This window comes from uncultured Clostridium sp. (assembly GCF_934754915.1).
In the GTDB taxonomy this organism is placed as follows: Bacteria; Bacillota; Clostridia; order Clostridiales; family Clostridiaceae; genus Clostridium.
Genome location: NZ_CAKVKB010000021.1, coordinates 1 through 42919 on the forward strand (window position 1 = coordinate 1; position 42919 = coordinate 42919).

Here is a 42919-nt window from a genome sequence, read left to right on the forward strand (position 1 = left end):
ACAATGGACAATTGACAATTGAGGATGAAATCTTTACAAGATTTCTTTTGTTGTTATGTGTTTGTATATTGCAATTAACCATATGCAATGCATAATTCAGAATAAAATCTTGATAAGATTTTTTGTATTCTTACATATGTTAGACAAATTATATGATGCGATTTTAAATTCTCAATATATAGAACACACAACATACTATGAATCAAATCTGTATTTTAGTGTTTAAATTATAGCTTAATTAAGTAAAATAATACGTTGTTTATATGAGAATAATATCATAATAGTTAATTAATGGTCAAACATCAATTAGTTAGTGTTTATTTTTTGTATTTGGAGTAAAACAGTAAGTTTATAATATCAAACACTAAAAAATAGCATCAAACAGTAGCAATGAATATATATTTAAATTAAAAAATATATCTTTTTTGCGAAAAAAACTAAAATTACTTAATGCTTTAAAAATAGAGGTGTTAGAAGGTGATATTTAATTAAAAAAATAAAAAATATATAAAAATGTTAAGTGTTTGGCACGCAATTTGCTTTATATATTTGTGTAAGGAAAAAAACAGAAGGTGGGGGACTTATAATATGGAACAATTAGAAATGCAAATCATGAATATAATAATTAATGCAGGTGACTGTAAGAATCATGCTTACATGGCATTGAGTAAAGTAAATGAAGGAAAATATGATGAAGCTGATAAAGAAATGGAATTAGCAAATGAAGCTTTAGCAAAAGCTCATGATTCACAAACTGAAATGTTACAAAAAGAAGCAGCTGGAGAAAAAGTTGAATTCTCAATTTTATTTGTACATGCTCAAGACCATTTAATGACAGCTATATCAGAAAAGAATTTAATAGAACAAATCATGGAATTGAGAAAAGTTGTAAATACTTTAACAAAATAAAAGTTATTACAAATTTTAAAGTAAATATTTACATTCAAGAAAAAATGGTATATAATATATATATAGTAAACAAAAAGTAATTTATTTAGAAGAAGTTATTTAAAAGGGGGAACCAATTATGGTAACAATTAAATTATTCTGTGCATCAGGAATGTCAACAAGTGTTTTAGTTAACAAAATGAAAGATGCTGCAAAAGCTAAAGGAGTAGAAGTAGATATCAATGCTTATCCAGAATCACAATTAGACAAGCATTTAGATTCAATGGATGTTGCATTACTTGGACCACAAGTTGGTTACAGATTAGCTAATGCAAAAGCTCTTTGTGATCCAAAAGGAATTCCAGTAGAAGTTATACCAATGGTTGATTATGGAATGATGAATGGAGCTAAAGTTTTAGATTTAGCATTAAGCTTAAAAAAATAGTATTTATATAAAATGACATGTATTCATATTACATAATGTATTTACAAAATATACTGTATTAAAGATATGAATACATAGTCACATTATATATTTAATGTAATAGATTACAAATTGTATAATAGATTACATTAAATAAAAGTTAAGGGAAAATAATAGCAAATATTATTTTGTAATTATTCATATTATTAAATTATTAAATTTTTAAGGGGGAAATTTATTATGTCAGTTAGTAACACATTGAACGAAAAAGTAGCCCTTTTATTAACAATTTAAAGATATATTTAAACTAAATATTTCAATCAAAAAAGGAGTTCAGAATTTCTGAGCTCTTTTTTGTTGTGCAAGAGTTTATAGAATTAAAAAAAGCGTAACCTAGTTATATCAATAGATTAAAAGTAATGAAAAGTCTAAAGTATTATCTACGAAATGGGAGTGGAGCATTATTTTGATCATTAAACATGAAAGTATATTATTGAAAGGTATGTATGCTTTTTGAAAAAATATAAGAATATATAAATTGACAATTCTCCATTGTACATTGATAATATATTAGAAAAAGTTAAAAAGTATAATAAATGTAAAAAAATAAAAGAATAAAAGAATTTTTATTGAACATATTGCAATGAACAATGAACACTGCTATTATAAATTTTGTTCAGAAAATGAACTTTAAAAAATACTAATAGAATTTAGACAAATATTAAAAATCAATTTAACACATATTCGGGGGGATATATTAATGAACAAATTTATAAAGAAAATTTGTGCAGCAGGTCTTATTTCCATAATAGCAGGAAGTATGATGGCATGTGGGGCAAAAAATGAAAATGGGGCATCTCAGGAAACTAAATCTGATAATGGAAAAATTCAAATTGAATATTGGTATGGACTTGGTGGAAAGCTTGATGAAAGCATGCAGAAAATAGTTACTGATTTCAATAATTCACAAGATAAATATGAAGTTAAGCCTGTAGCTCAGGATGATTATGATACAACTTATAAAAATCTTCAAGCAGCAATATCAGCTAACAAAACTCCAGCATTAGCTCTTTTAGAACCAGACAAACAATATACATTAGGTTCAAAGGATTTATTAACAGATATTAATGAACTTGCAAGTAAGGATTCAGAATATAAAGAAGATAATTACTTAAGTGCATTTATTGGAGCAGGAAAGCAAGGGGATAAGTTATATGCATTCCCTGTATATGGAACAACTCAGGTTTTATATTATAATACTAAAGCATTTGCTGATGCAGGATTAGGTGAAGATACAATGAAAACATGGACTAGTCTAGCAGAAGATGCTGCAAAGCTTGTTAAAAAAGATGGTGATGAAGTTTCATTCTATGGATGGGAACCAATGAAAGGATCAGACAACTTAGTTGATGCAGTTTTGAGCAATGGTGGACAAGTATTGAGTGACGATGGTAAACAAGTATTAATTAATAGTGATGAATGGGTTGAAGTATGGGACAGCTTTAGAAAATGGATTCATGAAGATAAGATAATGAGAATTCATTCAGGTGGACAAGGATGGCAGTATTGGAATGATACAGTTGCAGATGCAATGGAACAGAAAACAGCTGGATATACAGGATCAGCAGGAGATCAGGGAGATTTAGATTTCAGCATATTATCAGCATGTGAACAACCAGCATTTAAAGATGGTAAAGAAGCAAAACCAATTGCAGAAGCAAGATTTTTAGTAATACCTAAGAGTGTAAGCGAAGAACAAAAACAAGGTGCTTATGAATTCATTAAATTCTTTACAAGTGCAAAAGTTAATGCGGAATGGTCTATAGCTTCAGGTTATATTGCAGTAAATAAAGAAAGTCCTAATGATGAAGCATTTAAAGAATATGTAAGTGATAAGCCATATGCATTAGTTCCAACATTACAGGCAGCGCACGCTTCACAGGCATTTATAGATCCAACAGGTGGAAAAATATCAGATGCTCTTAAAATTGCAGCAGATAAAGTTGAAATAGAAAATGTTTCAGCAAAAGAAGCTTTAGATGAAGCTCAAAAAACTGCTCAAAAAGCTCTTGATGAATTAAATAAATAATTATTATTAATAATATCAATTTAATGTTAAGAGCAAATAAGAACAAATATTATATATATTTGTTCTTATGATAAAAGAAATCTTAAAAAGATTTCATCATTCATTTTCAATTGAAATATGTCAGCAATAAATGTATTGAATTCTGTGAATTAATACATTTATTGTGATATATATTCAAATTTAAACATTACGTATAATAATCACAAAGAAACAATTTTATATGTTCTAATAATAAAACTACATAACAATTAACGAAATTTTGAAAGGATTTCGTTCTTCATTGTCAATTGGAATATGTAATTAATTTAACAACAAATTTTTATAAAGAAGGAGTAATTAAAGTGTTGGTGGAAAGCGGAATATATAGGAAGAAAAAAATTAAAAATGCAGTGAGGGTTTTAATATTTATATTGCCAGCATTAATTCCACTTGGAATCTTCTGGCTGTTTCCAATGGCAGAAGCAATATTTATGAGCTTTACTGATTGGGATTATATGAGCTCAACTTATAATATAGTTGGACTTGATAATTACAGAAGTATATTTTCAGACAGCATGTTTTATGATGCATTGAAAAATACTGTTGTTTTCACACTTGGAACATTAGTGCCTACCATTGCAGGTGGACTTTTTACAGCAGTTCTTTTAAAAGAGAAACTTGCAGGAAGTGCAATATATAAAGCCGTTATTTTTTCACCATGGGTTACTCCAACTGTTGTTATTTCAATAGTATGGAGCTGGATTTTTGAACCTCAGTATGGATTGGCAAATTTTATATTACAGCTTTTTAATCTGCCAAAAAGTCAATGGCTTCAAAGTTCTGATACAGCAATGTATGCAGTTATACTCGTCACAATATGGAAAGGATTTGGATGGGCAATGATATTCTATCTTACTGCACTTGAAAGAGTTCCAAAGGAATTATATGAAGCAGCATCTGTTGATGGAGCAGGAAGATTCCAGAAATTTAAGAGTATAACACTACCTCTTATATCACCTACTACTTTTTTCTTGACAATAATTACAACTATCGATTCATTAAAAGCTTATGATCAGATTCAGGTTCTTACTCAAGGAGGACCATCTGGAAGTACAAGAACTATACTTTATTTATATTATCAAATGGCATTTGAAAACTTTAATATTGGAGAAGCAACAGCTATAGCAGTAGTTCTGCTTGTTATAGTAGGGTGTCTTTCAGGTATTCAATTTGCAGCATCAAAGAAATGGGTACATTATTAGAAAGTTGTGAAGTTGATAAACTCAATGCAGAATATATATGAAATGATAATTATTAATTAAATTAGGGGGAATTTGTATTATGAATATAAATATGAATGATGGTATTGATGAATTATATATTGAGAATGGTTTGAAAATAGAGAATGATATTGAGATAAATAGAAAAACACTAAAACAAAAAATTGGGATTTTAATGAAACATCTAATGTTAATATTTATAAGCATAATTACTTTTTTCCCTTTTGTATGGATGGTATCAAGTGCGCTTAAGTCAAAACAGGAAATTTTCACATTTCCACCAAAGATAATTCCTGATTCACCTAATTGGGGTATATTTTTAGAAGTATTTAAAGAAGCTCCTTTTGAAACATATTTATTTAATAGTTTTTCAGTTGCAACAATTGAGGTCATATTTCAGACAGTAAGTTCAGCCATGATTGCATATGCTCTTACTCAGCTTAAATTCAGAGGAAGAAAATTATTATTTGTAGTAATTATGGGAACATATATGCTTCCATCAGCTATAACATATGTTCCATGCTATATAATACTTGGAAAACTTAATTTATTAGATACTCTTACTGGTCTTACAATAAGTAATCTTGTAAATGTCTTAGGAATATTTTTGATGAAGCAGGCATTTATGCAGGTTGATAAGAGCTTTATAGAAGCAGCGAGAATTGATGGAGCATCACACTTTAAAATATTATGGAAGATAGTATTTCCTTTAACAAAACCTACTTTTATAACATTTATTCTTATAAGTTTTGTTACATACTACAATGAATATATGTATCCATCACTTATAACAAAAAGTCCTGAGAAGTTTTTGATTTCAGCAGGAATAAGACAGTTCTTCATTCAGGATGGAGCTTATGGAATGAAGTGGCCTGAAATAATGGCTGCAAGTACAATTGCTGTTCTTCCTCTATTGCTATTGTTCTTAGTAGCTCAGAAATGGTTTATTAAAGGAGTAGGCGGAGTTACAGCTGATAAATAAGATGTATTAATTAAAAATTTAAATAGATGAATATATTAAAAGAAACTGTTGTATTAAAGATTACAGTTAAAATATCAAGTATGTTTTAAATACAATATTGATATTTTATAAATTAATCTTATACAGCAGTTTCTTTTTTATTCTATAGAAATTTATATTTGTGGACAATTTGCGAATAACTTTGAAAAAAGGTAGAACTACACAGTCTATAAAGTAGATTTTTATTCTTTAGGAAATTGTGTTATTGTACAATCTGTGGATAATTTTGGAAGGTCTGGCTGCAGGAGTATGGACTGTAGGAGTTATAATTGGAAGTTCTAATATGGGAGTCAGCAGTGATGAATTTAATAGTATGTCTGAAGACAAAAAAGAAGAATTGATAAGTAAAACAAAACAGGGATTTATTGACTCAGGAGCACATTTTACTATAAATACAATGAAAGAATTACCACAGCTTATAGAACATATAAATGAACTTTTGAAAGAAGGTAAAACTCCATACGATATTAATAAAAAGTCTGCGTAGAAATGATTTTGTACTATGATTAGAGAATATAAAAGGATGTTAGAACAATTCTAGCATCCTTTTTGTTTTAAAGAAATGAGATATAGGTTATAATAATTGAAGAAACTATTATTATAAGCAGGGTTATAAATGAATAAAATTGATTATGAAAAGTTTTTACAGATATTAAAAGAAACTAAAGGTATTCATAATTCTTTGAATGAAATACTAAAATATGATTTTATATATCATTCAAATAAAATAGAAGGAAGTACTTTTACAACAGAAGCATTACAGCTTTTATTTGAAAAAAATATAGTACAGGGAACTCACACTTTAGATGATGTTCAGGAAACTGTAAATTCATTTTATACATTTGATATGGTAACTGACAGTCTTGGAAAGAAACTTACATTGGAAATGATAAAAGAATGGCATGGAAGTCTTATGTATAGAACAAGGTTATATGATATGGGACTGGCAGGAATATTTAAGAAGTATGCAAACAAAATACCTGGAGCTGGATTTGATACAGCTGCTCCATGGGAAGTTGAAGAGAAAATGAAGGCTTTAGTTGAAAATTTTAATAAAATAGAAAAAGTTACAATTGATGATGTCTGTAAGTTTCACTTTGAATTTGAATGTATACATCCATTTCAAGATGGCAATGGAAGAATAGGGAGATTTATTTATCTAAAGCAGCTTCTTGATGATAGACTTGAATTGAAATATATGAATGGTGAATCATCAGAGGAGTATAAGAAAGCATTAGGTGAATCATCAGAGGATAATGTAAAGCCATTAATAGAATATATAGAAAGACAGAAAAATTTTATTCTAGAAAATAAAAATATGTTTTAAGCTATTGCGGTTGATAATGGACGATGAACAATTGACAATGAAGGATGAAATCTTTCGAAGATTTTTTTAGTGTTTTTATATATTAGGTAAATTTTATATGTGATTTTGATCTTGCAAGATATATCATTTAGAATATAAAATTTTAAAAGTAATGTTTTTAAATAAAGATAAAGAGGAGAATTTTTATGGATAGACCAATGATAACTGTGTTAATGGCAGTATATAATGGAGAAAAATTTTTAAAGGAAGCAATGGAAAGCATTCTTAATCAGACATATAAGGATTTTGAATTTTTGATAATAAATGATGGTTCTACTGATAAGAGTGTTGAGATAATAGAAAGTTTTAATGATCCGCGTATAAGACTGGTACATAATGAGAAGAATTTAAAATTAATTGCATCATTAAATAAAGGGATATCGCTTGCAAGAGGAAAATATATTGCAAGAATGGACTGTGATGATATATCAATGCCTGAGAGATTTGAAAAGGAAGTAGAATTTTTAGAGAATCACAGTGATTATGGCATGGTTGGAACATGTTATAACATTATAGATGCTCAAGGAAAAGTGCAGAGAAATGTAAGTTATCCATCAAATCCAGATTTGATAAAATTATTTTTATCATTAACATGTCCTTTGGTTCATGGAAGTGTTATGATAAGGGCTGAGCTGTTAAAGAAAAATTTATATGGAAGTAATGATTTTAGTGCAGTAGAAGATTATGAGTTATGGACGAGAATTGCTGAAAAGAGCAAGATTTATAATATTCCAGAACATCTATTTAGATATAGGATATATGGTGAAAGTTTTTCAGACAGCAAATCACAGCTTATGCATGAACAAACAGTAGAATTAAGTAAAGTATTATATAAGAAAAATAAAAGAGAATATAAAAGAATAGTAAAGGAACAAATTTTTGATAATAAGTGCAGTAGTGAAACTGATGAAGCCAAGGAATTCATAAATAAATGGCTTATTGGATTGGCAAAAAGATTTTTATATGTTTGTGATGTTCCTACTGCAGCTAAACTGTATTTAAAGGCAAAAAATAATCCAGTTTAAAGTCATATTTTAATAAAATAAAACATGGGGCTGTAGCATTAACAAATTCAAATGTTATATTATATAGTATTAAGCAAGTCTTTTAATACTATAATATTGTATAATTTGATCTTTGTGCGACACACCCATGTTTTTGCTTTTTAAATTTTATATTCAGTTTTAAAATATATATTTATATCATACATTGTAGGTTTCAGATAAAATCATTTCTAATTTTGATTTTGGTTGAAAATTTAAAATTTCTTCAAAAGAAAATACGAATCTAAGATCAAAACTAGATATTTACCCCATGAGCAAATATGAAATTTGCTCATTTAAAATGTAGGAATTCTCCATAGTAAAATAATTTAGTGTGATTAATATTCACTATTAATTTTATGGTATAATAAATTTGATTGACAAAAATACTTATATTATTTTGATTTAAGACAACTGATTTGGAATTTGTTCAGATTTGGAAAGGATGAAATAATGGTTAATGAAAAATTTCAATATAATGAAAGTGATTATGAAGATTTAAATTTAAGAGATGCCCAGCTTTTAATGGTTGATATATTAAAGGAAGTTCATAAAATATGTGAAAGACATGGACTTAAGTATTTTCTTGATGGAGGTACACTTATAGGAGCTGTCAGGCATAAGGGATTTATACCATGGGATGATGATGTGGATATTGGAATGCCTAGAAAAGACTATGAAAAATTTATTGATATTGCAAAGAAAGAACTTCCTGATTATTTATTCTTACAGACATTTGAGACTGATGAGTATTATGATATTTACCAGGTTCCATGTAAAGTAAGATATAATGGTACACTTTTAATTGAAAAAAATATTGCTGAAAATAATAAAATGCATAATGGATTATTTATAGATGTTTTCCCATATGATAGTCTTCCTAAAAAAAGATGGGTATATAAACTTCAGAGAACATTAAGTTATAATGTATTAAAAAGTTTTATAAGAATTCGTGAAAAACCTGAAAAATTAAGTGCAAAAAATAGGATTACATTTACTTTTTATAGAATTGTAAGGGCAATATTTCCTTATAAGAGAAGAAAGAAGTTTTTTGATTTTTTAGTTTCATGGAATGATGTAAACTCTCCATATATGGGCTATGGTTTAGATACAGTATGGAGTGAATATATCTATAAAAAAGAAGATTATTTCGAACTTCAGAAACTTGAATTTGAGGGAAATTATTTTTATGCCCCCAAAAACTATGATGCCATTCTAACTCAGCTGTATGGTGATTATATGACACTTCCAAAAGAAGAAGATAGACAGTGGCATGCAAAGGGTATTAAAAAACTGAAAAATCTTTAATGGAGTTTGTGAAGTTTTGCTTAAGAAATAGGTATAAATATTGCATATGGTGGTCAATATTAGTATAATTCTAAGATGGATGATAAATATTAATATTGTTTTAAAGATAGTATGAAAATTTAAATTGTTAATAAATGAAATGCAGTTTTTAATGTTAAATCAAATTTTAAAATTGATAATTATTTTATAAGGAGTGGGAGTTTTGACAAAATTATCTATAATTACTCCTGTTTATAATGTAGAAGCCTGTATTGAGAAATGTGTAAGATCTGTTATAAATCAGACTTGTAAGGATTTTGAATTCCTTCTTATAGATGACGGCTCAAAAGATAAGAGTATAGATATTGCAAAATCTCTATTGGAAAATTCTGAGATAGATTATAGAATTATTACACAAAAAAATTCAGGTGTCAGTGTAGCGAGAAACGAAGGGATAAAGCAGGCTGCTGGAGAGTATATTACTTTTCTAGATTCAGATGATTACATAGATTCAAAATTTATAGAATTAATGGTAAAAAAGGCTGAACTGACAAAGTGTGATGTGGTTTTCTGTGATTATAGTGAAGTTGATGCTTGTGGCAATGTATTGGTGAAAAGCAGAACCAAATACCTCAGTGATTTCATCACTGGAAGAGAAGCTGGTTTAAGGCAGCTTGCAGATGAGATTACCATAGGAATGAGAAGTGGAATTTATAGAACTTCTGTAATCAAGGATAATAATATTTTCTTTGATACAAATAGAAAATATGGAGAAGATATGGTCTTCATAGTAAAAGCTTTGATTGAAGCAAATCGAGTTATTTCTGTTAATGAGGTTCTAGCGTATTATGTTATATGGGAAAATGGCATAACTCAGAATGTATCATTAAAACATATTGACTGCTATAACTCGTATGTAGACTTATTACAGTATATAAGAGAAAAAGGTAATTTAAAAGAAATTGAAAAGTTTCTTGTAGAATACAAAATACCATATTCTATATCACATGTATTTTCGATTTTATCAAAAGATGAAAAGTTTCACGATGCTCTTTTTAAGTTTTTAAATGATAGTGCAGTAAAAGAAGCGTTAAAGCATTATAAGATGCAGAAATTTAATAAAAGCAACATTAGATACTTTATTCAAAGTGAAGGAATAAGATATTGTCCTAAGTTAATGTTAAAAGTTTTTAATAAGTTAAGATAGAATTATTCAAAGGTTTAAATTGCTTTATAGCAAAAATCTTTCCAGATTGGAGGAAAGCTGAAGTGAAAAGATGGAAAACATTAATAATTATGATGATTGATATATTCATGGTCAATATGGCTTATCTGTTTTCTATTAATATAGTAAAAGGTGAAGACTTTACAGAGATAGCTAAAATTTATAGTCATGATGTAATAGCTTTAAGTCTTATTTACATAGTATGTTTTTATTTATTTAAGATGTATGAAAGCTTATGGCATCTGACAGGAACTGATGAGTTTCTTCTTGGTGTTGGAGGAAATATTTCCGCGGGAATATTATCTATTGCATATACAAGAAGTCCGCTGGGATCAACAATACCATTAAATGTTATGGTTGTAGGAATACTTTTAAGTATTTTCTTTGTCCTTGGATACAGAATTCTTTATAGGGTATATAGAAGGACTCTTTTATATATACCATTCAAGTATTCTGCTGATCAAAGAAGAGTAATGATTGTAGGAGCAGGTTCTGCTGGTACAATGATAATAAATGAAATGATGGCAAGAAGAGAACTTAAATATAATCCTATAGTTCTTATTGATGATGATAAAGATAAACTTGGAAAGAGAATATCTGGTGTAAAAATAGAAGGTAACAGATATGATATACCTTATATTGTTGGAGAACAGGAAATAGATTTAATTGTAATAGCAATACCATCTATTGATGCAAAGAACAAGGCAGAAATAATTGAAATATGTAAGAACACAAATTGTAAACTTCAAATAATTCCAGGTATGTATGAAATTCTTAGCGGGGAAGCTACTGTAAGCAGAATAAAGGATGTTGACGTAGAAGATCTATTGGGAAGAGATCCTATTCAGCTTGATAATCAGGGGATTGAAGAGTATATAAAAGGAAGAACTATTTTAGTAACTGGAGCGGGAGGTTCGATAGGTTCTGAGTTATGCAGACAGATTGCAGCATTCCAGCCTAAGAGACTTATATTGTTTGATATTTATGAAAACAATGTTTATGATATTCAGAATGAGCTTAAAGAAGATTTTCCTGATATGAATATGTCAGTTCTTATTGGTTCAATAAGAGACAGGGAAAGACTTCATGAAGTTTTTGGCAAATATAAAATTGATGTTGTATTCCATGCAGCAGCTCATAAACATGTTCCATTAATGGAAGACAGCCCTAAGGAAGCTATTAAGAATAATGTATTTGGTACATTAAATTTAGCTCTTGAAGCAAGTGCAGCAAATGTATCAAGGTTTGTAATGATTTCAACTGATAAGGCTGTAAACCCAACAAACATAATGGGAGCATCAAAGAGATTATGTGAAATGATTGTTCAGGCTATGGATAAGCAGTCAAAGACAGAATTTGTAGCAGTAAGATTTGGTAATGTTTTAGGAAGTAATGGTTCAGTAATTCCATTATTTAAAAAACAGATTGCACATGGAGGCCCTGTAACTGTTACACATAAAAAAATAATAAGATACTTTATGCTTATACCAGAAGCAGCACAGCTTGTATTGCAGGCAGGAGCATTTGCTAAAGGTGGAGAAATATTCGTTCTTGATATGGGTAAACCAGTAAAAATATATGATCTGGCATGTGATTTAATAAGACTTTCAGGACTTGAACCAAATAAAGATATAAAAATTGTATTTACAGGTTTAAGACCAGGAGAGAAACTTTATGAAGAACTGCTTATGAGTGAGGAAGGATTACAGGATACAGTTCATAAAAAGATTTATGTAGGAAAGCCTACTTTTGAAGATATGGATAAATTAACTGTAAAACTGGAACAGCTTAAAAAGTTATTACAGATGGATAACATTGATGAGATTAAGCATCAGATGCAGATTATAGTTCCAACATATCATTATAAAAATGAAGATGAAGTTGCTGCTGAAAATGCAGATAAGGAGTAGAGATGTCTAGAGAAGAAAAGTTTAGAAATTTAGCTTTGGCGTTAGTGATTATTATTGCAGGAGTAATGGGAGTTATTAATGGCAGTTATCTTGTAAGTGGATTATTTATTGCAGCATTTGCAGGGGCAGTAATGCTTATGAGAGATAAAAGTATGTATGATGTGCTTTATGGAGCACTTTTAACAGCTGTAATATTTGATTATACTTTGTATGTACCAGGAATTCAGTCAGTATATTTATTTCACATTGTTTTGGGAGTATTTACATTAATGTCATTATATAAGGTTTTTACAGAACGTGAAGTATTTTTAAAGCTTGATAAAAAAGTTCTGTGTATTTATGTAGTGTGGTTTATTTATATGTGCATAAGCATAATATGGGCAATAAATAGAAGGTTATCAATAAAGTATATAGCAATATATATGATGATGTTTGCTTTTATAGGATGTTTAATGGCATATAACATAAACAAAGAACGCTTAAATACAACTGTAAGGCTGATTTTATATCTCATGTCTATAGTTGTTGTGATTGGATTAGTAGAAGTTTTATTAGGAAAGCAGCTTCCAGTAAGACATTATATTGATGGATTTATAAAGAGTCTTTCACAACTACACATAAACATAATTCAAGCAAGGCCTATAGTATTCTCTTATAATACAAATAATCTTAATGCCCAGCTTGCAATGCTTATGCCAGTATGTTTATTTGCAATTTATAAATTTGAATCTGTAATAGCTAAAGTATGGTTTAGCTTTATATCAATTATTGCTTTTGCATTGGTTATAATTACTACTTCAAGAACAGGATATGTTGCATTTCTATTTGGTACTGTAGTTTTCATTCTATATACAATAGTGAATATAAGGAAAATAGGAATAAAGCAGATGATTTATCCTGTAATTGTAATAGCAGGGATGACAGTATCGTTTTTTTATGCACCTAATATGATGAATATAAAACCTGTAGATGGTCAGGAAATGCAGATGAATACACTTACAGGAAAGCTTCATTCATTAGAAAGCATGGTAGCTGGTGAGGAAACAGGAGAGTACTCAACTCTTAATAGAATGGCAATAATAAAAGATGTGCTTAACGGTGTAATAACTGAAAAGAGATTTCAGGGATTTGGTGTTGGAAATGTAGAGCAATATATAAAAGATCAAGGAAATACAGGAAGTATATATAGTCCTCACTGTTATCCTATAGAGATATTAGGTGACTTTGGAATACCTGGAGTAATATTATATGGAGTATATTATTTATATCTCCTTATATATAATTTAGTATTAGCAGTAAAGAAAAAAAGTTCTGTCTGTTTTTCAATGGTAGCAGCATTGATTGCATTTGCACCAGCAAGTTTTGGACCTAGTTCAATAACATATGTATTTTCATACTGGATTATGATTGGATTAGCTGTAAGCTGTATTCAGGTTTACAAAGATAATAATAATGGATATAGAAAAACTTCAGAGATAAAAGAATATTCACTTATATAATCTAATGATAGATTGATAAATATATAATGAGTTTAAAAGGCAGCAATATTGAATTTATTGCTGCCTTATGTTATATATATTGCAATTGATAATTAAGGATGAAATCTTTTCAAGATTTCTTTAGTATTTTGTGTGTTAGATTAAATTTTAGATTTAATTTTAATCTTGCAACATATATATTTTGATTGACAATGGATGATGGGGGTTACAAAAATTGTTAATTGTTATGTTGTAAGTATTATTAGAACATATATATTATTAAATTTGATGATGTCAGAAAGATAAAAAGTTAAAGTTATACCATTATTCATATAAAAAAATGAAGCCTGCATAATTACTTGTTGCAGGCTTCGTTTTTATATCTTAAGATAGATAATTTTCAATTATTCCAGTTATTAATTCAGAAGTGTTTCCATCACCAAAAGCTGATTCTGGAGTACCAGTTGGATTAAAGTTTTCAATAGCATCTTTAATCTTAGCTGAATCACTTCCAACTATTACATTCCATCCATTATTTACAGTTTCAATCCATTCAGTTTCATCTCTCATTGTTATACAAGGTTTCTTTAAGAAATATGCTTCTTTTTGAACTCCGCCACTGTCTGTGACTATTTTGGCTGAATTTTCCTGAAGTGAAAGCATTTCTAAATATCCAACAGGATCTATAATTTGAATGTTATCACCAATATGAAGCCCATATTCATTAATGAATTTCTTAGTTCTTGGATGTAGAGGAAGAACTATTTTTTTGCCACATTCACTTAATGCAGAAATTATTGAAGTCAGTCTTTCAATGCTGTTTGTGTTTTCTGCACGGTGAATTGTTGAAAGAATGTAGCTTCCAGGAGCTAAATCCAAATCAGCGGTTATTGTAGAAACTTCTTTTGCTCTTTCTTTAAATAAATTTACAGCATCATACATAACATCACCTACATTATGGACACCGTTAGTTATATTTTCAGCTTTTAAATTATTAACAGCTGTTAATGTTGGTGTGAAAAGAAGTTCAGATATATGGTCTGTAAGTATTCTGTTTTGTTCTTCTGGCATAGCCTTATTGAAGCTTCTAAGACCTGCTTCAACATGGGCAACAGGAATAAGAAGTTTACTTGCACATAAAGCACCAGCAAGAGTAGAATTTGTGTCTCCATATACTAGAACCATATCTGGTTTTTCTTTTAAATATATATCTTCAAGAGCAATAAGCATATTTCCTGTCTGATGGCCATGATTTGAAGAACCTATGCTTAAATTATAATCAGGCTTTGGAATTCCTAATTCTTCGAAGAAAATATCAGACATGTTGTTATCATAATGCTGTCCTGTATGTACTAATATTTCAGTGTTTCCGTTTCTTCTAATTTTATTTGATACTGTTGCAGCTTTTATAAACTGTGGTCTTGCACCAATAACAGTTAAAATTTTCATAGAGGTTTCCTCCTTAATTTTTATGTGAAATAAATCTATAAATATTTTATCATATATGGCTTTTAATTGACAATTGACAACCTTAATATACACATTATTAATTATTAAATTATTAATAAAAGCAATTATAATTGAAGAAATTCTTTAAAGATTTAAGTATAAAAATAAACTTGAGATAATTACAAAGAAAATAAGTTATAAATTGGAATGATTATAATTTAAAAGAGATAGATTTTGAATTTTTACTATGATATAATTAAAAAGTTAAGGACGACTGACGATAAATGATTGTCAATTTTTAATTGAAACAGAAGGAGAAAGTTCAATGAATATCTTACTTATTAATCATTATGCAGGTTCAGATTATCATGGAATGGAATTCAGACCATTTTATATGGCAAGAGAATGGAAAAAGAAAGGGCACAATGTAACTATACTTGGAGCTGATTTTTCCCATTTAAGAAAAAATAATCCTGTAATAAAAGAAGATTTTGAAGAAGAAATTATAGATGGAATAACATATGTATGGGTAAAAACACCTAAATATCAAGGAAATGGTGTTGGAAGAATAAAAAATATTTCTACATTCATGTGGAAGCTCAGAATGAATTATAAAAAGATTGCGGATAAATATAAACCAGATGCAGTAATAGCTTCATCTACATATCCACTTGATATTTATCCAGCTCATAGAATTGCAAAGAGAACTGGTGCAAAATTATGTTTTGAAATACATGACTTATGGCCATTGAGTCCTATGGAAATTGGAGGATTTTCAGAAAAAAATCCTGCAATAGTTGTACTTCAGAGAGCAGAAGATTTTGCATTTAAAAATTCTGATGTAATTGTTTCTATCCTTCCAGATGCAGATAAGCACATAAAGGAAAGAGGATTTTCTACAGATAAGTTTGTATATGTTCCAAATGGAATACTTACTGGAGAAAAGAAAGAAGCGCCAATGGAAAGCACAATTGAACGACTTCAGGAACTTAAAAATCAGGGATATTTCTTAGTTGGATATACAGGAAATCATTCACCTGCTAATGTTCTTGGTACAATGATTGATGCTGCTAAAAAGACAACTGATGAGAAAGTTAAATATGTGTTGATTGGCAAAGGAAATGTTAAAAATGAGCTTATAGAATATGCTAAAACAAATAATGTAAAGAATGTGGAGTTTTTAGATCCTGTATTAAAGGATAATATGGATAATGTATTAAGACTTCTTGATATAGGTTATATTGGATTAAAGAAACAGAACTTATTCAATTATGGAGTAAGTCCTAATAAGTTATTTGATTATATGATGGCTTCACTTCCTGTAATATATGCAGTTGAAGCTTCAAATGACCCTGTAAGTGACTGTAAATGTGGAATAAGCGTACCAGCAGAAAACCCAGATGCAGTAGTAGAAGCTGTAATGAAAATCAAGAGTCTTAGTGAAGAAGAAAAGACTAAGATGGGTCAGAATGGTAAAGAATACGTATTGAATAATCATATGTATGAAGGTCTGGCTGATAAATTTTTAAATGCGTTAAAAAAATAATTTATAATCAGGAGTGAAGAAATGAACGCTTTAAATAAAGTTATTAAGAGAATATTTGATATTGTGTGTTCAGGAATAGGTCTTGTTATATTAAGTCCCTTTTTACTTTTTGTTGCAATAAGAATTAAAATGGGTTCAGATGGTCCAGTATTTTTCAAGCAGATAAGAGTAGGGGAAAATGGAAAAGAGTTCAAGATTTTAAAATTCAGAACAATGGTTGTTGATGCAGAAAAACTTGGAAGGCAGATAACTGTTGGAAATGACAGCAGAATAACTAAAATAGGAGCTTTTTTGAGAAAATATAAAATAGATGAACTTCCTCAATTAATAAATGTATTTAAAGGAGATATGAGTCTTGTAGGACCAAGACCAGAGGTGCCAAGGTATGTTAATATGTATACTGAAGAACAGAGAAAAGTTCTTGATGTAAAGCCGGGTATTACAGATCTTGCATCTATAAGATACAGAGATGAAAATGAACTTCTTGGCAAAGCTGAAAATCCAGATGAATTCTATATAAATACAATAATGCCGGATAAACTGGCACTTAACATGGAATATATAAATAAAAGCAATATATTTTTAGATGTATATATAATATTTAAGACTATATTGAAATGTATTTAATTCAATGTACAATTGGCAATTAAGGATGAAATCTCTTTGATTTATAGAAATTTTATTATAACATATACATAGTGCAGTTAGTGGATTTCACCATACATTGTCAATTGGAATATATATTTAATAACAGTAATGTGCACTAAATTGTGGATAATGATTATATTTGAATTTTAATTTGTGGATAAATTTTGAGATTATTTAATAAAGAAGGTTGATATACAATGAAAAAATTAAGATTTGCCATAATTGGCTGTGGAAGAATTTCTTATAAACATGTTGAAGCTTTAGCAAATAACAGAGAAGAAGCTGTGCTTGCAGCTACTTGTGATGTTATTTCAGAAAAAGCTGAAGCAAAAAAAGCTGAATATATAGAAAAGACAGGAGCAGATGAAAATTCAGTACATACATATACTGATTATAAGGAAATGCTTGAAAAAGAAGATATTGATGTTGTTACAGTAGCAACTGAAAGTGGATATCATGCAGAAATTGCTATTTATTCTATGAAAAAAGGATGCAATGCATTAATAGAAAAACCAATGGCAATGTCTATTGATGATGCTAATGAAATGATAAAAGTTGCAAAGGAAAACAATGTTAAACTCTGCGTATGTCATCAGAATAGATTTAATAAGCCTATACAAAAATTAAGAAAGGCTATGGAAGATGGTAAATTTGGCAAGTTAGTAAATGGTACTGCAAGAATTCTATGGAATAGAAATATGGAATATTATGATCAGGCGCCTTGGAGAGGTACATGGGCATTAGATGGTGGTACATTAATGAACCAGTGTATACATAATATTGATTTATTACAATGGATGATGGGTGGAGAAATTGAAAGAGTGTATGCAGAATGTGATACATATCTTAGAGATATTGAAGCAGAAGACTTTGGTGCAATAGTAATAAGATTTAAAAATGGTGCTATTGGAATAGTTGAAGGTTCAGCATGTGTCTATCCAAAGAATTTAGAAGAAACCTTAAGCATATTTGGTCAGAATGGAGCTGTATGTATTGGGGGACTTGCTAACAATGAACTTGAAACATGGAGATTTGAAGGTGAAGACGAAGAAGCTGTAAAGAAAGAAGTAAACACTAAAATAGATAATGTTTATGGTAAGGGACATACTCCACTATTTAAGGATTTAATCGATGCTATAAATAATGACAGAGAACCATTAATAAGTGGTGAAGAAGGTAAAAAAGCCATGTCAATAATTTTAGCAGCATATAAATCAAGAAAGACAGGAATGCCAGTACAATTCCCATTTACAGAATTTAAAACAACTGATATGGAAGATCAGTTTAAAGGAAGAATTGAATTCAGACATAAAAATTAATTGATAAGAGTTTATTATATGGCTGTTAAATGAAGAAATATTTTTATTTTTTTATTTAACAGTCTTATTTTTATACCCCAATAATCAAATATAATGAATTAACTATTATTATTATTTTTAATGTGCTATAATTAAAAATGTTGTTTTTATTTTGCAATATTTTTCAATAAATAGCTTAAAATGTAACGTTTTTTTTATATAGGGGGAGTGGGTTTATGAGAATAAAGACAAAAATAATTACTTCAACAGCTGTATTGATTGTTGCGTTGGTTGGAATATTGAGTGTTACTATTACAGTAATGTCTGAAAAGATTTTTAAATCATTATCAGAATCACAGATGGCTACAATAAATGAACAGAGCGCACAAATAGTAAATAGCAGAATACAGAATGAAAAAGATATAATAGAATTACTTGCATCTAATGATCAAATCAGAGATCAGAGTAAATCAAATGAAGAAAAATTTAATATTCTTAATGAATATATAGAAAAATATGATTATGTTAAGATGGGGTTGACAGATTTAGATGGAAATATAGCTTACAGTAATGGAACAGCTGCTAATATTTCAGATAGAGAATATTTTAAAAAGGCAAAAAAAGGGGAAACAGCAATTTCAGACCCTCTTATAAGCAGTACTGAACATATTTTAGTTGTTGTTGCTATGGCTCCAATAAAGGTTGATGATACAATAGTAGGATTTTTATCAGCAACTATGAAGGGAGACAGCATAAGTTCGATATCTGAAGATATTAAGTTTGGTGATACTGGAAGAATATTTATGATAAAAAATGATGGAACCAAAATAGCACATTACAATAGCGATTTGGTTATTAATGCGGACAATGATATAAAAAATGCAGAAAAAGATTCTTCATTAAAAAAACTGGCTGATTTAGAGACTAAAATGATAAATGGAGAAAGTGGAAATGGTGAATATGAGTATGAAGGACAACAAAAGTACATGTCATATGCATTAGTTCCAGGAACATCCTGGTCACTGGCAGCTGTAATTGATAAGGATGAAGTTTTCTCTAATTTAACCAAACTTCAAAGCAATATATTTATAACTGCAATAATATTTTTAGTTTTATCATTGTTTATAGTATATAATTTTGCGACTAGAATAGGTAAAAACATTAAACATGCTATAGACTACATAATTCCTATTTCAGAAGGAGATTTTTCTAAGGAGATAGATGAAAAACATTTATCAGTAAAAGATGAAACTGGTGAAATGATTCAGGCTATAAGCAAGATGAAAGTTTCTATAAAAGGAATATTGAATAATGTCATAACAAATTTTAATGAAATACAAAGTGCATCAGAAGAATTATCTCAAAATTCTGTGGAAATGGATAGTTCTATAGATTCTGTATCATGTGCAATAAAAGAGGTTACTTTGGGAGCAGCATCGCAGAGTGATAATTTATCAAATATAACAGCAATATTAGGAAAGTTTTCAGATAATTTGAATACGGTAACTGATTCATTGAGAGATATTGAAGGAAGTTCTAAAGAAGTTATTAAAGTTACTGATATTGCAGAGGAACAATTTAAAATTTTATCATCAATTATAAAGTCTATGAATAAGCAGTTTAAGGATTTAAGAGAAAAAATAAATCATTCTTCGGAAAATATAGAAAAAATAAATTCTATAACAGCAATTATTAATTCAATTGCAGAACAGACAAATTTCCTTGCATTGAATGCTGCAATAGAAGCTTCAAGAGCAGGTGAATCAGGAAGAGGATTTGCAGTGGTTGCAGAGGATATAAGAAAACTTTCAGAACAATCTCAGAGTTCTGTTAAAAACATATCTAAATTGATTAATACAGTATCACAAGAAAATGCATTGATGATAGATACAACTGAAGAAGTGGACAATAATTTCAATAAACAGACTAGTTCAGTAAAGGAAGCAATAGATTCATTTAAAGATGTGTCTCATATGCTTGAAGAAGTTACACCTAAAATAGATAAGACATTTAAAGCAATATTAGATATTAATGATGAAAAAGACAGCATTTTAGAAAAAGTTGAATCAATAACTGCTGTATCTGAAGAAACTTCTGCAGCAGCAGAAGAGGTTGAATCTTCTTCTACTGAAATAAAATATTCTTCTGGAGTAGTAGCTGATGCAGCTAAAGATTTAGAAGATAAGTCTAATAATATGATTAATGAAGTAAATAAATTTAAATTTTAAATGTAATTAGCCTTGCAAGATATACAATGAACAATACCGAATCACATATTTTTATATATGATTAAGAAAAATGCATAGATAGAATTAGGTGGATTTCACTTTTATTATATATATATATAACTTTATATATACAAAATAAAAAAGAACTGATAACAAGGATTTTTCCTATAGATCAGTTCTTTTTTGTTTATATAAATTTAAAGTTCTTATTTATTCTAAAATCGAAGAACCAACAAGTTCTTTTTTCTTGGGAAATATAAAATGTCCGATTATTATAGCAGCTGCAGTTGGAAGAAGCCATGCAAATCCAGCACTGCCAAATGGTATAAATGACAAGTCGATATTTGGAATTATGCTTAATATGCCGAATATCAATGAAGTATATACTCCAAGTCTTACTGCTTTAATATTTGTTATATATTCTTCAAATAAAGTAGTAAAGATTAATGTTATAGCTACAGGATATAATAAATTTAATATTGGTCCTGAAATTACAACAATATTATCAACACCCAATGAACCTATTACAATACTTATTAATGAAATAACTACTGCATTAAATTTGTAGCTCAGCTTTCCTTTAGATAGTTTTTCAAAGAATGAAGCACCAGCTGAAAGAAGTCCTATGGATGTACTTAAACATGCAAGGGCTATTGCAAGACCTATTATTATTGAACCTGCATTTCCAAGAATACTCTTAGATATAAAAAGCAGTATGTTTGATTTTGTTAATTCTCCTGTAAAAACACTTGAAGTCTGAGCTCCAATAAACATTAAACCACCATAGACAAATGTAAGACCTAAAGTAGCAATGAAACCTGATTTTAATGTCATAGGGATGACTTCTTCTTTTGAATAACCTTTAGCAATAATGCTTCTTGAAATCATACCTGCAAATAATAAACCACCAAGTGCATCCATTGTTTGATAACCTTCTGTAAGTGATGTACCAAGAACATTAACACTTTCAGTATTTAAGATTTCACCTATAGGAAAAATTATACCTTTTACAATGATTAAAGCTAGAATTGCTAATAATATTGGAGTAAGATAAGTTCCTATTGAATCGATTATGGATGATTTTTTTAGAACAAATACAAGGTTTATTGTAAAATATATAAACATCCATACAAGTGGTGTAATCTTTGGAATATTAGGCTGAACAGCAAGTTCATAAGTAGTTGCGGCTGTTCTTGGGATTGCAAGCATTGGTCCAATAGCTATAAATAACAATGTAGAAAAAATAACAGCAAACTTTGGACCTACTTTAGATGCCATTGTTTCAAAAGTTCCATCCCCTTTTGTCACTGCAATTATTGCTAAAAGTGGAAGACCTACACCAGTACATATAAAACCAATACTTGCAATTAAGTATTGTGAACCTACTGCATTACCTAAGAATGGTGGAAAGATTAAGTTTCCAGCTCCAAAAAACATAGCAAACAGGGCAAAACCTATTATTAAAATATCTTTATTTATTTTTTTCATTAATATACTCTCCTCAAAATTATTCTGATTTTTATAAATTAATAAATAAAATTTTAATTAATGTATACTTATGTTAGCATTTTATTATAAATTTATCAACAAAAAAATACAAAATAAAACAAATAATTTTTTAAATAGGTGTAAAATATAAAATTACAAGAAAAATTTAAAAAATATTCACATTTAAGATGGAAATGAGTAGTTTATAATTTGTAATGAATTATGAAGGCTTTAAAAGATTTTATAATTGAAAACCATTTTATTCTAAAATTGATTTAACAGAGCAAAAGTGATAACATATGAATACAAGTGTTAATAAAATATTTATGAAAATCTTTATGAGAGGACGATAATATATGAAAGTAAAAAAAGCAATTATACCAGCAGCAGGACTCGGAACTAGATTTTTACCAGCTACAAAAGCACAACCTAAGGAAATGCTTCCAATAGTTGATAAGCCAACAATACAATATATTATTGAAGAAGCTATTGCATCTGGAATTGAAGAAATACTTATTATAACAGGAAGAAATAAAAAATGTATAGAAGACCATTTTGATAAATCTATAGAATTAGAATTAGAGTTAGAAAAATCAGGAAAGTCAGATCTTCTTGAATTAGTAAGGGATATATCTGATATGGTAGATATACATTACATAAGACAAAAAGAACCAAAGGGTTTAGGACATGCGATTCATTGTGCAAAGACTTTTGTTGGAAATGAACCTTTTGCTGTGCTTTTAGGTGATGACGTAGTAGACAGCAGTAAACCGTGTCTAAAGCAGCTTGTAGATTGTTTTAACGAATATAATACAACTATATTGGGAGTTCAGACTGTACCCAAAGAGAGTGTTTCTAAATATGGAATTGTAAATGGAATTCATATTGAAGATAGAGTTTATAAAGTAAAAGATTTGGTTGAAAAACCATCTATTGAAGAAGCACCAAGTAATGTAGCGATATTAGGAAGATATATAATAACTCCAGAAATATTCAACATACTAGAAAATACAAAGCCTGGAAAAGGTGGAGAGATACAGCTTACAGATGCATTAAAAACTCTTATAGGACAGGAAGCTATGTATGCATATAATTTTGAAGGAAAAAGATATGATGTAGGAGATAAGCTTGGATTTTTACAGGCAACTATAGAATTTGCATTGAAAAAAGAAGAACTTAGAGATGATTTTATAAAATATTTGAATACAAAGCCTTGGGGTATGTATGAAAATAAAGAAAAATAAATAGAAAATTATTATTGAGGATGTTTCATAAGTAGAATTCTGTAAATCAATATAATAATATTAATAATGGACTTCCATTAGATATATTTATTTGAATTAAATTTCAGAGTTTTGAAATATGAAAATCCTCATTTATTATATATGAAAATACAATTGTTTCGAATATAATATGATATATGGGAAATAAATATTTGTTTTGATAGATAAAATAAAAATATTATGATAGAATTATCAAAGATGTGTTTCAATTAATAATATACAATTTATAATGAAATATTTGAAAAATTTTTTGATTATAAGATTTTATCATAGTGTTTAAAATATTAGAATATATTGTCATTATTTTTATATTTAAAATTTTACATATACATAATTATCAGATAAGTTTTATAATGTAATTTTAATTTTGCATTATATGTTATAGTTATAAATGTTATGAAAATTTAGAAATTATAAATTAGTAAGAATCCTGAAAATGTTAACAAAATTAATTTATATAAGTTTAGTAAGTTTTATTGATTAAGAATTTATATGTCTTTATTGGATTAATTAAAAAATGTATGTTATATCGTAATATTTAATAAAAAGATTTGGAGGAGAAAATATGAAAATCTGTTATCTGGCTGATATAAATAGTGCACATACTCATAAATGGTTAGAATATTTTAAGAATAAAGGATACGATATTCATGTTATATCTCTTGGAAACGGAGAATATGAAGGTGTTGAAGTACATTGTCTAGATGTTACTGATAATGTTATGAAAAAATCATCTGACAAGAATAAGCTGCAGTATTTCAAAAAAATTAAAAGGGTAAGACAGCTTATTAAGGAAATAAAGCCAGATATTCTTCATGCACATTATGCTACAAGCTATGGGCTTTTGGGAGCATTAGCTAATTATCATCCATATATAATTTCTGTATGGGGAAGTGATGTATATGATTTTCCAATAAAGTCACCTGTACATAAAATGATGCTTAAGTATAATCTTAAAAAAGCTGATTATATATTTTCAACAAGTAATGTAATGAAAGATGAAACTAAAAAATATACAGATAAGGATATAGAAGTAACACCATTTGGAGTTGATATAAACAGATTCAAGCCAGGAAGAATAAAGAAAAATGAAGTGGTTATTGGAACAATAAAAACTTTGGAAGAAAAGTATGGTATTCAATATCTTGTTAAGGCTTTTAAGAAGTTAAAAGATAGAAATCCAGATGTAAATTTAAAATTAAGAATTGGTGGAAGAGGAAGTCAAAAGGAATATCTTGAAGATTTGTGCAGGGAACTAAGGATAGAAGAGGATGTTACATTCCTAGGATTTGTAAATCCTGATGATGTTGTTAAAGAATTTCAAAATTTTGATTTGGCAGTTTTTCCTTCGACATTGGATAGTGAAAGTTTTGGAGTTGCAGCAGTTGAAGCTGAAAGTTGTGGAACACCTGTAGTGGTTTCAGATGTAGGAGGTCTTATGGAATCTACTAAACCTGGAGTTACAAGTCTTGTAGCTAAAAAGGGTGATGTTGATGATTTATGTGATAAAATTGATGCTTTAATTAAAGATGAAAATTTAAGAAGTGAGATGGGATTGGCTGCAAGAAAGTTTGTGGAAGAAAATTACAACGTTGAAGATAATTTTAATTACGTTGATATGCTATATAAAAACATGGTTGAGAAATAAGATAAATGCTTTAAGTTGTTTTGTATATATTTATAAAATAATAAAAATATGGAAATATATCTTGATAGAGCCAAGAAAATGCAGTATTATATAAATAAAAGCCTAAAGATAAGAGTGTATAATATTAATGATTTCTGTTTTGTAGTTTTATCTAAGTGTATTTTTTAATAATAATTATTCTTATGAATAAAGGGTGGAAGAGTGAGATGGAGGATTATAAACAGCTTTATAATTCATTAAAAGCTGAATATGAAAATTACCAAAAATTTTCAGAAAAACATATACAAAACTTAAGTAATCAGAATATAAAGTTGGAAAAAACTGTAAATTCATTGTCTAATATTGTTGCTATAGGAAAGTATGTTAATTCATATTTTAGCGATAATAATTTATTTAGTATGATAAATGATATGATATTAGGCATTCTTGGTGTTGCATATTCAACTATTTTTATTTTGGAAAACGGAGAATTGAATATAAAAGCCAGCAATATAGAAAACGATAAGATAAATCTGACATCTATAGAACTTATGAATATAAATAATGAACAGGAATTTATACTTAATAGTGAAAATGTAATAAAAAAGGTTGGAATTAATGATACATGCATACATTCAGTAATGGGAGTGCCTATTGTTTTAAGAGAAAAATTTATTGGATATATACTTGTTGAACATAATATGTTGGATTTTATGAATGTAGAATTAAAGATCTTTTTAAAATCAATTTCCAATCAAATTGCAATAATAATAGAAAATTCATTTTTATATAGGCAACTAGAAAACATTACTAAAGTAGATTCACTTATGAAGATATATAATAGAAGGTACTTTTTTGAATTTATTCAAAAAAAAATAGAAGCTGATAATCCAGAACAATTTGCTATAGTTATGATTGATATTGATGATTTTAAGAAAGTTAATGATACATATGGTCATCAATTTGGAGATGAAGTGCTAAAAAATACAGCAAAAGTAATAAATATATGGAAAGATGATAATGACTTAATTGCCAGATATGGTGGTGAGGAGTTAATAATGTATATTCCGGATTTTGGCTCTCATGAAAATGTTTTTGATAAAGTGGAAATAATACGAAATGCTTTAGAAAACAGTAAGGTGAATTTTAATGGAATGACAAGTAGTATTACTGCTAGTTTTGGAATTGCTTTTTATCCAGATGAAAAGGATATAAATAAATTAATAAAGTTAGCTGATGATTTATTATATGAATCTAAAAGACAAGGAAAAAACAAGGTTTTATATAACAATTTAATGGTAAGCGGAGAATAAAGACATAGTTATATGTTCTTAATTAACAGATAGATACTAAAAGTATGAGAAAATGATGTATTTTTAGTATCTATTTTATTTTTAAGAATATATTTGATAAAAATGCTATAATTTAAATATATATTGCAATTAACAATGTATAATGGAAAATTGATTATGAAGGATGAAATTTTTTTAAGATTTTTTTGATTATTATACTGCTATATATTGGGGGAGGTTTTTATGGATAAAAAGAAGGTTTTATCTCTTACAAAAAAGGAAGAAGGAATAAAACTCGATTTTAAATTAAAACTTGATTTATCTAATGAAATGGGCAAAAAGGAATTGACAAAAGATATTTGTGCAATAGCCAATTCAAATGGACATAGGGGTTATATCGTAGTTGGAATTGAAGATAAGACAAAGAGAATAATAGGAATAAAAAATGAGGATATGTTTAAGGAAGAACAGGTACAGCAGATAATAACATCCAGATGTGAACCTCCAATTCCATTGAGAGTGGATTTTGTTGATATAGACAGTAAAATAATAGGAGTTATATCAATCTATGATGGAGATCAGAAACCTTATCAAGTAAGAGAAAATGGAGCTTTTTATATAAGAAGAGGATCAACTACTGATGTTATGAGAAAACAGGAATTAGTTGCACTTTTAGAAGAAAACCTGAATTTAACTATAGAGACATGTCCTATTATAAGAAGCAATATTGATATTTTAAATATGGATCTTATAGAGTTGTATTTTAAGAAAAAAGGAATAAAAATTACACAAGAAAATAAGGAGTTTTTGTTAATAAGTTCAGGAATAGCATTTGATAATCACGATGGTGAGAAACTTAAATGTACTTATGGAGGCCTTCTTGTATTTTGCGATATAAACCATATTTATATACCGAATAACATGATAAAGATAGTAATAAGATTGAATGAAGCTGATAGTGAAGTCCATATAATACAAGGAAATCTTATAGATATGGTAGACAAGGCAGAAAAAAAGATTTTAGAAATAATGCCACAAGAATATCCTTCATATGCAATTATAGAGAGTATAAAAAACGCAATTCTTTACAGGGAGTATTATGATCTCAATAGAATTATAGAAGTTGTAATAGATAGCAGCAATATAATAATATCAAGTCCTGGAGAGTTTATTGATGAAAATATAAAAGGAGAAAGAACTAATTACAATAGAAGAAATATATGGCTTTATGAAAAACTTATAACAATAGATGATAAAAAGAGATTTTTGAATAATGGAAAGGGATTTACACGAATAAAAGAAGCATTTAAGAATAAGGGAAAGGTGAGATTTGTTAATTCAAGAGTAGAACACAGTTTTAAGGTTATTCTGCCAAGTTGTAAAAAGACTAAAAATTGTTTATAAAAAATATATTTGCAATTGACCTAAAGCTTATTTGAAATAGCAGAGAGTGTATATGAGATTAAATCACAAGTAAAGTTGCCAAATTCATGACTTGAGGATATACTATTAAATGAGTCTAATAATATGGTGAAAATATGTTGAAATATTATGAAAAAATTTGAAGATATGTTGTTAAACAAGTTTTATTTAATAATTTAAAGTGGAAAATACAATAACAGTAGAAAAAACTGTTGTAATGTATAGATATATATTCCAATTAGCAGTTGACGATGGACAATTGACAATTAAGGATGAAATCTTTTCAAGATTTCTTTAGTATTTTTAGAGGTATTAGATAAATTTTATATGTAATTTTAACATTACAATATTATAATAATTTTAAGAAAAATTAAGGAGGTACTTTATAATGGCAAATGTATTAGATGAGCTGTTAGAGAGAGGATACATAAAACAATTCACTCATGAAGAAGAAACAAGAAAATTATTAGAAAATGAGAAAGTAACTTTCTATATAGGCTTTGATCCAACTGCTGACAGCTTACATGTTGGTCATTTTATAGCAATGATGTTCATGGCTCATATGCAAAAAGCAGGACACAGACCAATAGCTTTAATCGGTGGCGGAACTGCTATGGTTGGAGATCCAAGTGGTAAAACTGATATGAGAAAAATGCTTACAAAGGAAGATATTGAACATAATGTTGCATCTATAAAGAAACAAATGGAAAGATTCATAGATTTTTCTGATGGTAAAGCATTATTAGTAAATAATTCTGACTGGCTTTTAAATTTAAATTATGTTGATTTCCTAAGAGAAGTAGGAGTTCATTTCTCAGTAAATAGAATGCTTACTGCTGAATGTTTTAAGCAGAGATTAGAAAGAGGATTATCTTTCTTGGAATTTAACTATATGTTAATGCAGGGATATGATTTCTATGTATTAAATCAAAAATATGGATGTAAAATGGAACTTGGCGGAGATGACCAATGGTCAAATATGATTGCAGGTGTTGAACTTGTAAGAAGAAAAGCACAAGGTCAGGCAATGGCAATGACTTGTACATTATTAACTAACAGCCAAGGCCAGAAGATGGGTAAAACAGTAGGAGGAGCTTTATGGCTTAATCCAGAAAAAACTTCACCATATGATTTCTATCAATATTGGAGAAACGTGGATGATGCAGATGTAGAGAAATGTCTTGCATTATTAACATTCTTACCAATGGATGAAGTAAGAAGACTTGGTGCTTTGGAAGGTGCTCAAATAAATGAGGCTAAGAGAGTATTAGCTTATGAAGTTACAAAACTTGTACATGGAGAAGAAGAAGCTAAAAAAGCAGAACAGGCTGCTTCTGCATTATTTGCTGGTGGAGCAGATATGTCAAATGTACCAACAGTTTCTATAACTAAGGAAGAATTAGGCACACCAATTATAGATATAATGGCAAGCACAAAGATACTTCCATCTAAAAAAGAGGGAAGAAGATTAATTGAACAAGGTGGATTATCATTGAATGGTGAAAAAGTTACTGATGTTACAAGAACATTAAATGAAGAAGATTTTAATGATGGTTCAGTTCTTATAAAAAGAGGAAAGAAAAATTATAATAAAATAGAAATTAAATAAGTTATAGATGTAATTTTGCAATATATATATTATTGAAATCTATAATGCAGATTATAAAAAATAAGCTGTTTCTAAAATATTAGGAGCAGCTTTTATTAATTTATATTAAATATTTACGATAACTATAATATGTATAAGTTGAATTATTTTTTTAATTACAAAAAATCTTGTAAAGATTTGATTATTAATTATCAATTGTATATTGTCAATTGAAATATAAAAAAGTGGGTGAAATAAATAATGCCAGGAATTTGGAATGTAAATAATGGATATAATATGAATACTAGAAAAGTTTCTAGTAAATTAACATTTGAAGTAGGGGAAAAATTCACAGGAAGAGTAGTTGACAAGGGCGAGGGCAAAGATGTCATGATAAAACTTTCAGATGGATGGCAGTTTATTGCAGAAGTCGATGGAAATATAAATTTAGATGATATTAAACTTGTAAAATTTCAAGTAGAAGGCTTTGAAAATGGGAAGTTAAAGCTGAAAGTCGTAAAGGATGGAACTTCTCATTCAGAATCTACAGAAGATGAAAACTTCAATGAAGTTATAGAAAAAGAAGGATTATCAAAAGAAGATATAGATTTGTTAAAAAATATGGTAAAGCACAATTTTTCTTTGACTAAGGACAATATAAACAAATTAAAGGCTATTCTTCAATTTAGTGATAAAGTAAAAACAGATTCTGAAGACTTAGGTTCATTTGTGAATAAATATCTTGAAAGTAAAGGAATAGATGTACACAGTGAACAGGGAAAACAGATGAAAGAATTGCTTTCTAAATTTATAAGCGAATTTAAAAATATGAGTGAAGATGATATTCTTACATTTATTGAAAATAATATTGATTTTTCAGAAGAAAATATTGAAAGTTTTAACAAACTATTTAAAGGTGATTCATCTATAGAAAAAATATTATCATCTATTAAGGAAAAGCTGAATGCATCAGACATAAACGCTGATGTGAAAAACATTGAATTAAATGATATATTTAGCAGGTCTGCTTCACAAGAACCAAATGATGATATTAATGTTCTTAATAAATCAGCATTTTCCAAGGTTTATGCTGATAATGATCCAGCTAATAATAAAATAGATGTATTGAATATTTTAAAAACATTAGCAGGAGAAAACTCAGAAGAATCAGAAAAAGTTAAGTCTGCTAATGCAGATATTTTAGACAAATCTATAGCTGATCAATTATCTAATAAAGAAACTTTTGATGCAATCAAAGAAGTTGTTGGAGAAAAAATTCAAGATAAAAATGCTCCTAAAACTCAAGCTTCAAGTCTTATAGAATCACTTAACAAATCAAAAGTTGAAGATATATTAAGTAAGGCTGAAGGAAAAGAAGTAAAACTTACTGATGATGAATTTAAAAAAATTACGGAAATAGTACAGAATAAAGAACAGCCTGCTAAAACTGAATTTGTTAAAGATGAATCTGCTAATAAGTTTAAATTTGAAAATGTAAAAACACAAAATACAGATGCTGCTGTTATGCAGAAAGCTGATAATGCAGTAAAGGAAAATACACTTAACAAAAGCAAAATGCAAAATAGTAATGGTTTTACAGACAGCATGACAAAAGATTTTTTGAAATCAAGTAATAATATTGATAATATAAAGAATGGAATAAAATCTCAAATAGATAATGTTAAGGATATAGTAAAAGAAATATTGACTCATACAACAAATAATGATTCTGTTGCGAATAAAGTTGCAAATCTTATAAAAGAAAATATAAATGATATAAAAGTATTTAATTCAATGAGTAATGAATACTACTGCTTAAATTTTAATGTTTCAGCTCAAATGAAAGAATATCCATGCAAACTTATAATTAAGGATAACAGAAAAGAAGGAAAGAAAATAGATACAACCAATGCAAAGATGGTCTTATCGATAAAAACATCCAATCTTGGAGAAATAGATGGGTATCTTACAATGAAAGACAGAAAGATAGATGTAGATTTAAAATGTGACGATAGATATACAATTGTATTAGATAAGCATAAAAAAGAATTAGCAGATGGACTTTCAACTTTAGGGGTTTTTGTAAATATAAAGGTGGCAGCAAAGAAAGAACCTGCTGATATAGTAAATTCTAGAGCTTTCTTTAATGATATAACAATATCAGCAATAGATACTATGGTTTAATTTATATGCTTTAATATTTGTGCTAAATTGAATTGTAAGGTAAAATTATATTGGAAATAATATTTATAGGGAGTGTAATACATTATGCAGAGGAAAAAAGCAGCTGCGTTAAAATATGAATTTAATAGTGATGCTCCAACTGTTGCAGCAGCAGGCATGGGTCATATTGCAGATAAGATAATTGAAAAAGCACAGGAAAATGATGTACCCATAGTTTATAATAAAGAACTGACAGACTTATTATGTAATGTTGATGTGGGAAGTGAGATTCCTGAAGAATTATATGAAGCAGTAGCACACGTAATAGCTTTCGTTACAGATTTAGATAAAAAGAGATGATAGACACAGAAAGGTGAAAATTTAATGGCACTTTATACTATTTCGGATTTGCACCTTGGTTTTAATGTTGAAAAACCTATGGATATATTCGGAGATAAATGGAAAAACCATTGTGAAAAAATAAAACAAAACTGGTTAGAAAAAATAACAGAAGAAGATACAGTACTGATTGCAGGTGATATTTCATGGTCTTTAAAAGAGGATGACAGCAAATATGATCTTGACTGGATAGATGAACTTCCAGGAAAAAAGATTATAAGCAAGGGAAATCACGATTATTGGTGGAACAGTATATCAAAATTGAACTCATTATATGAAAATACTAAATTTCTTCAAAATAATTTTTATGTTTATGATGATTATGCTATTTGTGGAACAAGGGGCTGGATATGTCCAGGAAGTGATAAGTTTACATCAAAGGATGAAAAAATATATAAAAGAGAACTTATAAGGCTTAAATTATCATTAGATTCAGCAAAAAACAAAGGGTATGAAAAGTTTATCGTAATGCTTCATTATCCTCCAACTAATGATAAATTCCAAAAATCTGATTTTGTTAATATAATAGAAGAATATGGTGTTGAAAAAGTTATTTATGGACATTTGCATGGACCAGTTCTTCAGGGAAAATTATTGACTGGAATGTGGGATAATGTTGAATACATACTTACATCAGCAGATTATCTGGATTTTAATCCTAAAAAAATATTATAAAATAAAAATATAAAAAATAAAAGAATGCATTTATTCTAATTTCTGCATTCTTTTATTTTTTATTTATTTTTTATTAGATTTTTTCCTATTCTTGCTTTTTCTTTAACCCTATAGGATGCGTTGGTATTTGTTAGCGTTTTTGAATACCATAATAAAGCATCTTCATCATGGCCTGTTCTTCTGCTAAGTTCGCCTAGAAGATATGTAAGAGAGTCTCTTTGCATGCCATAAATAGGAAATGGCTCAAACTGATAAGCTGATTTAAAGCCTTCAAGTGCTTGTACTAAAAATTGCTGTTCGGATTTTGAATCTTCAAGAAGCCTGAACATCCATGCTATTTTCATAGAAATCATAGCTTTTGTACTGTCAGGACTGGAAGTTAACATGGCATTTAAAAGAGCTAATTTATAGCGTTCAATAGCTTTTGTTTCATCTAGAACTCTTGGGTATTCTCTAGGTGTCCATTTTGGAGTTACATTACTTTTTACAAGTTCTTTTCTAAAATTTCTAATGTGTTCAAAGTCAGATTTCATTGCAGTATATCCACATGAATTACATATCCATACATCATAAAAGTAAGGATTTACTTTTTTCGTATAGCGTATGAAAGTGTCAGAATCTTTGGATTCAATTCTAGCTGATTTAGATTTAACACAGACAGTTTTAAAAGTGGAATTGCAGACAGGACAAGTTACTGTTTTATCAAATAAATAATTTCGCACATCATCTATCATCATAAAGTTACCTCATATCATATAATTGATTTAGTATATATGTTCCAATTAGTAATGTACAATTGACAATCCACAATGAATGACGAAATCTTTGCCAAATTTCTTTGATTATTATGTAGCTTTATTATTAGAACACATATATATTATTATAACATAACATTATAATTAGTATTACATGAAAAATGAAGAGAATAATTTTTAATTAATTGTTATACATAAATTGAACTTTTTGTTATAATAATAACGAATGATATGATAAAAAGGGTGATATCAATGGCGATAAATGATTGGAAGAATTTTTTAATGCCTTATGAACAAGCGGTTGAAGAGCTTAAGGTTAAATTAAAATCAATAAGAAAAGAATACAGAAGAAAAAATGAATACTCGCCTATAGAATTTGTTACAGGAAGGGTAAAGGAAGTTTCCAGTATGCTTGAAAAAGCAAATAAATTTGGGATACCTATAGACAGAATAAGATATGAACTAGAGGATATTGCTGGAATAAGAATAATGTGTCAATTTGTTGATGATATAGATACTGTTGTTGAACTATTAAGAGGACGTAAAGATATGCAGATTCTTTATGAAAAGGACTATGTAAGAAATGTTAAAGAAAGTGGTTATAGAAGTTATCATATGATAATAAAGTATCCTGTAAACATGGCAGAAGGGCTTGTAGAAATTTTAGCAGAATTTCAGATAAGGACTCTGGCTATGAACTTCTGGGCTACAATAGAACATTCTCTCAATTACAAATATAAGCAGCATATACCTGAAATATTAAAGGAAAAACTTAAACGTTCAGCAGATGCAGCTTTTAGGTTAGATGAGGAGATGCTTGAAATAAAAGATGAAATTAAGGATGCACAGAAATTATTTGAAGTTAAGTCACATTTGATTACAAGTATTATGAATGCACTTTTGACTTTAATTTCATTAGGCAAAAACGCAGAAGCATCAAGATATGAAAGAACTCTCAATAAACTGATTGAAGAGGGAGAAGTCTGGGAACTTAATAGTCTGCTTTTTTCTGTTCAGAGGGAAATTGAAAGATATAAAGATTAATAAAAAGTTATGTTTAAGGTGACTTGAACATAACTTTATTAATTCATGATTCTATACCAATGTATAATGTACAATTGACAATGTAGCTATATGTGAATAATCAGGATGGTATATTCAAGGATACAATTATATGATAAAATAATTATATGTATTGAAATAGTATAGTTATCTTTTAAATTTCAAATGTTATATTTATATATATTTTATGAATTTTTAATTTTGCAATGTATATAAGTATATATTTTATATACAGAAAAAATTCTTTAAAGATATTTATTTAAAAATAATAGAAAGGTTGGTATACTCTTGAAAATAAATTTTAAGAGCAAAGAATTTACTATTATACTTTTGCTGTTTTTAGTTATGAGCATAGGTGGAAATGTATATTCAATAAGTAGAATATCTTACTACAAGTATAATTTAGGTCGAGAATCTTATGCTGAAATAGAAGAAATAAGGCAAAGAAATGAAAGTATTATGGACATACTTAATACAAGTCTGGATAGTGGAAGTATACGAAATGAAGAAATATTAAAATTATATAAAAATTATGATGTTATAGCAGGGAATATAATGAACCTGTGGCAGCAGTATGCAGAGTATACTCATCGTTCAGTATCTATATTTGTTAAGAATATTCAGTCTGATAAGATTTTAGAGAACGATATACATGGAAAAATGAAAGAATACATTCTTTCTACATTAACAAGAGAAATGAAAAATGAGCAGAATAAATTGTTATTAGAAGATAAAGATTTAGAATGTTTTAAAGAAATGGAAGAAATATCTGAGAGAATGTATGAGTATTTTAATGAATTTAATGAAACAAAACTCAATGGATATACAGGAGAAAATAAAGAAAAGAAAGTAATAAAAAATGATTACTGGATTGATATGCTTAATGGAATTTATGATATAAGCAATGATTATGTTAATGTAGAGTGGAATATAGAAGCTGAAGATCAGCTTAAAGTTGAAGAAGAAGAGTGATTTAACACAAGAAAAGGACTGTCATATTAATATTTAATGACAGTCCTGTGTTTATTTTATGGATTTTTAGTGACATCCGCTGCAAGAACCACCACATCCGCCTTCTGGCTGGATTACAGGTTTTAAGCTTAAGCCGTTTCCTTCGTTTTCTTCAGTTGAAAGGATTATAAATCCACCGAATTGTTCCATTAATGACTTTTCAAACATAAATGTAATATCATTGATTGTTTCAGTTTCGTCATCTTCTGTTGGTTGAGAAATTGATATATTAAATATTGGACCGCTGCATGCAAAACCAGCAAAATTTATTCTAATATTAAAATCTGTTATGTTATTTTCTTCTAAGAATGCTTTGAATTCAGTATAAGCTTCTTCACTTATAGTAACTTTTTTCATAAATTAACACCTGCTTTTAATAAAGTTGATGAAAAAATCATCGTAAATTCAGTATAGCATATATAATATAAAATAAAAAGAGAATTTAATTTATGAAATTACAATAATTATTATATTATGTTCACATTGACAATTTACAATAAATGATAAAACATTTGCAAGATTTTTGTGATTATTATGTAGTTCTATTATTAAAAAATATATATGTTAAAAATTAAAGAAAATACCTCTAATATATGATATAATTTTTTTGATTGTTTAATATTATGTTAAAAATTACAAATATCGTTCATTTTTTTGATTTGTATTTTTATAATTTAATAAATGCTGTGTGAAAATTAAATTATTTTATTAAAACATTTAAATTTTGATTAAGTATAAAATATAATATTATCTTTAATTAAATTCGTGTTGTTCATGATGGTAATAGTTATTATAATATTTGATATGACCATCATGCTTTATGTTAATTAAAATATAGTTTAAAGAAAGGATTTTTTTATGAAACCATATAACAGAGAATATATTCTGAATGTTCTAAAAGAATATAATAATGCTATAAAGGATAAAACAAAAGGTTCATATAAAATAAGAAGAAAGTCACTTGAAAAATCAGATTTGCAAGGATATATGTATAAAAATGAATATGAATATGATGTGGATATAATAGAACTTTCTAATGAATATGGCTCTATTATGAGGCTTGAACCTAAAGAAATAGAAGGATGTCATGAAGCAATAAACTACGCACAAGGAAGAGTGGGCATAGTAGGGTTAGGTCTTGGATATGTTGTGCAGGAAATAGCAAAAAAAATAAATGTAGATGAAATTATTGTTTATGAAATCAGTCAGGAGGTTATAGATTTATATAAAGATAATTTTAGCGATAATGACAAGATAAAAATAATATGTACAGATGCATTTAAAGCTGAAAGAGAAAAATTCGATTTCTTTTTTGCAGATATATATGGGTATGAACTTACTTCAAGAGTTGTTGAAGATTATAAAAGATTTAATGAAATTCATGAAATTGAAGAATATTCATTCTGGGGAATGGAACATTTTCTGCTTAGTTGTAAATATGAAGATCTTTTATGGGTTTATATACCTGAAAACTGGGTAGCTATGTGTAAGAGTCTATATGCAGAACTACAGGCATCAAATTATATAGATAATTATGAGCCTTTAAATGAAAAAAAGGTTACCAAAATATTATATGAGTTTAAGGAAATACTTAACTCAGATATGTAAGGAATGAAGAAAAATGATACTATCAGGAAAAGAAATATTAAAGAACATTGGAAAAGATATAATAATAAAACCATTTGATGAAAAGAGAATTAATCCAAACAGCTATAATTTATCATTATTTAATGAATTATTAGTTTATGAAAATGATGTATTGGATATGAAGACTCCAAATCCTACAAAGAAGATTGTTATTCCAGAAGAAGGATTATTACTGGAGCCAGGTAAGCTATATTTAGGAAGAACTAATGAATTTACAAAGACAGAAAAGTTTGTGCCAATGCTTGAAGGACGCTCTTCAACAGGAAGACTTGGATTATTTATCCACGTCACAGCTGGTTTTGGTGATATAGGTTTTGCAGGATACTGGACTCTTGAAATATTCTGCGTTCAGCCAATAAGAATATATCCTAATGTTGATATATGTCAGATTTATTATCATGATATTCATGGTGAATATGATTTATATAACAGTGGAAAATATCAGAATAATACTGGCATACAGCCAAGTTTAATGTATAAGGATTTTGAAAAGTAAATATATGATTACCGAACTGTCAGGTTATATTCTGGCAGTTTTTTTTATTAAAAAATGATTACGTTAAAATATTATTGCATATGTAAGGAATATGCACTTTCTAGTTGCATAAGAGCACATATTGGATGGTAGTATAAGGAAAAATATCTTGATATACTAAAACCAAAAGGAGGAGTTTAGTATGAAATTATCAGAAAAAATACAGTTATTAAGAAAAGATATAGGATATTCACAAGAACAATTGGCAGAAATATAGGGTGTGAGCAGACAGTCTGTTTCAAAATGGGAAGCTGATATAGCATTACCCTAGATATTGGACAGCTGTATATTTTACTTCATCACATAAGGATTTTCCAGAATTATTATCAGAAGCAATAGGAACAGAGGAAGACTGCGGAATTAATTGGTTTACAGATATGAAGCGGGGAAATATAAAAATAATAGTTTTTAAGCATAAAATATTAAAATATACCATTGGAAATTTAAAAGAAAAGGAACTAGTATTTGAGGAGTGTAGAAAACTTGGAATACCCGAATACCAGCTGGATTGGGAAGAATAATATATGATTATATTTGGTTAAATTTATAATATTTAATATAAAATTACGATTTATTTTAAGAAAATACTTAATGCAGATATGTAAGGAAGGAATACAGCCCAATTTAATGAATAGACCAGTTACACAAAAAATAATAATTTTAAAAAGTGTTTTTGTAAAAAATTACAAGTTTAATTTTATATATATACAAAATAATGGAAAAAAGTAGATTTTACCCGAACGTATGTTTATAATATTTAATGATGATAGTAAGTTTATGTTTTATCAAATCACCGGTATAGGGGGGAGATAGTTTTGATTAAAGTATTAAATTTAACGAAAGAATTTAAAACAAATAAGAAATACCCAGGATTTAAAGGTGCTATAAAATCTTTATTTTCAACAGAATATACTGTGAACAAAGCAGTAGATAATATGAATTTTCAGATAGGTGAAGGAGAAGTAGTGGGCTATATAGGATCAAATGGTGCAGGCAAGTCTACTACAATAAAAATGATGACAGGAATTTTAACACCTACAAGTGGAAAAGTTGAAGTTAATGGAATAATTCCATATGAGAACAGAACAGAAAATGCCATGAATATAGGTGTAGTCTTTGGGCAAAGGACTCAGTTATGGTGGGACTTACCATTAAGTGAAACTTTCTCTTTGCTTCGTGATATTTATAATGTTTCTCAGGAAGACTTTCAGGAAAGAATGAAATTTTTTAACGATGTTCTGGAAATAGATGAATTTATGTTAAGACCCGTAAGAACTCTTTCTTTAGGCCAGAGAATGAGAGCGGATCTTGCAGCTTCACTTATTCATAATCCTAAAATTCTATATCTTGATGAACCAACAATAGGCCTTGATGTAGTAGTAAAAGAAAAAGTGAGAAATGCAATAAAAGAAATAAATAAAAAGTATAACACTACAGTTATTTTAACTACACATGATCTTGAAGATATAGAGGAGTTATGTGACAGAATAATAATAATTGATAAAGGTGTAAAGATTTACGATGGCAGTTTAAAAGAAATAAAAGAAAAGTATGGATATATGACTACTGTATCTGTATTAATTAAGAAAAGCGAGATTGACAAAAACATAGACATAAATTCTTATTTTAACCTTGATAACAATGATTTAAATTTAAATGTTGAGGATGGAAAGATACTTGTTACCTTTAATAAAAATAAAGTTTCATCAACAGAGATAATTGAATTTTTTATGAAAAACTATACACTTCAGGATTTTTCTTTAAAAGAAACAAGCATTGATGATATTATTAAAAAAATATATAGAAAAGAGGTGTAAGATATGAAAAAATCATTAAATTTTAAATCGTATTTTACCTTCACTAAAAATGTTTTTCAACGAAATCTTGCATATAAAGCTAATACAATAATGTTTATTTTAGGTGATATGATGATACTTGCAGTAACATATTATCTATGGAAAGCTATATATAGCAGTGCATCAGAAAGTATTCTAAATGGATTTACTTATAATGATATGATAATTTATGTATTGCTTTCATTTCTGACACAGGGACTTATATCAACAGAAGTAAGCAATACTATATTTAGAGAAGTAAGGAATGGTTCAATAGCATCGAATTTAATAAAGCCTATAAGTTATGAAAAAAGAATGCTATTTGAGGGATTTGGAAGCGTGCTTTATCAATTTGTTTTAGCTTTTATCATAGGATTTTCAGTTGTTGTAATCATATCTATAAAAACAGGTAGTGGTATAAAGTTTACTAATATGATTATTTATTTTGTAAGTGTAGTATTATCATATTTTATAAATTTTTATTATAGTTATTCAATGGGGCTTCTGACTTTCAAGATAACAAATATGTGGGGAGTAGAGCAGATAATGCAGGCTGTTACAGCGCTTTTTTCAGGAGCACTTATACCAATAGCTTTTTTCCCTGAAATAGTACAGAAGATATTTGATTTCTTTCCTTTCAAATCAATAATATATACACCTTGTATGATTTTTGAAAATAAGTTCAGTTCTTATGAAATATGCATTGCACTTGGTAGACAGGTATTTTGGGTAATAGTGATGATGTTTATTGGAAAAATGATGTATAAAGCATTGATAAAGAACTTGACTATATTGGGAGGCTGATATTATGATGAGATATATTAAATTATATAAGAAATTTTTTCAGCAGTATGTTAAGGTTCTCATAGAATATAGAGCGAGTTTTGTACTTGGACTTATAGGATTTCTTCTAGTTCAATGTACGGGGATAATATTTATTCAGCTTATATTTAATTCTATTCCAGCTCTAGATGGATGGGGATTTTATGAAATATTATTCATATATGGAATGGCGCAGATACCAAGAGGCATAGACCATGTATTCACTGATTATTTATGGATTTTTACATGGAAGACTATTGTTGAAGGGGAATTTGACAGATATCTTTTAAGGCCCCTTAATCCATTATTTCAGGTTATATCAGAAAGTGTACAACCTGATGGACTTGGAGAGATAATAATTGGGGTAATGCTTACAGTTTATTCTTCTACAAAATTAGGATTACAATTTGGAGTGAGTAAGCTAATTATATTAGTGGCAGTAATTTTCTTTTCATCAATAATTTATACTGCTGTAAAGCTAGCTGTAGCATCTATTGCTTTTTGGACAAAATCTTCATTTTCATATTTATTTATGACTTATCAGATAAGTTCTTTCGTTAAATATCCTGTAGGAATATATCCAAAAGTAATAAAATTTATATTGATAGGAATAATACCTTTTGCATTTACAGGATATTATCCAGCTGCATATTTCCTTGGAAAAGAATCTTTTCAAATGGGAATACTGCTTACTATAGCTGTTGCATTGATATCTATAACAGTAGCATATAAGATATGGACATTAGGAATAAAAAGTTATGAAAGTGCAGGAAGTTGATCAATTAAAAGCTAGTATATGACAATTGATTTTTATGTGAGCTTTGAATTCCTTAAAGATATATAATACATTTTAATTTATTATTTCTAAAATTAATAAATAAGAGGTTTTATTGTATAATAATGATGTTTTAAATACTATAAATATAAAGAAAAATGGAAAAATTAAGTAATAATTAAGTTGAAAAATCCAATAAATGACTTTATAATTGAAGAAAAGAATTAAAGAGAGAAAATGATATACTTTTTTGTTCAAAATAAATTGGGGGGAATGCTTAGTGGAAACATGTAAGAAAAAAAATATTATATTTCAATTGGGAGAAAATACGGGTAAGACAGATCATATTAAATTGGAAAATAATAAGGATGCTTTTATAACTGAACCCATATCTGTATATCCCTCTAAAAGAATAAACTCATTTATTACCAAAAAGGTTACAGAATATGTAAGAGTAAATCAGATTTTAGATAAGATGTCTACTCTGCTGGAAAATGAAATTGTTTTAGAAATGAAAAGAGAAAGTTTTGAATTGAAAGAACTTAAAAAATTTCAAGAAGCTATTTATAATTATTTAGATACAGATGATAACATAATACAGACTATTGTATTAAAGGGAAGTGAAAGAGATTCTATTTATAGACATAGTTTAAATGTAGCTATCTTAGGAGCGATTGTTGGAAAATGGCTTGGATTTAGTGGAAACGATATTGATTATATAATTTATGCAGGTATTCTTTCTAATTTTGGAAAGTTAAAAATTGACAGAAATATAATTAGTAAAAAAGGAACACTTACTAGAAATGAATATAACGTAGTTAAAACTTATCCAATAGCTGGCTATAAGTTCTTAAAGGAAAATACAAGTATAGATGATGAAATATTAAAGGCAGTTCTTATGCATCATGAAAGAGAAGATGGTTCTGGATATCCATTGGGAGTAAAGGGACAATCAATAAGTAATATATCGAAAATAATTGCAATCTGTGATGTATTTGATGCAGCAAATTCAAATAGAGATTATAAAGAAAAAAAACCACCATTTGAAGCCTTAAGAGTAATACAGGAAGAAATGAAAAATGGAACATTAGATAAGGAATACTGCTGCGTATTCCTTGAACATATTATTAATTTATATCTTGGACAATCTGTAATATTAAATAATGGAATATTTGCTGAAATAGTTAAGATGGATAAGAATTTCATTGAAAGACCAGTAGTATATATAAAAGAAGAAGATAAGTTTATAGACTTATCACTAGAGGATAAATTACATATAAAAGCGCTTGTATTTTAACTTAAACACTTGACTTGTGCATTAATTTAAGAAAATTTACCATTGGTTTTTAATTCGTGTTTTACCATTATAATTTTTTATAAA

37 protein-coding genes are annotated in these 42919 nt (G+C 28.1%); 33 read left to right on the top strand and 4 right to left on the bottom strand.

Going from position 1 to position 42919, the window contains the following annotated elements; genetic code table 11:
* The first annotated feature begins 588 nt into the window (after positions 1 to 588).
* The 12 genes from Q0F58_RS05470 to Q0F58_RS05525 all read left to right on the top strand — a co-directional run bounded on the left by Q0F58_RS05470 (position 589) and on the right by Q0F58_RS05525 (position 14011).
* A complete protein-coding gene (locus Q0F58_RS05470) occupies positions 589 to 909 on the top strand; it encodes a PTS lactose/cellobiose transporter subunit IIA (RefSeq protein ID WP_294373405.1) in 321 nt (106 codons plus the stop codon).
* A 118-nt stretch (positions 910 to 1027) separates the two neighbouring features.
* Positions 1028 to 1333 (top strand): PTS sugar transporter subunit IIB, encoded by a 306-nt coding sequence (locus tag Q0F58_RS05475; protein WP_294373406.1) that lies wholly within the window; start codon positions 1028 to 1030, stop codon positions 1331 to 1333.
* 739 nt (positions 1334 to 2072) lie between these two features.
* A complete protein-coding gene (locus tag Q0F58_RS05480; protein WP_294373409.1) occupies positions 2073 to 3401 on the top strand; it encodes an ABC transporter substrate-binding protein in 1329 nt (442 codons plus the stop codon).
* A 347-nt stretch (positions 3402 to 3748) separates the two neighbouring features.
* Positions 3749 to 4642, top strand: a complete 894-nt coding sequence (locus tag Q0F58_RS05485; protein ID WP_294373493.1) for a carbohydrate ABC transporter permease — start codon at positions 3749 to 3751, stop codon at positions 4640 to 4642.
* A gap of 79 nt (positions 4643 to 4721) precedes the next feature.
* On the top strand, positions 4722 to 5642 hold the full coding sequence (locus Q0F58_RS05490) for a carbohydrate ABC transporter permease (protein ID WP_294373412.1): 921 nt from the start codon (positions 4722 to 4724) through the stop codon (positions 5640 to 5642).
* 244 nt (positions 5643 to 5886) lie between these two features.
* Entirely contained in the window at positions 5887 to 6168 is a 282-nt protein-coding gene (locus tag Q0F58_RS05495; RefSeq protein ID WP_294373414.1) for a hypothetical protein, read from the top strand.
* A 129-nt stretch (positions 6169 to 6297) separates the two neighbouring features.
* On the top strand, positions 6298 to 7008 hold the full coding sequence (locus Q0F58_RS05500; protein WP_294373417.1) for a Fic family protein: 711 nt from the start codon (positions 6298 to 6300) through the stop codon (positions 7006 to 7008).
* A 185-nt stretch (positions 7009 to 7193) separates the two neighbouring features.
* Positions 7194 to 8072: a glycosyltransferase gene (locus Q0F58_RS05505; protein WP_294373418.1), complete on the top strand. Its 879-nt coding sequence runs from the start codon at positions 7194 to 7196 to the stop codon at positions 8070 to 8072.
* 471 nt (positions 8073 to 8543) lie between these two features.
* Positions 8544 to 9398, top strand: coding sequence for a phosphorylcholine transferase LicD (locus Q0F58_RS05510; protein ID WP_294373421.1), 855 nt, complete (start codon positions 8544 to 8546; stop codon positions 9396 to 9398).
* A gap of 202 nt (positions 9399 to 9600) precedes the next feature.
* Positions 9601 to 10584 (top strand): glycosyltransferase, encoded by a 984-nt coding sequence (locus tag Q0F58_RS05515; RefSeq protein WP_294373424.1) that lies wholly within the window; start codon positions 9601 to 9603, stop codon positions 10582 to 10584.
* A 62-nt stretch (positions 10585 to 10646) separates the two neighbouring features.
* A complete protein-coding gene (locus Q0F58_RS05520; protein ID WP_294373426.1) occupies positions 10647 to 12512 on the top strand; it encodes a nucleoside-diphosphate sugar epimerase/dehydratase in 1866 nt (621 codons plus the stop codon).
* Between the two features lie 2 nt (positions 12513 to 12514).
* Positions 12515 to 14011 carry an O-antigen ligase gene (locus Q0F58_RS05525; protein ID WP_294373430.1) on the top strand — a complete coding sequence of 499 codons (1497 nt, stop codon included), beginning with the start codon at positions 12515 to 12517 and terminating at the stop codon, positions 14009 to 14011.
* A 363-nt stretch (positions 14012 to 14374) separates the two neighbouring features.
* On the opposite strand, the gene wecB is transcribed toward Q0F58_RS05525, so the two are convergent.
* Entirely contained in the window at positions 14375 to 15439 is a 1065-nt protein-coding gene (gene wecB, locus Q0F58_RS05530; RefSeq protein ID WP_294373435.1) for a non-hydrolyzing UDP-N-acetylglucosamine 2-epimerase, read from the bottom strand.
* A 325-nt stretch (positions 15440 to 15764) separates the two neighbouring features.
* Here wecB and Q0F58_RS05535 point away from each other — a divergent pair, with 325 nt between their 5' ends.
* From Q0F58_RS05535 to Q0F58_RS05550, 4 genes are all read left to right on the top strand, one after another.
* Positions 15765 to 16985, top strand: a complete 1221-nt coding sequence (locus Q0F58_RS05535; protein ID WP_294373438.1) for a glycosyltransferase family 4 protein — start codon at positions 15765 to 15767, stop codon at positions 16983 to 16985.
* Positions 16986 to 17006: 21 nt separating this feature from the next.
* Positions 17007 to 17612 carry a sugar transferase gene (locus Q0F58_RS05540; protein ID WP_294373442.1) on the top strand — a complete coding sequence of 202 codons (606 nt, stop codon included), beginning with the start codon at positions 17007 to 17009 and terminating at the stop codon, positions 17610 to 17612.
* A 218-nt stretch (positions 17613 to 17830) separates the two neighbouring features.
* Positions 17831 to 18952, top strand: coding sequence for a Gfo/Idh/MocA family protein (locus tag Q0F58_RS05545; RefSeq protein ID WP_294373445.1), 1122 nt, complete (start codon positions 17831 to 17833; stop codon positions 18950 to 18952).
* Positions 18953 to 19167: 215 nt separating this feature from the next.
* Positions 19168 to 21159 (top strand): methyl-accepting chemotaxis protein, encoded by a 1992-nt coding sequence (locus Q0F58_RS05550; protein WP_294373449.1) that lies wholly within the window; start codon positions 19168 to 19170, stop codon positions 21157 to 21159.
* 210 nt (positions 21160 to 21369) lie between these two features.
* On the opposite strand, the gene brnQ is transcribed toward Q0F58_RS05550, so the two are convergent.
* Positions 21370 to 22647 carry a branched-chain amino acid transport system II carrier protein gene (gene brnQ / locus Q0F58_RS05555; protein WP_294373452.1) on the bottom strand — a complete coding sequence of 426 codons (1278 nt, stop codon included), beginning with the start codon at positions 22645 to 22647 and terminating at the stop codon, positions 21370 to 21372.
* Between the two features lie 356 nt (positions 22648 to 23003).
* Between brnQ and galU the strand changes: the two genes are divergently transcribed.
* The 8 genes from galU (at position 23004) to Q0F58_RS05595 (ending at position 33096) form a co-directional block, all read left to right on the top strand.
* Positions 23004 to 23891 carry a UTP--glucose-1-phosphate uridylyltransferase GalU gene (gene galU / locus Q0F58_RS05560; protein ID WP_294373453.1) on the top strand — a complete coding sequence of 296 codons (888 nt, stop codon included), beginning with the start codon at positions 23004 to 23006 and terminating at the stop codon, positions 23889 to 23891.
* Between the two features lie 604 nt (positions 23892 to 24495).
* Positions 24496 to 25578, top strand: a complete 1083-nt coding sequence (locus Q0F58_RS05565; protein ID WP_294373456.1) for a glycosyltransferase — start codon at positions 24496 to 24498, stop codon at positions 25576 to 25578.
* 206 nt (positions 25579 to 25784) lie between these two features.
* Positions 25785 to 26870 (top strand): diguanylate cyclase, encoded by a 1086-nt coding sequence (locus tag Q0F58_RS05570; RefSeq protein ID WP_294373458.1) that lies wholly within the window; start codon positions 25785 to 25787, stop codon positions 26868 to 26870.
* Positions 26871 to 27092: 222 nt separating this feature from the next.
* Complete coding sequence (locus tag Q0F58_RS05575) at positions 27093 to 28253, top strand: helix-turn-helix domain-containing protein (RefSeq protein WP_294373461.1); 1161 nt, start codon at positions 27093 to 27095, stop codon at positions 28251 to 28253.
* 406 nt (positions 28254 to 28659) lie between these two features.
* Positions 28660 to 29880 carry a tyrosine--tRNA ligase gene (gene tyrS, locus Q0F58_RS05580; protein ID WP_294373464.1) on the top strand — a complete coding sequence of 407 codons (1221 nt, stop codon included), beginning with the start codon at positions 28660 to 28662 and terminating at the stop codon, positions 29878 to 29880.
* Positions 29881 to 30120: 240 nt separating this feature from the next.
* A complete protein-coding gene (locus Q0F58_RS05585) occupies positions 30121 to 32043 on the top strand; it encodes a flagellar hook-length control protein FliK (RefSeq protein ID WP_294373465.1) in 1923 nt (640 codons plus the stop codon).
* 81 nt (positions 32044 to 32124) lie between these two features.
* A complete protein-coding gene (locus Q0F58_RS05590; protein WP_294373496.1) occupies positions 32125 to 32382 on the top strand; it encodes an EscU/YscU/HrcU family type III secretion system export apparatus switch protein in 258 nt (85 codons plus the stop codon).
* A gap of 24 nt (positions 32383 to 32406) precedes the next feature.
* Positions 32407 to 33096, top strand: coding sequence for a metallophosphoesterase (locus Q0F58_RS05595; protein WP_294373467.1), 690 nt, complete (start codon positions 32407 to 32409; stop codon positions 33094 to 33096).
* Positions 33097 to 33155: 59 nt separating this feature from the next.
* On the opposite strand, the gene Q0F58_RS05600 is transcribed toward Q0F58_RS05595, so the two are convergent.
* On the bottom strand, positions 33156 to 33833 hold the full coding sequence (locus Q0F58_RS05600) for a DUF2225 domain-containing protein (RefSeq protein WP_294373469.1): 678 nt from the start codon (positions 33831 to 33833) through the stop codon (positions 33156 to 33158).
* Positions 33834 to 34103: 270 nt separating this feature from the next.
* Here Q0F58_RS05600 and Q0F58_RS05605 point away from each other — a divergent pair, with 270 nt between their 5' ends.
* Positions 34104 to 34895 carry a GTP pyrophosphokinase family protein gene (locus Q0F58_RS05605; protein WP_294373472.1) on the top strand — a complete coding sequence of 264 codons (792 nt, stop codon included), beginning with the start codon at positions 34104 to 34106 and terminating at the stop codon, positions 34893 to 34895.
* 306 nt (positions 34896 to 35201) lie between these two features.
* Positions 35202 to 35885 carry a hypothetical protein gene (locus Q0F58_RS05610; RefSeq protein ID WP_294373475.1) on the top strand — a complete coding sequence of 228 codons (684 nt, stop codon included), beginning with the start codon at positions 35202 to 35204 and terminating at the stop codon, positions 35883 to 35885.
* A 66-nt stretch (positions 35886 to 35951) separates the two neighbouring features.
* Here Q0F58_RS05610 and Q0F58_RS05615 read toward each other — a convergent pair whose 3' ends face one another.
* Positions 35952 to 36281, bottom strand: coding sequence for a HesB-like protein (locus tag Q0F58_RS05615; protein ID WP_294373476.1), 330 nt, complete (start codon positions 36279 to 36281; stop codon positions 35952 to 35954).
* Positions 36282 to 36782: 501 nt separating this feature from the next.
* Between Q0F58_RS05615 and Q0F58_RS05620 the strand changes: the two genes are divergently transcribed.
* The 7 genes from Q0F58_RS05620 to Q0F58_RS05650 all read left to right on the top strand — a co-directional run bounded on the left by Q0F58_RS05620 (position 36783) and on the right by Q0F58_RS05650 (position 42835).
* The gene (locus Q0F58_RS05620; RefSeq protein ID WP_294373477.1) at positions 36783 to 37532 is read left to right on the top strand and encodes a hypothetical protein; all 750 of its coding nucleotides are present in this window, start codon (positions 36783 to 36785) and stop codon (positions 37530 to 37532) included.
* Between the two features lie 13 nt (positions 37533 to 37545).
* On the top strand, positions 37546 to 38067 hold the full coding sequence (dcd, locus tag Q0F58_RS05625) for a dCTP deaminase (RefSeq protein WP_294373479.1): 522 nt from the start codon (positions 37546 to 37548) through the stop codon (positions 38065 to 38067).
* 416 nt (positions 38068 to 38483) lie between these two features.
* Positions 38484 to 38627 (top strand): hypothetical protein, encoded by a 144-nt coding sequence (locus tag Q0F58_RS05630; RefSeq protein WP_294373480.1) that lies wholly within the window; start codon positions 38484 to 38486, stop codon positions 38625 to 38627.
* Between the two features lie 288 nt (positions 38628 to 38915).
* Positions 38916 to 39923 (top strand): ATP-binding cassette domain-containing protein, encoded by a 1008-nt coding sequence (locus tag Q0F58_RS05635; RefSeq protein WP_367118153.1) that lies wholly within the window; start codon positions 38916 to 38918, stop codon positions 39921 to 39923.
* A gap of 3 nt (positions 39924 to 39926) precedes the next feature.
* Complete coding sequence (locus Q0F58_RS05640; RefSeq protein WP_294373484.1) at positions 39927 to 40745, top strand: ABC-2 family transporter protein; 819 nt, start codon at positions 39927 to 39929, stop codon at positions 40743 to 40745.
* 4 nt (positions 40746 to 40749) lie between these two features.
* Positions 40750 to 41541 (top strand): ABC transporter permease, encoded by a 792-nt coding sequence (locus Q0F58_RS05645; RefSeq protein WP_294373486.1) that lies wholly within the window; start codon positions 40750 to 40752, stop codon positions 41539 to 41541.
* Between the two features lie 277 nt (positions 41542 to 41818).
* The gene (locus Q0F58_RS05650) at positions 41819 to 42835 is read left to right on the top strand and encodes an HD-GYP domain-containing protein (protein ID WP_294373490.1); all 1017 of its coding nucleotides are present in this window, start codon (positions 41819 to 41821) and stop codon (positions 42833 to 42835) included.
* The last annotated feature ends 84 nt before the right edge of the window (positions 42836 to 42919 follow it).

Coding starts and splice junctions, on each gene's coding strand:
- Q0F58_RS05540 (WP_294373442.1), top strand. CDS start 17,007: ATGAACGCTTTAAATAAAGTTATTAAGAGAATATTTGATATTGTGTGT.
- Q0F58_RS05620 (WP_294373477.1), top strand. CDS start 36,783: ATGAAACCATATAACAGAGAATATATTCTGAATGTTCTAAAAGAATAT.
- Q0F58_RS05575 (WP_294373461.1), top strand. CDS start 27,093: ATGGATAAAAAGAAGGTTTTATCTCTTACAAAAAAGGAAGAAGGAATA.
- Q0F58_RS05545 (WP_294373445.1), top strand. CDS start 17,831: ATGAAAAAATTAAGATTTGCCATAATTGGCTGTGGAAGAATTTCTTAT.
- Q0F58_RS05640 (WP_294373484.1), top strand. CDS start 39,927: ATGAAAAAATCATTAAATTTTAAATCGTATTTTACCTTCACTAAAAAT.
- Q0F58_RS05615 (WP_294373476.1), bottom strand. CDS start 36,281: ATGAAAAAAGTTACTATAAGTGAAGAAGCTTATACTGAATTCAAAGCA.
- Q0F58_RS05595 (WP_294373467.1), top strand. CDS start 32,407: ATGGCACTTTATACTATTTCGGATTTGCACCTTGGTTTTAATGTTGAA.
- Q0F58_RS05525 (WP_294373430.1), top strand. CDS start 12,515: ATGTCTAGAGAAGAAAAGTTTAGAAATTTAGCTTTGGCGTTAGTGATT.
- Q0F58_RS05645 (WP_294373486.1), top strand. CDS start 40,750: ATGATGAGATATATTAAATTATATAAGAAATTTTTTCAGCAGTATGTT.
- dcd (WP_294373479.1), top strand. CDS start 37,546: ATGATACTATCAGGAAAAGAAATATTAAAGAACATTGGAAAAGATATA.
- Q0F58_RS05550 (WP_294373449.1), top strand. CDS start 19,168: ATGAGAATAAAGACAAAAATAATTACTTCAACAGCTGTATTGATTGTT.
- Q0F58_RS05600 (WP_294373469.1), bottom strand. CDS start 33,833: ATGATGATAGATGATGTGCGAAATTATTTATTTGATAAAACAGTAACT.
- wecB (WP_294373435.1), bottom strand. CDS start 15,439: ATGAAAATTTTAACTGTTATTGGTGCAAGACCACAGTTTATAAAAGCT.
- brnQ (WP_294373452.1), bottom strand. CDS start 22,647: ATGAAAAAAATAAATAAAGATATTTTAATAATAGGTTTTGCCCTGTTT.
- Q0F58_RS05470 (WP_294373405.1), top strand. CDS start 589: ATGGAACAATTAGAAATGCAAATCATGAATATAATAATTAATGCAGGT.
- tyrS (WP_294373464.1), top strand. CDS start 28,660: ATGGCAAATGTATTAGATGAGCTGTTAGAGAGAGGATACATAAAACAA.
- galU (WP_294373453.1), top strand. CDS start 23,004: ATGAAAGTAAAAAAAGCAATTATACCAGCAGCAGGACTCGGAACTAGA.
- Q0F58_RS05630 (WP_294373480.1), top strand. CDS start 38,484: ATGAAGCGGGGAAATATAAAAATAATAGTTTTTAAGCATAAAATATTA.
- Q0F58_RS05535 (WP_294373438.1), top strand. CDS start 15,765: ATGAATATCTTACTTATTAATCATTATGCAGGTTCAGATTATCATGGA.
- Q0F58_RS05500 (WP_294373417.1), top strand. CDS start 6,298: ATGAATAAAATTGATTATGAAAAGTTTTTACAGATATTAAAAGAAACT.
- Q0F58_RS05510 (WP_294373421.1), top strand. CDS start 8,544: ATGGTTAATGAAAAATTTCAATATAATGAAAGTGATTATGAAGATTTA.
- Q0F58_RS05585 (WP_294373465.1), top strand. CDS start 30,121: ATGCCAGGAATTTGGAATGTAAATAATGGATATAATATGAATACTAGA.
- Q0F58_RS05475 (WP_294373406.1), top strand. CDS start 1,028: ATGGTAACAATTAAATTATTCTGTGCATCAGGAATGTCAACAAGTGTT.
- Q0F58_RS05505 (WP_294373418.1), top strand. CDS start 7,194: ATGGATAGACCAATGATAACTGTGTTAATGGCAGTATATAATGGAGAA.
- Q0F58_RS05605 (WP_294373472.1), top strand. CDS start 34,104: ATGGCGATAAATGATTGGAAGAATTTTTTAATGCCTTATGAACAAGCG.
- Q0F58_RS05490 (WP_294373412.1), top strand. CDS start 4,722: ATGAATATAAATATGAATGATGGTATTGATGAATTATATATTGAGAAT.
- Q0F58_RS05570 (WP_294373458.1), top strand. CDS start 25,785: ATGGAGGATTATAAACAGCTTTATAATTCATTAAAAGCTGAATATGAA.
- Q0F58_RS05565 (WP_294373456.1), top strand. CDS start 24,496: ATGAAAATCTGTTATCTGGCTGATATAAATAGTGCACATACTCATAAA.
- Q0F58_RS05480 (WP_294373409.1), top strand. CDS start 2,073: ATGAACAAATTTATAAAGAAAATTTGTGCAGCAGGTCTTATTTCCATA.